The 57,671-nt window shown below is 41.7% G+C and carries 56 protein-coding genes (2 of these 56 cut by a window edge); 41 read left to right on the plus strand and 15 right to left on the minus strand.

Translation table 11 applies throughout. The features are described from left to right. Positions 1 to 314, plus strand: partial view of an amidohydrolase family protein gene (locus BAE31_RS09300; RefSeq protein ID WP_076840293.1) — the 3' portion only. Its footprint begins 1,039 nt before the window's first position; 314 of the gene's 1,353 nt are visible here — the last part of the coding sequence; the start codon falls outside the window, past its left edge; the stop codon is at positions 312 to 314. Between the two features lie 38 nt (positions 315 to 352). On the opposite strand, the gene BAE31_RS09305 is transcribed toward BAE31_RS09300, so the two are convergent. From BAE31_RS09305 to BAE31_RS09350, 10 genes are all read right to left on the minus strand, one after another. Further along, a complete protein-coding gene (locus BAE31_RS09305) occupies positions 353 to 2,290 on the minus strand; it encodes an ABC transporter permease (RefSeq protein ID WP_076840294.1) in 1,938 nt (645 codons plus the stop codon). Beyond that, on the minus strand, positions 2,280 to 3,041 hold the full coding sequence (locus BAE31_RS09310; RefSeq protein ID WP_024426158.1) for an ABC transporter ATP-binding protein: 762 nt from the start codon (positions 3,039 to 3,041) through the stop codon (positions 2,280 to 2,282). Before BAE31_RS09310 ends, BAE31_RS09305 begins: the two co-directional genes overlap by 11 nt. 105 nt (positions 3,042 to 3,146) lie before the next feature. Beyond that, positions 3,147 to 4,151, minus strand: a complete 1,005-nt coding sequence (locus BAE31_RS09315) for a sensor histidine kinase (RefSeq protein WP_076840295.1) — start codon at positions 4,149 to 4,151, stop codon at positions 3,147 to 3,149. Then, positions 4,151 to 4,840 carry a response regulator transcription factor gene (locus tag BAE31_RS09320; protein ID WP_025092270.1) on the minus strand — a complete coding sequence of 230 codons (690 nt, stop codon included), beginning with the start codon at positions 4,838 to 4,840 and terminating at the stop codon, positions 4,151 to 4,153. The genes BAE31_RS09315 and BAE31_RS09320 overlap by 1 nt, the downstream gene beginning before the upstream one ends. 109 nt (positions 4,841 to 4,949) lie before the next feature. Next, the gene (locus BAE31_RS09325; RefSeq protein ID WP_041107242.1) at positions 4,950 to 5,870 is read right to left on the minus strand and encodes an iron-hydroxamate ABC transporter substrate-binding protein; all 921 of its coding nucleotides are present in this window, start codon (positions 5,868 to 5,870) and stop codon (positions 4,950 to 4,952) included. A 197-nt stretch (positions 5,871 to 6,067) separates the two neighbouring features. Continuing rightward, positions 6,068 to 6,667 (minus strand): response regulator transcription factor, encoded by a 600-nt coding sequence (locus BAE31_RS09330; RefSeq protein WP_076840296.1) that lies wholly within the window; start codon positions 6,665 to 6,667, stop codon positions 6,068 to 6,070. After that, a complete protein-coding gene (locus tag BAE31_RS09335) occupies positions 6,664 to 7,800 on the minus strand; it encodes a sensor histidine kinase (protein ID WP_076840297.1) in 1,137 nt (378 codons plus the stop codon). The genes BAE31_RS09330 and BAE31_RS09335 overlap by 4 nt, the downstream gene beginning before the upstream one ends. A gap of 116 nt (positions 7,801 to 7,916) precedes the next feature. Continuing rightward, on the minus strand, positions 7,917 to 8,972 hold the full coding sequence (desA, locus tag BAE31_RS09340; RefSeq protein WP_041107238.1) for a Delta(5) desaturase DesA: 1,056 nt from the start codon (positions 8,970 to 8,972) through the stop codon (positions 7,917 to 7,919). Between the two features lie 190 nt (positions 8,973 to 9,162). Beyond that, on the minus strand, positions 9,163 to 10,605 hold the full coding sequence (locus BAE31_RS09345; protein ID WP_041107236.1) for a DEAD/DEAH box helicase: 1,443 nt from the start codon (positions 10,603 to 10,605) through the stop codon (positions 9,163 to 9,165). Between the two features lie 114 nt (positions 10,606 to 10,719). Continuing rightward, complete coding sequence (locus BAE31_RS09350) at positions 10,720 to 11,523, minus strand: NAD kinase (protein WP_034279604.1); 804 nt, start codon at positions 11,521 to 11,523, stop codon at positions 10,720 to 10,722. 444 nt (positions 11,524 to 11,967) lie between these two features. On the opposite strand from BAE31_RS09350, the gene sppA reads away from it, so the two are divergent. The 15 genes from sppA (at position 11,968) to BAE31_RS09420 (ending at position 25,343) form a co-directional block, all read left to right on the plus strand. Beyond that, positions 11,968 to 12,969: a signal peptide peptidase SppA gene (sppA, locus tag BAE31_RS09355; RefSeq protein ID WP_024424813.1), complete on the plus strand. Its 1,002-nt coding sequence runs from the start codon at positions 11,968 to 11,970 to the stop codon at positions 12,967 to 12,969. A 14-nt stretch (positions 12,970 to 12,983) separates the two neighbouring features. Next, on the plus strand, positions 12,984 to 13,508 hold the full coding sequence (locus tag BAE31_RS09360; RefSeq protein ID WP_024424812.1) for an RDD family protein: 525 nt from the start codon (positions 12,984 to 12,986) through the stop codon (positions 13,506 to 13,508). A gap of 98 nt (positions 13,509 to 13,606) precedes the next feature. Then, a complete protein-coding gene (locus BAE31_RS09365) occupies positions 13,607 to 14,314 on the plus strand; it encodes a DUF2953 domain-containing protein (RefSeq protein WP_076840298.1) in 708 nt (235 codons plus the stop codon). 14 nt (positions 14,315 to 14,328) lie between these two features. Further along, positions 14,329 to 14,781 carry a GerW family sporulation protein gene (ytfJ, locus tag BAE31_RS09370; protein ID WP_007501733.1) on the plus strand — a complete coding sequence of 151 codons (453 nt, stop codon included), beginning with the start codon at positions 14,329 to 14,331 and terminating at the stop codon, positions 14,779 to 14,781. Positions 14,782 to 14,893: 112 nt separating this feature from the next. After that, entirely contained in the window at positions 14,894 to 15,394 is a 501-nt protein-coding gene (gene tpx, locus BAE31_RS09375; protein ID WP_041107231.1) for a thiol peroxidase, read from the plus strand. An 88-nt stretch (positions 15,395 to 15,482) separates the two neighbouring features. Further along, positions 15,483 to 16,457 carry a class I SAM-dependent methyltransferase gene (locus BAE31_RS09380; protein WP_041107229.1) on the plus strand — a complete coding sequence of 325 codons (975 nt, stop codon included), beginning with the start codon at positions 15,483 to 15,485 and terminating at the stop codon, positions 16,455 to 16,457. Between the two features lie 229 nt (positions 16,458 to 16,686). Further along, positions 16,687 to 17,871, plus strand: a complete 1,185-nt coding sequence (locus BAE31_RS09385; protein WP_024424808.1) for an acetate kinase — start codon at positions 16,687 to 16,689, stop codon at positions 17,869 to 17,871. 105 nt (positions 17,872 to 17,976) lie between these two features. Continuing rightward, positions 17,977 to 18,492 (plus strand): MogA/MoaB family molybdenum cofactor biosynthesis protein, encoded by a 516-nt coding sequence (locus BAE31_RS09390; RefSeq protein ID WP_076840299.1) that lies wholly within the window; start codon positions 17,977 to 17,979, stop codon positions 18,490 to 18,492. A 173-nt stretch (positions 18,493 to 18,665) separates the two neighbouring features. Further along, on the plus strand, positions 18,666 to 19,877 hold the full coding sequence (locus BAE31_RS09395; protein ID WP_024424806.1) for an argininosuccinate synthase: 1,212 nt from the start codon (positions 18,666 to 18,668) through the stop codon (positions 19,875 to 19,877). Further along, a complete protein-coding gene (gene argH, locus BAE31_RS09400) occupies positions 19,874 to 21,247 on the plus strand; it encodes an argininosuccinate lyase (RefSeq protein WP_076840300.1) in 1,374 nt (457 codons plus the stop codon). The genes BAE31_RS09395 and argH overlap by 4 nt, the downstream gene beginning before the upstream one ends. Before the next feature lie 118 nt (positions 21,248 to 21,365). Continuing rightward, complete coding sequence (locus tag BAE31_RS09405; RefSeq protein WP_249895858.1) at positions 21,366 to 22,040, plus strand: phosphotransferase; 675 nt, start codon at positions 21,366 to 21,368, stop codon at positions 22,038 to 22,040. A gap of 51 nt (positions 22,041 to 22,091) precedes the next feature. After that, the gene (locus BAE31_RS19920) at positions 22,092 to 22,271 is read left to right on the plus strand and encodes a hypothetical protein (RefSeq protein WP_249895859.1); all 180 of its coding nucleotides are present in this window, start codon (positions 22,092 to 22,094) and stop codon (positions 22,269 to 22,271) included. A gap of 95 nt (positions 22,272 to 22,366) precedes the next feature. Next, positions 22,367 to 23,122: an SDR family oxidoreductase gene (locus BAE31_RS09410; protein WP_034279624.1), complete on the plus strand. Its 756-nt coding sequence runs from the start codon at positions 22,367 to 22,369 to the stop codon at positions 23,120 to 23,122. Between the two features lie 67 nt (positions 23,123 to 23,189). Next, complete coding sequence (locus BAE31_RS09415) at positions 23,190 to 23,873, plus strand: metal-dependent hydrolase (RefSeq protein ID WP_076840301.1); 684 nt, start codon at positions 23,190 to 23,192, stop codon at positions 23,871 to 23,873. Positions 23,874 to 24,020: 147 nt separating this feature from the next. Then, positions 24,021 to 25,343, plus strand: coding sequence for a CBS domain-containing protein (locus BAE31_RS09420; protein WP_024424801.1), 1,323 nt, complete (start codon positions 24,021 to 24,023; stop codon positions 25,341 to 25,343). A gap of 37 nt (positions 25,344 to 25,380) precedes the next feature. On the opposite strand, the gene BAE31_RS09425 is transcribed toward BAE31_RS09420, so the two are convergent. After that, complete coding sequence (locus BAE31_RS09425) at positions 25,381 to 25,683, minus strand: YtpI family protein (protein ID WP_003216665.1); 303 nt, start codon at positions 25,681 to 25,683, stop codon at positions 25,381 to 25,383. A gap of 147 nt (positions 25,684 to 25,830) precedes the next feature. Here BAE31_RS09425 and BAE31_RS09430 point away from each other — a divergent pair, with 147 nt between their 5' ends. After that, positions 25,831 to 26,772: a DHH family phosphoesterase gene (locus BAE31_RS09430; RefSeq protein ID WP_024424800.1), complete on the plus strand. Its 942-nt coding sequence runs from the start codon at positions 25,831 to 25,833 to the stop codon at positions 26,770 to 26,772. Positions 26,773 to 26,824: 52 nt separating this feature from the next. On the opposite strand, the gene BAE31_RS09435 is transcribed toward BAE31_RS09430, so the two are convergent. From BAE31_RS09435 to ytrH, 3 genes are all read right to left on the minus strand, one after another. Further along, positions 26,825 to 27,010 (minus strand): YtzJ family protein, encoded by a 186-nt coding sequence (locus BAE31_RS09435; RefSeq protein WP_003216400.1) that lies wholly within the window; start codon positions 27,008 to 27,010, stop codon positions 26,825 to 26,827. A 108-nt stretch (positions 27,011 to 27,118) separates the two neighbouring features. Further along, positions 27,119 to 27,622 carry a sporulation membrane protein YtrI gene (ytrI, locus tag BAE31_RS09440; protein WP_003216226.1) on the minus strand — a complete coding sequence of 168 codons (504 nt, stop codon included), beginning with the start codon at positions 27,620 to 27,622 and terminating at the stop codon, positions 27,119 to 27,121. Further along, positions 27,619 to 27,960: a sporulation membrane protein YtrH gene (ytrH, locus tag BAE31_RS09445; protein WP_024424798.1), complete on the minus strand. Its 342-nt coding sequence runs from the start codon at positions 27,958 to 27,960 to the stop codon at positions 27,619 to 27,621. Before ytrH ends, ytrI begins: the two co-directional genes overlap by 4 nt. 137 nt (positions 27,961 to 28,097) lie before the next feature. On the opposite strand from ytrH, the gene dnaE reads away from it, so the two are divergent. From dnaE to BAE31_RS09485, 7 genes are all read left to right on the plus strand, one after another. Then, entirely contained in the window at positions 28,098 to 31,433 is a 3,336-nt protein-coding gene (gene dnaE, locus BAE31_RS09450) for a DNA polymerase III subunit alpha (RefSeq protein ID WP_076840302.1), read from the plus strand. Between the two features lie 141 nt (positions 31,434 to 31,574). Continuing rightward, positions 31,575 to 32,807: an NADP-dependent malic enzyme gene (gene ystJ / locus BAE31_RS09455; protein WP_025092260.1), complete on the plus strand. Its 1,233-nt coding sequence runs from the start codon at positions 31,575 to 31,577 to the stop codon at positions 32,805 to 32,807. Positions 32,808 to 33,110: 303 nt separating this feature from the next. Next, the gene (gene accD, locus BAE31_RS09460) at positions 33,111 to 33,986 is read left to right on the plus strand and encodes an acetyl-CoA carboxylase, carboxyltransferase subunit beta (protein ID WP_024424796.1); all 876 of its coding nucleotides are present in this window, start codon (positions 33,111 to 33,113) and stop codon (positions 33,984 to 33,986) included. Then, entirely contained in the window at positions 33,971 to 34,948 is a 978-nt protein-coding gene (gene accA, locus BAE31_RS09465) for an acetyl-CoA carboxylase carboxyl transferase subunit alpha (protein ID WP_024424795.1), read from the plus strand. The genes accD and accA overlap by 16 nt, the downstream gene beginning before the upstream one ends. A gap of 340 nt (positions 34,949 to 35,288) precedes the next feature. Beyond that, positions 35,289 to 36,248 carry a 6-phosphofructokinase gene (gene pfkA, locus BAE31_RS09475; RefSeq protein WP_024424794.1) on the plus strand — a complete coding sequence of 320 codons (960 nt, stop codon included), beginning with the start codon at positions 35,289 to 35,291 and terminating at the stop codon, positions 36,246 to 36,248. A gap of 27 nt (positions 36,249 to 36,275) precedes the next feature. After that, positions 36,276 to 38,036 carry a pyruvate kinase gene (gene pyk, locus BAE31_RS09480; protein WP_024426143.1) on the plus strand — a complete coding sequence of 587 codons (1,761 nt, stop codon included), beginning with the start codon at positions 36,276 to 36,278 and terminating at the stop codon, positions 38,034 to 38,036. 98 nt (positions 38,037 to 38,134) lie between these two features. Next, positions 38,135 to 38,524, plus strand: a complete 390-nt coding sequence (locus BAE31_RS09485) for an FxsA family protein (RefSeq protein WP_076840304.1) — start codon at positions 38,135 to 38,137, stop codon at positions 38,522 to 38,524. A 26-nt stretch (positions 38,525 to 38,550) separates the two neighbouring features. Here BAE31_RS09485 and ytvI read toward each other — a convergent pair whose 3' ends face one another. Continuing rightward, positions 38,551 to 39,669 carry a sporulation integral membrane protein YtvI gene (gene ytvI, locus BAE31_RS09490; RefSeq protein ID WP_076840305.1) on the minus strand — a complete coding sequence of 373 codons (1,119 nt, stop codon included), beginning with the start codon at positions 39,667 to 39,669 and terminating at the stop codon, positions 38,551 to 38,553. 100 nt (positions 39,670 to 39,769) lie between these two features. On the opposite strand from ytvI, the gene BAE31_RS09495 reads away from it, so the two are divergent. From BAE31_RS09495 to BAE31_RS09575, 17 genes are all read left to right on the plus strand, one after another. Then, complete coding sequence (locus BAE31_RS09495) at positions 39,770 to 40,234, plus strand: DUF441 domain-containing protein (protein WP_024424791.1); 465 nt, start codon at positions 39,770 to 39,772, stop codon at positions 40,232 to 40,234. Positions 40,235 to 40,610: 376 nt separating this feature from the next. Next, entirely contained in the window at positions 40,611 to 41,729 is a 1,119-nt protein-coding gene (gene citZ / locus BAE31_RS09500) for a citrate synthase (RefSeq protein WP_024424790.1), read from the plus strand. 147 nt (positions 41,730 to 41,876) lie between these two features. Continuing rightward, entirely contained in the window at positions 41,877 to 43,148 is a 1,272-nt protein-coding gene (gene icd, locus BAE31_RS09505; protein WP_024424789.1) for an NADP-dependent isocitrate dehydrogenase, read from the plus strand. Positions 43,149 to 43,182: 34 nt separating this feature from the next. Continuing rightward, positions 43,183 to 44,121, plus strand: a complete 939-nt coding sequence (gene mdh, locus BAE31_RS09510; RefSeq protein WP_008356047.1) for a malate dehydrogenase — start codon at positions 43,183 to 43,185, stop codon at positions 44,119 to 44,121. A gap of 185 nt (positions 44,122 to 44,306) precedes the next feature. After that, positions 44,307 to 45,035, plus strand: coding sequence for a response regulator transcription factor (locus tag BAE31_RS09515; RefSeq protein WP_024426141.1), 729 nt, complete (start codon positions 44,307 to 44,309; stop codon positions 45,033 to 45,035). Further along, complete coding sequence (gene pnpS, locus BAE31_RS09520) at positions 45,028 to 46,770, plus strand: two-component system histidine kinase PnpS (protein WP_024424787.1); 1,743 nt, start codon at positions 45,028 to 45,030, stop codon at positions 46,768 to 46,770. The genes BAE31_RS09515 and pnpS overlap by 8 nt, the downstream gene beginning before the upstream one ends. Before the next feature lie 255 nt (positions 46,771 to 47,025). After that, a complete protein-coding gene (gene polA, locus BAE31_RS09525; RefSeq protein WP_076840306.1) occupies positions 47,026 to 49,665 on the plus strand; it encodes a DNA polymerase I in 2,640 nt (879 codons plus the stop codon). A 26-nt stretch (positions 49,666 to 49,691) separates the two neighbouring features. Next, complete coding sequence (mutM, locus tag BAE31_RS09530; RefSeq protein WP_076840307.1) at positions 49,692 to 50,525, plus strand: DNA-formamidopyrimidine glycosylase; 834 nt, start codon at positions 49,692 to 49,694, stop codon at positions 50,523 to 50,525. Between the two features lie 174 nt (positions 50,526 to 50,699). After that, complete coding sequence (gene ytaF, locus BAE31_RS09535; RefSeq protein ID WP_034279660.1) at positions 50,700 to 51,332, plus strand: sporulation membrane protein YtaF; 633 nt, start codon at positions 50,700 to 50,702, stop codon at positions 51,330 to 51,332. 13 nt (positions 51,333 to 51,345) lie between these two features. Then, entirely contained in the window at positions 51,346 to 51,951 is a 606-nt protein-coding gene (coaE, locus tag BAE31_RS09540; RefSeq protein ID WP_041107206.1) for a dephospho-CoA kinase, read from the plus strand. Between the two features lie 171 nt (positions 51,952 to 52,122). Further along, the gene (locus BAE31_RS09545) at positions 52,123 to 53,145 is read left to right on the plus strand and encodes a glyceraldehyde-3-phosphate dehydrogenase (protein WP_024425707.1); all 1,023 of its coding nucleotides are present in this window, start codon (positions 52,123 to 52,125) and stop codon (positions 53,143 to 53,145) included. Between the two features lie 235 nt (positions 53,146 to 53,380). Continuing rightward, positions 53,381 to 53,761, plus strand: coding sequence for an adenosylmethionine decarboxylase (speD, locus tag BAE31_RS09550; RefSeq protein WP_003216492.1), 381 nt, complete (start codon positions 53,381 to 53,383; stop codon positions 53,759 to 53,761). Positions 53,762 to 53,944: 183 nt separating this feature from the next. Continuing rightward, positions 53,945 to 54,331, plus strand: coding sequence for a cytosolic protein (locus tag BAE31_RS09555; RefSeq protein ID WP_076840308.1), 387 nt, complete (start codon positions 53,945 to 53,947; stop codon positions 54,329 to 54,331). 4 nt (positions 54,332 to 54,335) lie between these two features. Then, positions 54,336 to 54,794, plus strand: coding sequence for a transcriptional regulator NrdR (gene nrdR / locus BAE31_RS09560; protein ID WP_003216720.1), 459 nt, complete (start codon positions 54,336 to 54,338; stop codon positions 54,792 to 54,794). Between the two features lie 101 nt (positions 54,795 to 54,895). Further along, complete coding sequence (dnaB, locus tag BAE31_RS09565) at positions 54,896 to 56,320, plus strand: replicative helicase loading/DNA remodeling protein DnaB (RefSeq protein WP_076840454.1); 1,425 nt, start codon at positions 54,896 to 54,898, stop codon at positions 56,318 to 56,320. Between the two features lie 16 nt (positions 56,321 to 56,336). After that, complete coding sequence (gene dnaI, locus BAE31_RS09570) at positions 56,337 to 57,266, plus strand: primosomal protein DnaI (RefSeq protein ID WP_076840309.1); 930 nt, start codon at positions 56,337 to 56,339, stop codon at positions 57,264 to 57,266. A 33-nt stretch (positions 57,267 to 57,299) separates the two neighbouring features. Further along, positions 57,300 to 57,671: the 5' portion of a TVP38/TMEM64 family protein gene (locus BAE31_RS09575; protein ID WP_076840455.1), read on the plus strand. The gene runs 267 nt beyond the window's last position; 372 of the gene's 639 nt are visible here — the first part of the coding sequence; the start codon lies at positions 57,300 to 57,302; its stop codon lies beyond the right edge, outside the window.

The raw sequence follows: 57,671 nt of genomic DNA on the forward strand, positions 1-57,671 counted from the left end.
TGCTTGAAGCTGCGACGATCAATGGCGCTCGTGCATTACAGCTCGATCATAAAATTGGGTCACTTACACCTGGGAAAGAAGCTGATTTCATTTTGATCGATCGGACAAGCATGAATCTTCTTCCGATGACAGATCCGGCTGGAGCGGTTGTCCAAACGGCACATCCTTCAAATGTTGATTCTGTTTATGTGGCTGGAAAAGCAGTGAAACAGAACGGAAAGCTTGTCGGTGTGAACCTAGAAGAGGTCAAACGAATAGCTTATGCAGCAAGAGACCATATTTTATCACACAAGTTTGAATCGACACCTTCGTAAATAAAATAACCCCATAGGCGATGCCTATGGGGAATTGTTTACAAGGATTCTTTGATGACCTTTTTATAATATTGGACAGACAGGAATCCGAAGACAGAATAGAGGGCAGTGTAAATCGACATGACGATAAGCATTGGAGTCCACAATTCTCCGCCGAACAAAAACCAGCCTGATTGTACAGCAAAGTAGCTGTGCAGCAATCCGATGATGAGCGGAATCCCAAAGTTAAACAGCTGTTTAAGCCGGATGCCTTTTAATAGATCCTTCTCAGTAAAACCAAGCTTACGCAAGATTGTGTAGGAGCTTTGTTCCTCTTCACTTTCATTCATTTGTTTAAAGTATAAAATACAGCCTGATGTGACAAGGAAGCTGAGACCTAAAAATCCGACCACAAACATCATTAGTCCTATTGTCTGCTTTTGCTGCTGAGCTGAAGCTAATTGAGACATGCTGTTGTCACTTAGTTTTAAAGATGTAAACACGCGATTTGCTTGTTCAAGATTTTGATCATCTTTTATATTGACTGCGTTATATTGGCTATTCTCAAGCTGCAGCTTTGGATCTTTCTGCTTGTCGAGCTGCTCAAAAACATGTTGACTCACGACGGCAACAGGCAGACCGCCAAAAGTGAAGTTGTAAGAAATGAGATAATCTTTCTTCATATCCATGACTTTCAAATCAATAGGCTTCTTGATGAGAAGCTTCACATCGCCTGAGCTTTGAATTGGCATGAATTTCTTTAAGAGATCGCTGTAGCCGCTTAAAATCACTTCGCTTTTCTCTACATGAATATTTGGTGCGTTTTTCTCACTGATCACAGGCAGTGTCAATACGCCTGGATCATTATTCATATTTTTCAACTCTGTATCCATGATTTTTTTCGCATCAAAATCCGCTTTAATCACTTTGACCTGCTTTTGATCATAAGCAATATGTTTGTCAGAAAGTGCACGAGTGAAGGTTGCTGCTTCTTTTTCTGAGCCCATGACGAAATGAGCTGGAATTTGCTGCTCAGCGGTTTTTTCTGCTGAGTAATAAGAAATGTAGCTAAGAGCCAGCAAACCGATGGCAAGTGCAGATACGGTTGTAATAATCGTTAAAAGCAGTGCATTTGATTTTAGCCGGAACATAATGGATGACAAAGATAACACTTCATGAATGGCGAGATAGCCATTTTTTCTTTTACGTACGATATTGGCAATGAAAGAAACAGAGCCTTTGTAAAAAAGAAAGGTACCGATGATGACAGAGGCTAGAATATAAATCATGGCTAAAAGTAACTCAAGCATCGACGTATACGAGCCGGTAAAAAGCTTAGAAGAAATATAATAGCCTGAGCTGATCAAGACAATACCGAAAACCCCAATGATGATTTCAAACACAGAGATCTTTTTCACACGCTGTTCTGTCGAAGATGTTGTTCTAAACAAAGATAAAATCGTCTGTTTTTTAATAAAACGCCTATTTCTCAGCATAATCAATCCATAGATAATGAAAAAGACAATAAGTGTTTGCAGAAGGGCCATGCCTGAAAAATGCAGATTGGCGATGGCATTAACACCAGTCACTTTAAATAACACCATCAGCATCAGCTTTGAACCGATAAAGCCGGCAATGATGCCGATAACCATGGCTGCCACGTATAGGATAAAGTTTTCTGCATTGAGCAGTCTGGCAATTTTTTGTTTCGTCATACCAATGAGCTGTAAGAGACCTATTTCTTTTCCTCTGCGCTTAATAAAAATGCTATTCGCATATAGCAGGAAAATACCGACGATCGCAATGAGCAGAACCGAAGCGGCTTTAATTGAAGCGCCTCCTTTAATGGAGCCTTTTACACCATCAAGTGCTGGTGAGTACTGCAAGGTGACAAAGGAAAAATAGAGCGCGACACTAAACACGAGAGCAAACACATATAAATAGTAATTCTTCAAATTTTTCTTCAAGTTACGGAAGATGAGCTGATTAATGTTCATGCTTCACACCGCCTAAGACACCTTGCGTTTTCATAATATCCTCGAAAAACATTTTTCTTTCTAAAGCGCCTTTATTCAACTGTGTATAAATCTGTCCATCCTTGATAAAAATGACGCGGCTTGAATAGCTGGCTGCGACAGGATCATGTGTCACCATCACAATGGTCGCTTTTCGTTTGCGATTGAAATCTTGCAGCTTGTTGAGCAGGTCAGATGCCGATTTGGAATCAAGTGCCCCAGTAGGTTCATCAGCGAAAATAAGACTTGGTTCATGAATGAAGGCACGAACCGCCGATGTCCGCTGCTTTTGTCCGCCAGAGAGTTCATTCGGGTATTTGTCTCTTAGTTCATAAATCCCCATATCTTCTGCGAGCTGCTGAAAACGTTCAAAAGCTTCTTTTTTTGGTGTTTTGGAGATGGATAAAGGCAAAAGAATATTTTCTTTGACCGTGAGTGTATCAAGTAAATTATAATCTTGAAAAACAAAGCCAAGCTGCTTTTTTCTAAATTCCGCAAGCTGCTGATCCTTCATTTGCGTCATCTCAGCATCTGCAATACGAATGGATCCGCTGGACACATGATCGATAGACGACAATACGTTCAGAAGGGTGGTTTTCCCCGAGCCTGATGGCCCCATGATACTGACAAATTCCCCGGCTTCAATGGTCAAATCAATACCGCTCAGTACCTCTTGTTTGTTGAATTTATTTCCGTAGCTTTTATAAATTTTACGAGCTTCTAAAATGTTCATTTGCTGAACCCCTTTTTCTTTTAATTGATAACTCTAGTATAAAAAGAAGCCTGCCAGACGTCCTTCGATTTGGCGAACAAAACAGACGAGCATGTGACATTGTTGTCACATGCTCGCAATATGAACAAAATCATTCTTTTTCGGAAAGATGAAGGTGAAGGTTGTACCTTGATCTATCGTGGAGTTGACCTCGATCGTCATATGAAGAGCGTCTGCTCCTTTTTTCGTTAAATAGAGCCCCATTCCTGTTGAGGCGGTGTCATTGTGATGTCTAGTTGAGGTAAAGCCTTTTTCAAAAATACGAGAGATGTCTCTTGGATCAATTCCTCTGCCTTGATCTGTGATCGTCAGCATGACTTGTTCATTTATTTGCTTGCTTTCAATGACAATATCGGAAGAATGGCTGTATTTGACTGCATTTGTGAGTACCTGTCTGATCATAAAGGATAACCATTTTATATCACTTAATACGGTGCGTTCCTCCAGCGTCAGCTCAAAGCCGATTCCTTTTTGCATACACCAGGATTGGAGCGCTTTGATTTCTTTCGCTATGATGCTTTGCAGGTCCAGCTTTTCAATGAATAAATCATTTTCGATATGACGTACTCTGCTTTGGTGCAGCTGGGCATCAAGTAATAAATGTATTCTGAGCCACTCATACGTCATATTTGATTTCAGCGGCTGATCTGTTAAGCGGTCAATCATTAAGCGCATCGCTGTAAGCGGTGTTTTGACCTCATGTATCCAAGTGAGCAATTCATCTTTTTCTTCTTCGAGAGCAATTTTCTGCTCTGCTGCCATCTGCCGGTAGCGTGCGATTTGCTCTGACGTTGCATCATGGATGAGCTGCTCAAATGGGGAAGAGGGGGTTAGCCGTATTTGATGTTCAATGTCATCATCCCATTCTTTGAGCCCCTCATAATAAGCCGTTTCTTTTCGGTATCGGAAAAAGAGAAAGACAATCATGAGAAACGTAGATAATAGCACAATATAAAAAAGAGAAGCGATTGGAATGGTCGTATCCAAATAAGCAACAAACAGAATGAGGAGCTGCAAACTAAGAAAGAAAAGAATCCAGCTTCTTCGTTCTTTTAAAAATGCTTGCAGCATCATTGATCATCCTTTTCCTTTGCAAGATAGCCTTGACCCACTTTTGTCTCAATGAAGGCGCCAAGGGAGATCTCGTCTAGTTTTTTTCTGAGGCGGTTGACGTTTACAGTCAGTGTGTTGTCACTGACAAAACGTTCATCCTCCCACAATGCTTGAATGAGTGATTCACGGCTGACGATATGATTTTTATGCTGAATCAATTCCTTGAGAATAAATAACTCATTTTTTGTTAATTCAACCTCACCATGATCATTTGTTACGGTATTTTTTTCTAGGTCAATCGCAGCGCCGCACCATACCTTTAGGCTGGCCGGTTCTGCATTATAATCATGCACGCGGCGAAGAACAGCACTTATTTTGGCAATGAGCACGTCAAAATGGAAGGGCTTTTGCACAAAATCATCGGCACCGAGCTGCATTGACATGACCATATCAGCTGGATGGTCTCTTGAGGAGAGGAAGATGATTGGAACATTTGAATGATGCCGAATCATCCGGCACCAGTGAAAGCCATCGTATTTTGGCAGCTGTATATCTATAATGACGAGATCAGGCTGGACAGACGTGAATTCCTGCAGCACCTGATGGAAATCTTGAATCCCATAGACATCATAGGACCAGTTAACTAGACGTTCTTTGATTTCCTGGAAGAGGGTTGTATCATCTTCAATTAGTAAAATCTTAAACAAAATCAGCACCACACTTTTTGTATTCGCTTGTTGTCATTGTAGCGGAAAAAAGGACCTGCCGCTAGAACCAGACAAGAAAAAAGCAAGGGAAGAGGTCCCTTGCTTCAGCTTATTTACCTAAAAAGTGCTTTTTAAAGAATGATAGTTGGAATTCAAGTGTAAGTGGGTCATTAAAATAGAATTCCTCTGCATTGGCTTCATACACACGATGTTTTTTGACAGCTGGGATGGACTTGTAAATTTCACTGTTTTGATAGGAATTGTCCATTTCGCTGTTTTTACTAATGATCATATAGTCTCCAGCAAATTCAGGAATGACCTCCTGTGAAACCGCGTAGTAGCCGGCTTTTAATGCTTTTTCTTTCACTTTCTCAGGCATTTTCAGTTTCATTGCTTGATAGAGAATTTCTGTTCCGCGGCCCCATGCATCTCCAAAAACGTAAAGATCTTTTGTGCCACTTTCAAAGACAGAAACTGTTGCATCTTTACCGATTTTTGCTTTGATTTCTTTTCCAGCTTCAGCTGCGCGTTTTTTGAAATCTTTTACCCAAGCTTTTGCTTCTTTTTCTTTGTTTAAAACTTTTCCAATTTCAATGTGCTGCTGAAGGTAATCAACTTTGTTATACGTAAACAAAACGGTTGGTGCGATTTTTTTGAGTTTTTCTACATTTTTAGTATTGCTTAAGCCAATGATGACATCAGGCTTTAGCTTCATGATTTTCTCTACATTTGTATCCGATACTTCTTCCACATTTTTCAATTCCTTTTGGAAACGCGGATTCTTTTTGGACCAAGAGTCAACGCCGACAAGGTTCACACCAAGTGACATGACATTCCCTGTGTAAGAGCCGAGCACAACAACACGTTTTGGATGCGCTGGCAGCTTCACAGGTCCATTTTCAGATTGATATGTAATTTTGTCTGATGATGCTGATTGATTTCCTTTATTTGAGGAAGAGCTGCTGCTATTGCCACATGCGCTCAATGCAAGTACAAAGATGAGCATCAGAGGGAACAATATTTTCTTCATGAATGTAGACTCCTTTGAAATCGGCACATAAGCCGGATATTGGTTGTATTAGTGATAATGATAATTATTATCACTTGGATATCATATCATAGGAATGTAGGCTGTTGTCAATGACATTTTGATAGCTGGTAATAAAAAATAAAGGGGGGATTTTCAATAAAAAAAGATCAAGGCAGCATGTGTCCTGATCTTTTTTCTTATTTAAACCAGCCTTTTTCTTTTGAGCGTGTAATGGCCTCGATGCGGTTTTTCACTTCCAGCTTATCTAAAATAATGGAAATGTAGTTCCGGACAGTGCCGCTTTTGATGCTGAGTTCTTTTGCAATTTCTTTTGTGTTTTTACCGTCTGCGACGAGTTCAAGGACCGATTTCTCTCGCTCTGTTAAAGGATTTTCATCACTATATAAGTCTTCCATCAATTCAGGGGCATACACCTTTTTCCCTTTCATCACACTGCGAATCGCACTTGCCAGCTCCTCGCTTGGACTGTCTTTCAGCATGTAGCCGCTGACGCCCGCTTTTAGCGCCCTTTGGAAATAACCGGAGCGGGCAAAGGTCGTTAAAATAATGATTTTCACATCTGATCCTTTGAGCTCTTCCGCTGCATCAAGTCCGGATTTTCCCGGCATTTCAATATCCATTAAGCAAATATCAACAGGGTGTGTGTTGGCAAAATCGATGGCATCTTGGCCATTCGTCCCTTTTCCAACAACCGTCATATCGTCTTCTAAATCGAGAAGTGAACCGAGTGCACCAAGCAGCATTTGCTGATCTTCTGCGATAAAGATGTTGATCATTTCATCCCCTCCTTTTCTTTTGCTGCTGAATCATTTGGAATGCTCATAATGAGCTTTGTCCCGTCTTTTGTTTCAATACGTAGGCGGCCATTTGCAAATTCCAATCTTTCTCTTATTCCTAAAAGGCCGTGACCCTTCATTTGAGAGGGCGGATTGTCGCCTTTAAATGTTCCGTCATCTTCAACGGTGATGATGGCTTCCTTTGACTTTTGGTGAATGGTGATTTTGCAAACCGTTGCATCACTATGTTTGACGACATTTGTCACCGCCTCTTTGATGCACATGCTCACAATGTTTTCGTTCAGAAGTGAGATGTGTTTCGGTGCTTCCTTTTCATCATAGATCAATTCAATTCCAGCTGCATCGAGAATTTGCTCGATGTTCGACATTTCCTCTTTGATTCGGATGCCCTTCATGGAGGAAACAATCTTCCGCACTTCATTGAGAGACGTTCTGGCGGTCTGCTGGACGCTTTTGAGTTCGGCACGAGCCTGTTCAGGGTCTTTATATACGAGTTTACGGGCAAGATCACTTTTTAACCCGATCAAAGAAAGCTTTTGTCCAAGGGTGTCATGGAGGTCGCGTGCAATGCGCTGCCTTTCTTCAAGCTTCACAAGATCAGCAATCCGCTCATTGGCATATTCTAATTTCTCCTCAAGCCGTTCACGTTCCTTCCTGCTCCGAATGCTGAGAGGAAGAAGAATGGCACTAATCAGGGTGATCACGACAAGAGGAATTTGTGTGAGAAACCAGCCCTTTTTTAAGATCAAACTAAAGTTCACCGCTATAGCAGCGCTCCCTAGATGAATATAGTATAAGATATAAAAAGGTACTTTTCTTTTAATATGCCCATTGAAATAGGCGATGCAAAAAGCGAAATAAATATAGCTGTAGAGCATCACATAACCAGTTGAAATAGCGATCAATAAAAGGCCGAAGACATATAATGACCAGCCTTTTGCGACAAAGGCAAAACGATACACAGCGAAAAAGACGACGTTCAAAATAATGCCGATCACAATACCTAAAGTCGAAGGTGTCTTAAGGATAAAATAGAAGGGCAGGATGAAAAAAATGGCCCATATATAGGGAGAAATCCCATGCAACTTTTGAATTTTAAACTGTTTTTTCATCCGTGTGCCACCTTTTCCGTTTTCGTTCTTTTTCCTTACTTTATCAAATTCAACTTATGGTTGCATCCTGTAAATGACAACAAGCTCCTTCTAGTGTAAGAAAGAGCTTGCACCAATTATGCATTTTTCTTTAGAATGTCTCCTTTAATGACAGGTGCGGGCATCTTCTTAGATTGCCGTGCTTCTTTAAAGGTAACGAATGCTTTCGTTTCTTCATCCCAAAGTCTAAATTTCATTGATTCAATACTTGTTTTTAAAGTGATGGTTGGAACATTTTGAAGCGGCTCACTATGATCATGTGCATGCTCCAAGTGATAATTCGGTACCCTCGGACTTAAATGATGGACATGGTGATAACCGATATTGCCTGTTAACCACTGAAGAAGCTTTGGCAATTTGTAAAAAGAACTGCCTTCTACCGCTGCCTGCACATAATTCCAATGTTCATCTGCTTCAAAGTAAGAATCCTCAAACGTATGCTGAACATAAAACAGCCATACACCAATTGATCCTGAGATCAGGAAGATTGGACCTTGGACGAGCAGGAACTCCTGCCAGCCAAAAAGAAGACACGTTGCAGCTGCTAGCGCAATGATGCTCACGTTTGTGAAATACGTGTTCCAGCGCTCTTTTTTACGAGCATTTTTGACGTTGAAACGGTTTTTTAAGAGAAAGACAAAGATCGGACCTAAAATAAACATCACAAAAGGGTTACGATAAAATCTGTAGCGAAATTTCGTCCATGCTGATGCTTCTTGATATTCTTTGACTGTCAGGAGCCAAATGTCGCCAGTACCTCGTTTGTCTAAATTACTACTTGTGGCATGGTGAATTGAATGATCTCTTTGCCATTGAAGATAAGGGAAAAGGGTGAGTACGCCCGTTAAAAAACCGAACAGGTGATTCAGCGGCTTCTGTTTGAAAAAGGATTGATGGCAGCAGTCGTGAAAAATAATAAAGACACGTACTAAAAAACCAGCTGCAATAACCGCAAAGAAGAGGGTTAAAAGGTAGGAGATGTTCAGGCTATAATAGGCAAGAAACCAAAGCCCCAAAAATGGAATGAATGTATTAAAGAGTTGAATGATACTTTTTTTCGAATTAGCACCAGAGAATTGGCCCACTTGTTTTCTTAAAGTGGCTTGCTGCTGTGTGTTTGTTGAAGTCGTCATGAACGTTCAAGTCCTTTCCGTTTCTTTCTACTTCAAAGTATAGAAGGAAAGGTGTCATGCTCATAGTAGCACCCATCATGTATTCAATATGACATTTGTCATGTTTGTCACCAAAAAGGCTGATGGGATACGGTTTTTGAGCTTATTTCATCATAAATAAAAAAAAGTAAAGGCGCTGGGCCTTCACTTTTTATGAACGAGCTTCATGTACTTTTAACTGCTTGCCTTTAATGGTAGTGTGGCGCATGGCATTCAGCACAAGAGGGCCTTTGCCGTTTAAAATATCGACATATGTTTTTGTATCTTGAATTGTAATAATCCCAATGTCATCAAAGGCAACGCCTTCTATTTTGGCAATGGTCCCAACGAAATCAACAGCCCTCAGCTTCTTTTTCTTCCCACCGTTAAAATAAAGCTTCATAATATCCTTCTCAACGCCTGCCTGTTTATTTTCCTTTTGAACAGGCGTTTCAATCTTTTCTTCAAAGCTTTCTACATGCTTTTCTGCTTCTTCTTTCGTTGGATAAGGCTGAGTTTGAAAGTCTATGCCGGCATCCTGCTTTAATTCATCAATGAGCGGCTTTGCATTCTTTGTCATAAACGCAATCGTTTTCCCGCTTTTCCCCGCTCTGCCTGTTCTGCCAGTCCGGTGAATATAGCGCTCTTTTTCATAAGGAAGATCATAATGAATGACATGTGTCATATCACTGACATCAATTCCCCGGGCTGCTATATCTGTTGCGATCAGATAACGGAATTCACCTTTTTTAAATTCATCCATCACATCAAAGCGGTCTTCCTGTCTCATGCCGCCATGAATTTTGTCACAGGGCACATCCCATTCGTCCAGCTTCATCGTGAGTTCATTCACCCGGTCTTGTGTATTACAGAAAATAATGCAGCTATCTGGATTTTCAATGACGATCGTACGCTGTAAAAGGGAGAATTTCGATTCTTCTTCCGTTTCAATCACGGTGTGGGTGATTTGCTGTACAGACGTTTCTTCACGTGCAATCTCAATGACTTTTGGTGATTGTAAAAACTGTTCGCTCAATTTCTTCATGTCATCAGACATTGTCGCTGAAAACAGCATCGACATGCGCTTTGGCGGCAGATACTGAATAATAGAAGAGACTTGATCGATAAATCCCATGTTCAGCATCTCATCCGCTTCATCTAACACGAAAAATTTGAGATTTTCTAAAGAAAGGGTGCCTTTCTCAAGGTGATCCAAAATGCGGCCTGGTGTCCCGCACACAATATGGTTTTTCTGTGAAAGCTCTACTTTCTGCGCTTGAAAAGGGGCTTTTCCATAAATGGCTGCGGCTTTGATTCGTTTGAATCGGCCAAGGCTTGTGAGGTCTTGTTTGACCTGCATGGCGAGCTCCCGTGTCGGAACGAGGATGAGGGCTTGAGGTTTATTTTCAGCCCAATCAACCATTTCACAAATCGGCAGACCATAGGCAGCAGTCTTGCCGCTGCCAGTCTGAGATTTGACGATTAAATCCTGCTTTGAAAAAGCAACGGATAATGTCTCGTGCTGAACGGGTGTAGGTGTATGGAAGTGAAGCGCTTCTAACGCTTGTTTCAATTCATCACTTAATGGATATTGATCAAAATGTTGTAATGTCATCGTGTTCTCCTTTTCGTACATTTATACTTGTGACATCATACCATAACCATAAGGGTGAATGAAAAGCCATAAAAAAAAGCCCCGTAAAGGAGCTTTCAGCGCGTGGACAAATTCTCAAAGGAATCTGCGTTTTACTTTTTCCCAGTAAGAGTTGTCTTTTAATTTCACCGTTTTAATGACTTTTCCTGAAAGGCCAATGTCAATTTGTTTGACGTGTTTTGTGCCGAGCGCTTCGTTATCAAGCCCGATTATTGGATGATCGTTTCCATCCTGCACTACCTTCAGCGTCAGCTTGCGGTCACTGCTCAAGATAAAAGGAGCGCCTAATGTACGGTACGAGTTATTATTCAGCGATGCAAGCTCTGTGACTTGCATACAAGGAAGCATCGGATCAACCACGGCGCCGCTCACGGATTTATTGTAGGCCGTTGAGCCAGTCGGAGTGGAAATAATCATGCCGTCGCCTCTAAAAGTTTCAAAGTGGAAATCATCTATATACACATCGATCACAAATGTTTTAATAATACTGGAACGGATTGACAGTTCATTTAAGCAATGGAACTGGTTTGTGCTGTCAACGCTTACATCGATGATCGGATATTTTCTCACTTCAAGCTGTTCAGTATTCATGGCATCAATCATTTTATCAAAATGTTCTAACGAGAAATCGCAGTATAGGTGCGTATTCTCTGATTTTGATACCCCTACATACAAGCAGTCATCCCGGAATTTTGTTTTACGTACTGCTTGAAGAAATGTGCCATCCCCGCCAATTGAAGCAATAATGTGGGCATCCTCTGCACGCTTGACGACGTGAAAACCCTGATCGGTAGCGAGCTTCTCGAGAGAAGAAATGTGTCCATCCAATTCATGATCTTTTTTGTAAAAGAAAAATACATTGCGACGATTGTCTGTCATTGACGTTCTCCCCTTTGCTGTCAAAAATAATTTTCAATGATAAAGGGCTTACATGAAAACCCTTGCTCACATTTTACACTTTTTTCATATGAAAGTAAAAACTTTAGAAAGAACCATCTGATGATCGGATTGCTTTATGAGAAATGAGTCGATGTGAGTGATTTGAAATGGCTGAATCCTGAGCATAATTGAATAGCCGTTTTCTCATGAAAGAATGGTTTAGGTGTTTCGTTGCGGTGAAGATCTAGCCTATTAGGTGCAGGGAGAGGATAAAAAAGCCAATTTTTCGTCATGCGCATGTCTAAGTAGACGACGTAAAGTTGATCGTTATTTAAGAGAGGTGCTATCATATGCCTACATGAAATGTAAAAAAACCACAATTCCTGTGAAACATTTCGTGTGGGCATTCGTATGAATGAAGTGAGATAAAAAGGAGGAGAAAAGATGAATGCGAAAAGATGGGTAGCACTAATTATTGCACTTGGTGTTTTCGGATTTTCAATTGTGATTAGTGTCACGATGGCCTTGTTCGATAGCTTCAATGACAATAAAATGAGCTATCAATTCGGGGATGAAATAGAAGAGAAGGTACTAGAGAATGGCAGCGGTGCAGGCAAGATTGCTGTACTTGAGATTAATGGAACCATTCAAGATAATGGCGGCGCATCGAGCCTATTAGGCGGAGAAGGTTATGATCATCGTGCATTCCTCAAGGAACTAGATAAAGCGAAAGAGGATGCTTCTGTAAAAGGTGTACTTCTGCGCGTAAACTCTCCTGGCGGCGGTGTCTATGAAAGTGCTGAAATACATAAAAAATTAGAAGAAGTGAAAAAAGCGAAGAAGCCGATTTACGTATCTATGGGTTCAATGGCAGCTTCAGGCGGCTACTACGTGTCAACTCCAGCGAAGAAAATCTTTGCTTCACCTGAAACATTAACAGGATCGTTAGGTGTCATCATGCAAAGCTTGAATTATTCAAAGCTGGCAGATAATTTGGGTATTAAATATGAAACGATTAAGAGCGGGAAATTCAAAGATATCATGTCTCCTAACCGTGATATGACAAAAGATGAGCGCAACATCATGCAAAGCATGGTCGATAACTCTTATGAAGGATTTGTCAAAGTGATCTCTGAAGGACGCGGCATGTCAAAACAGGAAGTCAAGAAAATTGCGGACGGCCGAGTATATGACGGGACACAAGCAAAATCGAACGGATTAGTCGATGAGCTTGGGTATTATGAAGATGCATTAAAAGCAATGAAGAAAAATGAAAAAGGCTTAAAAGGAGCAACAGTGGTCAGCTATTCTCAAAGCTTTGGCTGGAACTCTCTTTTCAACATGAGTGCAAGCAAGCTCTTTAAAAGCGAAATTGATTTTCTGAATTTAAAAGAAACACTGGCTGGCTCAAATGGGTCTAAACCGATGTATCTCTATTCAAAATAAAGGAGGGATCATAGATGGATTCTACATTCGATGAAGTAAGCGAAAGCCGCAGCCAAGAGGAAGAATCGAAGCCGGCCTTTGTGAAGCGCGCTTCAATTGAAGCGCAGGCGTTTGCAGGTTTTTGGATTAGATTTTGGGCATTTATTCTTGATTGGCTCGTCGTCTGGGGTGTAAACCATTTGACGGTTTCTCCAATCTTTAGTCTGTTTGGCTGGTCCAAAGGAGGGGGATGGTTTTCTCCGTTTTCCGTCACAACGACGATTGTATTCCTCCTTTATTTCGCCATCATGACGAAAATCTTTCAACAAACACTTGGCAAGATGGTATTTGGGATTAAAGTGGTCTCACTTCAGCCTGAGAAGAAGCTGGCATGGGATGTTATTTTCTTTAGAGAGATTGTGGGACGCTACATTAATACGATCTTTATTCTCTACGCTATCGTTGGGTTCTCACCGAAAAAGCAAGGGGTTCATGATTACTTTGCCGATACGGTGGTCGTTCATGAACATTTATATGAAAAAACAGAATCAAACGTATAATCAGAGGAGTTTGGCCGGGTACCGGTCAAACTCTTTTTTATTGATTGGGTATAAAATCCAGAATGAGAGCCATAATCGTAGGGGAAGCATCATTTGTTATGGAGGAAGTGAGCACAGTGCTTTACGTTTGGATCGCAGCGTTTTTGTTTCTTGTGATCTTGTTGATTTTCATGAAAGTAACCATTTCGCTGGACTATTCGCATACAAACGACAATGACCACATTGCACTGAAGGTCATCACCTTATATGGATTGGTCAGACTCAAAAAAGAGATTCCGATGGTGAGGGTCAATCCAGAAGACCAAACGATTGATATTCGTGAAAAGAAAATGAAGAGCGCTAAAAATCCTGATCACGAAAAAGAATCGATGCATAAAAAAGTAGGAAAACGTGATATGAAGCAGATCCTTCATCAAATGGAGCGCATCACAAAAGAGATTGTCGATTTAAACCGGATCATGCGCAAGTTCTTCATCCACGTAAAGATTGTCTCGTTTCACTGGTCGACATGGATCGGCTTTCAAGACGCCGCTTTAACAGGTGTAGCAGCCGGCGGTGTGTGGTCAGTTAAAGGAGCACTGCTTGCCTTTATGCAGGAGCATCTCACCTTTAAGCATAAACCGTTATATGAAGTCATCCCGGCCTTTCAGCACAATGTGTCACAGACTCAGTTTACATGTATAGCTTATTTTCGTATTGGACATGCTATGCTTGCAGCCATTCGTTTACTTGTCCATTGGTTAAAAGGGAGAAAGGCGAGAAAAAGCGCCTCTCTTCAAGCAACGAAGAATGAATCATCTGTTTAAGGAGGAACCCGAAAATGGCAGATCATCCAATCCAAGGTCTCATGAAGACAGCGATGGAAAACTTAAAAGAAATGATAGATGTGAATACAATCATCGGCGATCCAGTCGAAACCCCTGACGGCAGTGTCATTCTCACTGTGTCAAAGGTTGGTTTTGGATTTGCAGCCGGCGGCAGTGAATTTAACGGGAACCAAAAGAAAGAAAAGCGTTCTGATGAACAGGAACGAAAAGAGCCGAGACTCCCATTTGGCGGCGGAAGCGGCGGCGGGGTGTCGATTACACCAATCGCCTTCTTAATTGTAGGAACAAACGGAGTTCGAATGCTTCATTTGGATGAACACACACATCTGCTCGATAAAATATTGGATTCTGCTCCTCAAGCAATTGAACGTCTTCAGCACATGTTTAAGAAGGATGAGCGGGAGCACCGTCACAAAGAACGAAAACTAGATGACATAGACCTTTAAAAAGTTAGCTGCGCTGCAGTTAACTTTTTTTGCAAAATGGACGATTAGGCTTTGCAGTTTTTTGCTTTCTCTACTATGATAGAACCATACATTTGAAAAGGGAGGAATTGTTTTGGCATCGATCACATTTAAAGGAAGTCCTGTCACGCTTGTAGGAAATGAAGTAAAGGTAGGCGAGCAGGCTCCTGATTTTACGGTATTAACGAACTCACTTGGAGAAGTTTCACTTTCTGATTTAGCAGGAAAAGTGACGATCATCTCAGTGATTCCTTCTATTGATACAGGTGTGTGTGACGCACAAACAAGACGTTTCAATGAAGAGGCATCGGATTTAGGTCCGGTCAATATTTATACGATTAGTGCAGACCTTCCATTTGCACAAGCACGCTGGTGCGGAGCAAACGGAATTGAAAATGTCGAAACATTATCTGATCACAGAGATATGTCATTTGGTGAAGCATTCGGAGTGTATATGAAAGAATTGCGTTTATTGGCGCGCGCAGTCTTCGTATTAGACCCTAACGGAAAAGTGGTTTACACTGAATACGTAAGTGAAGCAACGAATCACCCAAATTATGAAAAAGCCATTGAAGCTGCAAAATCACTGTTATAAAAGCAGCATCGACAAGAGCTCCGGCTTCATCCTGGGGCTCTTTTCAATGAGAACATATAGCTTTTAACAAAGCGAGGAGAGAAAAGCATTGCAGAAAGATCAAGTAAGTACTATTTTTGAACTGCTCGATACAGCTTCTATTCGATTAAAAAAGGAACAGAGCATTTCCTATATTGAAGCATTGGCAGAAGCAGGAGAAGCCTTTTTCCAAGCAAATGATCGAAACGGTTTATTAAAGGATTTAATAGAGAAAGCAGATTTTGCTTCTTATGATCATGAGCAGATTCGTAAAGCGTTTCAGCTCGCCGTATTGAAAGGTCAAAAGGATATTTCTCATCCAAATCGCCAGATGACACCGGATACGATTGGACTGTTTGTCAGTTATTTGGTGAACAAATTTTTAGACGGTCAAAAAGAGCTTGTAGTCTTTGATCCAGCAGCGGGAACAGGAAACTTACTTCTTGCTGTTTTAAATAATCTCACTGCAGAAACAAAACGCGGCTTTGCGTCTGAAATTGATGATGTGCTCATTAAAATTGCTTGGGCCCAGGCGAATTTAGAGGAGAAAGAAGTTGAGCTTTTCCACCAGGACAGTCTTGAGCCGCTTCTGATCTCACCAGCAGATGTCACTGTATGCAGTCTCCCAGTCGGCTATTATCCAAATGATGAGCGTGCAGAAGACTTTGAATTAAAGGCAAAAGAAGGACATGCCTTTGCCCATTATTTATTCATTGAACAAAGCCTTCGCTACACAAAAGAAGGCGGCTTCTTATTCTTCATCATTCCAAACGATTTGTTTGAAGGAAAAGAGAGCGTACAATTAAAGGATTTCATCAAAGATCATGCGTATATGAATGCGTTAATTCAGCTGCCAGTGTCCATGTTTAAGGATAAAAAACACGCCAAAAGCTTATTTGTGATGCAAAAGAAAAAAGAAGGGCTGGAAGCACCAAAACGAATGCTGTTTGCCAATCTTCCATCTTTCTCACAGAAGGAAGCAATGGTCGGTGTGATGAGAAAATTAGACCAGTGGTTTATAGAAGAAAAAGAAACGAAAGAATAGCCAGAGTGATTTCTGGCTATTTTACTATTCAGAAAATAACGACTTATTGATGTAAGCGATAACAGTTTGAAGGTGCACTTGAAATGCAAAGTTTTCAATGTTTAAATGAAAAAGTCAGATATTTTTCGGACTTATCGTTAAACTATAAAAGACCCGTCAAACAGGTTGAATATAGCACCGGAAAAAACGTGAAACCTTATATAACAACTGAGTAAAAGGAGCGACAGTAATGTCCAAAATTATTGCAATCAACGCAGGAAGCTCATCTCTTAAATTCCAATTGTTCGACATGCCAGAAGAAACCGTTTTAACAAAAGGGCTTGTTGAAAGAATCGGAATGGACAACAGTATCTTCACGATCTCTGTAGATGGAGAAAAGAAAACAGAAGTGACAGATATTCCAGATCACGCAGTAGCGGTCAAAATGCTGCTTGAAAAACTAACTGAATTTCACATCATCAAAGACTTTAATGAAATTGATGGCGTAGGTCACCGCGTTGTTCACGGCGGAGAGAAATTCAGCGATTCTGTTCTTTTAACTGATGAAGTGATCAATGACATTGATCAGCTTTCAGAGCTTGCACCACTTCACAACCCTGCAAACGTTGTAGGAATCAAAGCTTTCAAACAAATTCTGCCTGACGTACCAGCGGTTGCTGTGTTCGATACAGCATTCCACCAAACTATGCCAGAGCAGTCTTACCTATACAGCCTTCCGTACGACTACTACAAAAACTTTGGTATTCGTAAATACGGATTCCACGGGACAAGCCACAAGTTCGTAACAGAGCGTGCAGCAGAGCTATTAGGCCGTCCACTAGAAGAGCTTCGTCTGATTTCTTGCCACCTTGGAAATGGTGCGAGTATCGCAGCAGTTGAAGGCGGAAAATCAATCGATACATCTATGGGCTTTACACCACTTGCTGGTGTTGCAATGGGGACACGTTCAGGTAACATTGACCCTGCCCTTATTCCATTCATTATGGAAAAAACAGGACATACTGCTGAAGAAGTGCTTTCTACTTTGAATAAGAAGAGTGGTCTTTTAGGTGTGTCTGGTCTGTCAAGTGATCTTCGTGATATCGAAGAAGCAACAGAAGAAGGAAACGACCGTGCAGAAGTTGCTCTTGATATTTTTGCGAGCCGTATTCATAAATATATCGGTTCTTATGCAGCAAGAATGAATGGCGTAGATGCGATCATCTTCACAGCTGGAATCGGTGAAAACAGTTCAGAAGTAAGAGCACGTGTACTTCGTGGTCTAGAATTCATGGGCGTTTACTGGGATCCTTCCCTAAACAACATGAGAGGCGAAGAAGCATTCATCAGCTACCCGCACTCTCCTGTAAAAGTGATCGTCATCCCTACAAACGAAGAAGTCATGATTGCAAGAGACGTTATGCGTTTAGCGTAATCAAGTTTGAGAAGCTCTTTTCCAATAAGGAAAAGAGCTTTTTTCTGTTAAAAGCAGCATGCTATAATGTTGTCCAATATGAAGCAAAAGGGAGCGGTGCGAAAGATGAGCGTGACAGAACATAAACATGAGGCGAAAGAAAGGCTTTATGTGAAAGTCATTACGGTCAGTGATACAAGAACGAAAGAAACAGACAAAAGCGGCCGTCTGATGATCGATTTGCTCAAAGAACAAGGACATCTTGTTCTTGCATACGATATCGTAAAAGATAATATTGGAGCCATTCAAGACGCTGTGCTGGAAGGAACAAGCGAAGCGAAAATAGACGCGGTCTTGTTAAATGGCGGGACAGGAATTGCCGCAAGGGATGTGACCATTGAAGCCATCACCCCTCTTTTTTCCAAGGAACTGCCTGGTTTTGGTGAAATCTTCCGCATGCTCAGTTATACAGAAGACATAGGTTCAGCCGCTATTTTGTCCCGGGCAACGGCAGGAGTCGTCAATCAAAAGGCTGTCTTTGCCACGCCGGGATCTACCGGAGCCGTTCGTTTAGCCATGACCAAACTTGTGATTCCAGAGCTTCCTCATGCCTTACGAGAGCTTGAAAAGGATCAAAAATAGCCCAAAATGACTCTGCCAAGAAAATTTGGCAGAGTTTTTTTCATAAAGGGGTTGAAAAAACAATTTTTCCTTGTTACAGTGTATACATACTAAATGCATGTTTATAAATTAAAACTTATTTTTATGCAAAAAACATTCACAGAATCAAAACAAGCGAGAGGAGCTTTTCAATCATGTCACAAAATAAAAAAGTCGTATTAGCATATTCCGGAGGTCTTGATACCTCTGTTGCAGTTAAATGGTTACAAGAGCAAGGATACGAAGTCGTTGCTTGCTGCCTAGACGTAGGTGAAGGAAAAGATTTAGCATTCGTTCAACAAAAAGCACTTCAAGTCGGAGCTGTTCAATCATACATGATTGACGCAAAAGAAGAATTTGCTGAAGAGTTTGCACTCACTGCATTACAAGCACACACAATGTATGAAGGAAAATATCCACTAGTATCTGCACTATCCCGTCCGCTTATTGCAAAAAAATTAGTGGAAGTGGCAGAAAAAGAAAATGCAGTAGCAGTTGCTCATGGATGTACTGGAAAAGGGAACGACCAAGTTCGTTTTGAAGTATCCATTAAAGCATTGAATCCAGACCTAGAAGTTCTTGCACCAGTGCGTGAATGGAAATGGTCTCGTGATGAAGAAATCGATTATGCACAAAAACACGGTATTCCAATTCCGATTAACTTAGACAGCCCATATTCAATCGACCAAAACCTTTGGGGCAGAAGTAACGAATGTGGCATTTTAGAAGATCCTTGGGCTGCGCCACCAGAGGGTGCATATGATCTGACAAATCCACTTGAAAAAACGCCTGACACACCTGAAATCATTGAAATCACGTTTGAAAAAGGAAAACCGACAGCCATTGATGGTATCCAGTATTCATTATCTGATCTCATCCTTCATTTAAATGAAGTCGCTGGACAGCATGGTGTTGGCAGAATCGATCACGTTGAAAACCGTCTTGTCGGCATCAAATCTCGTGAAGTGTACGAATGCCCAGGTGCTGTCACACTTCTAAAAGCGCATAAAGAGCTTGAAGACTTAACGCTTGTCAAAGAAGTCGCACACTTTAAACCAATCGTTGAACAAAAAATGGCTGAATTAATATACAACGGCTTATGGTTCTCACCGCTTAAAGAAGCACTAGATGCATTCTTACAAGAAACACAACAGAACGTAACGGGTGTTGTACGTGTGAAACTATTTAAAGGTCATGCCATTGTAGAAGGACGTAAATCACCATATTCACTTTATGATGAAAATCTAGCAACTTATACAAAAGCAGATGAATTCGATCATGATGCAGCTGTAGGATTTATTAATCTTTGGGGCTTACCGACAAAAGTAAACAGCATCGTGAATAAAAAGGAGCAGGTTAAAGCATGAAAAAGCTTTGGGGAGGCCGATTTCAAAAAACACCAGAAAAATGGGTCGATGAGTTTGGCGCATCCATTCATTTCGACAAACAATTAGTCAAAGAAGATCTGACCGGCTCCCTTGCTCATGCAAGTATGCTGAATAAATGCGGTATCCTCGGCGATGAGGAGGCCGCTGCCATCAAAGATGGACTAAATACGCTCATGAAAAAGGCAGAGGCGGATGAACTGGAATTCTCAGTCGATTATGAGGACATTCATTTAAACCTTGAAAAAATGCTCATTGATGAGATTGGTCCGCTTGGCGGCAAATTGCACACAGCGAGAAGCCGGAATGATCAAGTTGCAACCGATATGCATTTATATTTGAATAACCAAGTCGAGCATATTATTGAACTGATCTCTTCCTTTCAAACGGTGCTTGTAGAAAAGGCAGAACAGCACGTTGAAACGATTTTTCCAGGATATACGCACCTGCAGCGTGCACAGCCTATTTCCTTTGCCCATCATATGCTCGCCTATTTCTGGATGTTTGAGCGTGACAAAGCGCGTTTCCAAGATTCATTAAAGCGAATTAACGTGTCTCCACTTGGATGTGGTGCGTTAGCAGGAACGACATTCCCGATTGATCGTGAATATACAGCAGAGCAGCTTGGCTTTGACTACATTTACGAAAATAGCCTCGATGGTGTAAGTGACCGGGACTTCATTTTAGAGTTTTTATCTAATAGCAGTCTTGTGATGATGCACCTCTCACGTTTTTGTGAGGAAATCATTTTATGGTGTTCGCAAGAATTCAAATTCATTGAACTCGATGACACGTATGCAACAGGCAGCAGCATGATGCCGCAGAAGAAAAACCCAGATATGGCTGAATTAATCCGTGGGAAAACAGGCCGCGTGTATGGCAATCTGATGGGGCTTCTCACGATTATGAAAGGCTTGCCGCTTACGTATAACAAAGACCTGCAAGAAGATAAGGAAGGCATGTTTGATACAGTGAAAACCATCGCTGGCAGCCTGCAAATTTTCACAGGTATGATTCAAACGATGACAGTGAACGAAGATGTCATGAAAAAGGCAACAAAAGAAGATTTCTCAAATGCGACAGAAGTGGCAGACTACCTTGCGAAAAAAGGCATGCCATTCCGTGAAGCACACGAAATCGTTGGCAAGCTTGTGTATACATGTATTCAAAAAGGCATCTATCTAAGTGATCTATCTTTTGAATCATTCACAGAAGCAAGCGAGCTTTTTGAACGAGACATTTACACTGTTCTTGATCCATATGTTGCTGTTGAAAAAAGAACAAGTGCAGGCGGAACTGGATTCAAACAAATTCAGCTCGCTTTAGAAAAAGCAAAAGCATGCCTGGCGTAACTTATGAAAACCATTCGTTTATACGGATGGTTTTTTTGTCATGGAAAAAGGAGATTGATAATCATTGGAGAAATGAAAGCATACCTGCGTCAAGCAGAAGAGGGAGTGACAGCAGATCATGAAGAAAACGCTTGAGGCTTTGTTTCATCAACCAATCGTATCAGTGAAAGCGTTAGGAGAACAATATGATGGACGGGCTAATGATGTGTGGCTGATCTCCTTACAAGATAAAACGGAATATGTAGTCAAATCTCCTAAAACTGCAAGAGAAGAAAGTGAATTTGTGTCTGGGATCAAAATGATCTATGGAGTAGATGACCGTACTGTACAAGAGCATATTGATCAAATCAATCAAAAGCTGTCTCATACGCATTCCTTTCATATTCCAGAAGTTGTTCGTAAAGTGAAGAAGGCAGGGAGACAATTTTATGTAATGGAAAAAGTAGAAGGAACACCTTTCACATCTTTTGAGGGACGTTCATCAGACTTTTATAAGGATTATGGGAGGAAATTAGCACAGCTTCATTCATATCGTACTGACTTTTTTGGTGCAGTATACGGAGCTGAAAAGAAGCATTTGCGAGAATTCCATGCTGTGTTAAAAAAGGCTGTATCCAAACTCATAGGCCGCTATTACGCTGATCAGCCTGAATTTCACTGTTATGCAGAAATTGCGCTGCAAAAGATTGAAAAGCTAAGGCCTCCTGATTCAGCCAGTCTCATTTTAATTGATTTAGATCCGTCTCAATATATTGAAAAAGATGATCAAGTGACGAGTTTAGTTGATACATAATATGTCGTATATGGACCAGCTGCGTTTGATTTTATTGCATTGGAATACCTTTTGACGAAAGAAGCTGCCCGCTATGTTCAATTGGGCTATGAAGAGATTTGCCCGCTTCCTCGTGATCTTCATGAGGTGAGAGAGTGCTATCGTTTTGTTTCTCTGCTGCTCGATATCCATGGCTCATGGGATTTGAAAAAATGGATGAATCACCCTATACTGTTTGACTCATATCGATAAAGGGTTCATAAGTGCGCCAGATGCCGGTATATAGTAAAGTAAAGATAACAAAAGAAACACGTGAACTTGCAACCTTTGCTTTAGGAGGAGATTGTGTGCGACACGCATTAATAACAGCGGGTTCTAAAGGACTTGGCCGGAAAGTCACCGAGTCTTTACTGAATATGGGGTATTCTGTGACAGTGAATTATCGAAGTGATGATGAAGCTGTCCGGCAAATGAAAGAAGAATTACAGCAGTACGAAGATAAGCTTCAATTTGTCCAAGGTGATGTGACAAAAAAAGAAGATTTAAAAAACATGGTAGAGCTGGCAGCAGAGCGATTTGGGCGGATTGATGCCTTGATTAACAATGCCGGTCCTTATATTTTTGAACGAAAAAAATTGGCGGATTACTCTGAAGATGAATGGTATCAAATGATGGAAGGCAACCTATCAGCAGTATTCCATTTGTTCCGAATGGTCATCCCAATGATGAGAAAACAAGGCTTTGGCCGCATTATCACTTATGGCTTCCAAGGTGCAGACCATGCGCCAGGCTGGATGCACAGATCAGCCTTTGGAGCGGCAAAAGTGGGTCTTGCGTCATTGACGAAAACCATTGCGATTGAAGAAGCCGAAAATGGCATCACCGCCAATATGGTGTGTCCAGGCAAAATCGTTGGAGACATGAAAGAATCGACAATAGAGGAAGCCCGTCAAATCAAAGACGATGAAACGCCGATAGGCAGGTCTGGCACTGGAGAGGATATTGGACGTATCATATCATTTCTATGCGATGACCGTTCAGATCTCATTACAGGGACCGTCATTGAAGCAACAGGTGGTCTTAACGTGATTCACAGGCATTAAGTTTTTCAGCTTTTTATAGAGGGAATAAATGATATGAGATCAAAATTTGAAAGGTGGATATACTTACATGAAAGCTACATATCATGGACATTCAGTTGTACACATTGAAACAAACGGATACCATATTTGGATTGATCCATTTTTAAATGGAAATAAGCATACAGAGATTAAACCGCAAGATGTGAAAGCGGATGTCATTTTACTGACACATGGACATGGAGATCACCTTGGTGACACGATTGAAATTGCTAAAAATAATGACGCTCTCGTCGTTGCGCCAAATGAGCTTGCCGTTTATTTAAGCTGGCAAGGGGTGAAAACGCACCCGCTTCATATCGGCGGCGGACGTGAGTTTGAATTTGGTAAAGTGAAGCTCACGCAAGCGTTTCATGGTTCAGCTGTCATTGATGAAGAAACGAAAACAATTACGTATACAGGCATGCCATCAGGTATTTTATTCACGGCAGAGGGCAAAACGATTTATCATGCTGGAGACACCGCGCTCTTTTCAGATATGAAGCTGATCGGTGAACTGAATCATATTGACCTTGCCTTTCTTCCAATCGGGGATAACTTCACGATGGGACCGGAAGATGCAAGAATCGCAGCAGAATGGCTGCGTGCAAAGCAGGTCGTTCCGATTCACTACAGCACATTCCCGCCAATTGAACAGGATCCGCATGCCTTTGCAGACAGCCTGCATGGCGGCGTCGGTCATGTGTTAAACAGCGGGGAATCAATCGAGATTTAATCCTCATATGAAAGAAGCTGGCACACAAATGCCGGCTTTTTTATTTGCCTTCATCTGCCGAAAGAAAAGACAAATTGCTATTAAAAGCCTCCTGCCCTTATAATGAAACATAGATGAAAACGCTGAAAACAAAAAGGGTGAACGGGATTGGCGACAAAGCATGAGCAAATTTTATCGTATATTGATTCATTAGATGTCGGAGAGAAAATTTCTGTCCGGCGCATAGCGAAAGAAATGAAAGTGAGTGAAGGCACCGCTTACCGGGCCATCAAAGATGCTGAAAATAAAGGATTCGTCAGTACCATTGAACGAGTCGGCACCATTCGAATTGAACAAAAGAAAAAAGAAAATATTGAAAAACTGACATATGCAGAAGTGGTCAATGTCATTGATGGACAGGTCCTTGGAGGACGCGCCGGCTTACATAAAACGTTAAATAAATTTGTTATCGGAGCGATGGAGCTGGACGCAATGATGCGCTATACGGCAGCTGGCAACCTGCTCATCGTCGGAAACCGAATCAATGCCCACAGACAGGCATTAGAGGCAGGGGCGGCTGTGCTGGTCACAGGCGGATTCTCAACAGATGATGAAATCATTCAGCTCGCAGATGAGCTGGAGCTGCCGATTTTATCGACAAGCTACGATACATTTACCGTAGCGGCTCTCATTAACAGAGCCATTTATGACCAATTAATTAAAAAAGAAATTGTGCTTGTAGAAGATATTTTAACGCCGATTGAACGCACCGTGTATTTATCACCAGAGGATAAGCTTGAAAAATGGTATGAAAAGAATTATGAAACTGGTCACGGCCGTTTCCCGGTCGCAGATGATCAAATGAAGATTCACGGAATCCTCACCTCAAAGGATATTGCGGGGCATGACCGCTCCACACCGATTGAAAAAGTGATGACGAAAAATCCGCTGACGGTCATTGGCAAAACATCTGTCGCCTCAGCTGCACAAATGATGGTGTGGGAAGGCATTGAGGTGCTGCCAGTTGTGGATGATCATGCGAAGCTGATTGGTATGATCAGCCGTCAGGATGTACTCAAGGCGCTCCAAATGATTCAAAAGCAGCCGCAGGTCGGAGAAAAGCTGGATGATGTTGTCTCAAGAGGATTTAAAGAAGCCGATACAGAGAAACCAAAAGCAGATGCGGTTTATCAATACGAGGTCACCCCGCAAATGACGAACCAGCTTGGAAACATTTCATATGGAGTGTTCACACAAATTTTAATCGAATCAGCCAACCGCTTCTTAAAATCTCATAAAAAGGGCGAACTGATCGTTGAGAGTCTTTCTGTCTACTTTTTAAAACCAGTCCAAATGGAATCCACAATCCAGATTAAGCCGAATATTTTAGAAGTAGGACGCAAGTTTGGAAAGCTGGAAGTCGAGGTGTACCATCAATCGAATATCGTAGGAAAAGCGATGCTGATGGTGCAGCTGATGGAAAGAGGATAATGATAAAAAGGGCGAACTCATGTCGCCCCTTTCCTTATTACGCGTGATCTTTTTCGCCTTCCTTTAAAAAGAGCGGAAGATAGTGCTTGTAGGCTTTATACCCAGCCCATGTACTGCCGATACCAACAGCAACAAAAATAAATCCGATGACAAATGCAAGTGACGAGCGGTTTAAAAATAATTGATTCACACCGAAGAGCAGGACAAAGCAGCCAAGGGCCATACTGGATTTCGCCGACCAGAATTTTTTCTCGACTGGCCGGTTCGTACGGACATTTTTTGCTTTGTAGTATAAATAAAACATGGCAGAACAAATAATAAACACAATCAAAACAAGCATGTGCCAAGCCTCCATTGTAAGTGGTTACAACCCTATTTTAAACGTAAATAGGCTTGCTTACTAGAATAAATTGTCTATTCCTCACTTTTCCGTCACGATAGATTATGATTTAATAATAAAAAGAGTATCGCATGAGAAGGAGTTTTTATGAAAAAAGAACTGATTAGAACCATATCATTATATGACACCATCATCATCCATAGACATGTAAGACCAGATCCAGATGCGTATGGATCGCAGTGCGGCCTTACGGAAATCTTGCGTGCCACCTATCCAGAAAAAAATATTTATGCGACAGGAACGCCTGAGCCATCCCTTTCATTTTTATATGAACTCGATGAGGTACCAGACGACGTGTATAAAGGGGCCCTTGTCATTGTCTGTGATACGGCCAATCAAGCAAGAATCGATGATCAGCGCTATTTAATGGGCGATAAGCTGATGAAAATCGACCATCACCCGAATGAAGATCCTTATGGTGATTTGCTTTGGGTGGATACAGAGGCAAGCTCTGTGAGCGAGATGATTTATGAATTGTACTTAGAGGGGAAAGAAGAAGGATATCAGCTGAATACAAAGGCAGCTGAATTGATCTATGCCGGCATTGTAGGAGACACAGGCCGCTTCCTTTTCCCAAACACAACGAAAAAGACACTCAAATATGCAGGGGAACTGATCGAATATCCATTTTCATCTTCAGATCTTTTCAATCAATTGTATGAGACAGATTTGAATGTCGTGAAATTAAATGGCTATATTTTTCAACATATTTCTTTGTCAGAGAACGGGGTTGCATCTGTTTTCATTAAGCGTGAAATTTTGGAATCGTTCCAAACAACAGCGCAGCAGGCCTCACAGCTTGTTGGGACACTAGGAAATATTGCAGGCATTAAGGCATGGGTCTTTTTTGTGGAAGAAAACGATCAGATTCGTGTGAGATTCCGCTCTAAAGGCGTCGTCATTAACACCATTGCGAAAAAATATCATGGCGGCGGCCACCCGCTTGCAGCCGGTGCATCCATTTATGATTGGGCAGTAGCAGATGAGATTTTGCGTGATTTAGAGGAAGTATGTAAATCATCATCATAAGAGAGGAGGGATACTTAAGTCCCTTCTCTCTTTTTTGTCATGGAGAAAAGGGTTACTTGCATACAGGGATAAACCAGCAGCCGATGTCTGTTGAATCTTCATAGGCTTGGAGATTTTGATGCTTTAATTCTTTTTTAATTAAATGAGCCATCATTTCTGTCTCAGCATAAGCACACATCCCGTCTTTGATCCGGCTTGCTTTGTCTCGTGCCATTTGACGATAGCTGTAAACCTCCATTGTCCTCACCTCTTTCTATTTAAGATCTCGTTCTACTTTTAGTGTATAAAAATGAAGCGTGAAAAGAAATCATTGAGGGCAGAAATTCATAAAAATTCCACAACCTCTTTATTCAGCAAATGAAATACGTACTTCAAGTGAAAGCTTCGTATAAATTGTCAGCTCTGTCACTTTCGCGCGATATGCCTTTTCCCGAATGGTATATTCTTTATTTTCCACTGTCCGTTTTAGTAATTCCTTTGTTTTATAGACACTTTCAATATCTTTTGTAATGACTTCTGAGATATCCTCCTTGACCTGATCTTCAAACTTTAGCGTATCTGGCTCTGGGATTTTATATTGCTCACGATTCACGAGATGAACATCTACGCTTTGGATCAGCAGCCGCTTCTTATTATCCTCATTTAACTTATGCAAATCTTCCCGATAGAGTGTGATTTGTTCTTTCAGACTGTCCATATGATGCTGCTGGCTTCTCAGCAGTGTCACTTGTTTTTCCTGAAAGGTTCCGTAAGTAAAGAGAAAAATAAGCCAGCTTACAATCGCACCAAACATCATTCCTGCAAAAAAACGCTGCCAGCCTGGGCGTTTATACAGCTCCGGCACCCTCATGATGACACATGCTCCTGGGTGAGCCACGTAATAATGAGATACCCCGTTTGTGCACCGCCCATGGCAGAGATGATTAATAAAATCTGCTTGAAAATATCACGCGTGTTTCCTTCAAAAATGCCTCGTTCAAAGCTATATACAGCATCAAATGTTCCGCCGATAGCGGCGACAAGCGCCCAAATCTTTAAACGGTTGGCAAGACTAGTAATAATGGATAAAGGCGGCTGACCAGATAAATACGCACCAACGCCGCCTATGATAGCACCACCCAAGATGACCCCTAGGGCGATAAAATAACAGCTGATAAAATTCGGAATAAAAGCTTCCTTCACATCCATTTTGTCCACCTCACTCTATTCAATATATGGCGTGTGCTGGACAAGTATGAACGGACAGAAAAGAAAGAACATTTGTTTCTCATCGCATCGCGTTTTATAATGAAAGAATGACTTTAGACGAAAGGAGTGGATTAAGCATGTCTTATGTTCATCTTCAGGTCCACAGTGGATACAGCTTGTTAAGCAGTGCAGCTAAAGTAAAGGAGCTTGTGCTGAAAGCAAAAGAACTTGGCTGCAAGGCGCTCGCACTTACCGATGACCATGTGATGTATGGCACGGTTGAATTTTATAAGGAATGTAAAAAACATGGCATCAAGCCGGTTATCGGTTTAACAGCTTCTGTCTTCGTAGATGAACAAGAGACAGAGGCTTATCCCTTGGTACTCCTTGCAAAAAACAATGAAGGCTATCAAAACCTAATCAAAATCAGCAGTGTGCTGAAATCAAAATCAAAAGCCGGATTGAAAGAGAAATGGCTCAAAAGCTATCACCGCGGGCTCATTGCCATCACACCAGGCGCATCTGGGTATATTGAAACGCTTTTGCAGCATGATCAGTTAGAAGAAGCGCGTGAAGCCGCCAAACAATTGCAGCATATATTCGGCGAGGGACATGTGTATATCGCACTTCAGCCATTTCAGCAGGACGAATCGCTCGCCGGCAAACTGCGGGACGTCTCACAAAGTGCAGACATTCCTCTTGTTGCGACGGGTGATGTTCACTATATCAATCGAGAAGACAAAATGGCTTATACGTGCTTAAAGGCGATTAAAGCAGGTAAGCAGCTTTCAGAGATAGAGGAAGACCGAGGAGAAAAGCATTTCAGAACCTTTGAAGAAATGTTGGAATGGTATAGAGATGATCGAGAGCTGCTGACAAGAACGGTGGAGATTGCAAACCGCTGTGAAGTTGATTTAAATCTTGGGCAGACAAAACTTCCATCCTATCCGACTCCTGATCAATCAACAGCAGATCAGTTTTTACGCAGAGTGTGTGCAGAAGGGATGAAGCAAAGAAAGATTGCTTCAAATGACATGTATGTCAAAAGGCTTGAATATGAGCTGAGCATTATCCAAAAAATGAATTTCAGTGATTATTTTCTCATTGTGTGGGATTTTATGAAGTATGCGCATGACAAAGGGATTGTCACAGGCCCTGGAAGGGGATCAGCAGCGGGTTCACTTGTTGCGTATGTTCTGTTTATTACGGATGTCGATCCGATCCGTCACGGTCTTTTATTTGAGCGTTTCTTAAATCCAGAGCGGATCAGCATGCCAGATATTGATATTGATTTCCCCGACACGAGAAGAGATGAAATCATTTCTTATGTAAAAGACAAATACGGAGACATGCATGTGGCGCAAATTGTCACGTTTGGAACACTTGCAGCAAAAGCTGCTTTAAGGGATGTTGGACGTGTGATGGGAATTGATTCAAAGGCAGCGGACCGTCTTGCCAAGCTGATTCCATCAAAGCCAGGAACGACGCTGAAAGAAGCGGTGACTGCATCTTCTGAATTAAAAACGATGCTTCAGCAATCCGAAGAGCTTCGAAAGGTCTTCCAAACTGCTTTAAAGGTAGAAGGCTTGCCGAGGCACACCTCGACACATGCAGCTGGCGTTGTGCTGAGCGAAGAGCCGCTGACAGAGGTCGTTCCGATTCAAGACGGCCATGAAGGTGTGTATTTAACGCAGTATGCCATGAATTATTTAGAAGATCTTGGACTTTTAAAGATGGATTTCTTAGGGCTCAGAAACTTAACATTAATTGAATCCATTAAAAACCAGATTGAAAGACAGGAAAACGTCCACATTAACTTTAGTGACATTTCATATGAAGATCAAAAAACGTTTGAATTGTTATCCGCGGGAGATACAACTGGAATATTCCAGCTTGAATCACAGGGGATGCGTCAGGTGCTGAGACGCCTGAAGCCGTCTAGTTTAGAAGACATCGTGGCGGTCAATGCTCTCTATCGTCCAGGTCCAATGGAAAATATCCCGCTTTTTATCGACCGAAAGCATGGCAGAGTCAAGGTCTCCTATCCTCATCCTGATTTGTATGACATATTAAAGGATACATATGGGGTCATCGTCTATCAGGAGCAAATCATGCTGATTGCATCGAAGATGGCTGGTTTTCAGCTGGGCGAGGCAGATCTATTAAGAAGAGCTGTTTCAAAGAAGGATAAACAGGTCCTGGATGAAGAGCGAAGCCATTTTGTTGAAGGATGCCTAAAAAAGGAGTATCCTGTTAACATTGCAAATGACGTTTATGACTTAATCGTCAAATTTGCAAACTATGGTTTTAATAGAAGCCATGCTGTTGCATATAGCATGATTGGCTTTCAGCTTGCTTATTTAAAAGCGCATTATCCGTTATATTTTATGTGCGGTCTTTTAACGAGTGTAATTGGAAATGAAGACAAAGTTGCTCAATATTTCTATGAGGCGAAGGAAAAAGGGATATCTGTGTTGAAGCCTTCTATTAATAAGAGCGAGTTTCCATTTACGGTTGAAAAAGGGGAGATCCGCTACAGCTTAAGAGCGATCAAAAATGTCGGAGTGTCAGCTGTAAAGGATATATACAGAGCAAGACAGGAAAAGCCGTTTGAAGATTTATTTGATTTTTGCGCAAGAGTATCACCAAAGAGTGTCAACCGAAAAACGATTGAAGCGCTCATTTTTTCAGGGGCGATGGATGAGTTTTATCCCAATCGTGCTTCGTTATTAGCATCGATAGATATCGCGTTAGATCACGTGTCATTTTTAAATCCAGAGGATCAGTTGGACTTTCTTGGGGATACAACCTTCTCCATTAAGCCAAAATATGCGGAGATAGAAGAAATGCCGCTTGTTGATCTCCTGCAATTTGAAAAAGAGGCACTCGGGTTATATTTATCAAATCACCCAGTACAAGCATACCGAGACCGCTTAAGAGAGAATGGTGCAGTGGAAATCATCAGGCTTTCTTCCTATATTAAGCGTAAAATATCAATGGGTGGTCTTTTGACAAAAGTGAAATCGATTCGGACAAAAAATGGACAATCGATGGCATTTGTGACATTTGGGGATGAAACGGGAGAAATGGAAGGCGTCGTCTTTCCAGAGCAATTTAGAAAGCTGTCCCCCTTACTTGAGGAGGGCAACATGCTTTATGTTGAAGGCAGAGTAGAAGTCAGAAATGACAGCAGTCAAATCATCGTGCAAGAAGCTGCTTTGCTGGAAGAGATGGACGAAAAAAGAAAAGAGTCTGTCTACATTCGTGTGAAAGAAGAGAATCATACGCAGGAGCTGCTAGAGCAAGTAAAACGAGTCATCTCAATGCACAGCGGAGAAGCAGATGTCTATTTGTATTATGAGAAGCAAAAAAAGACGATGAGACTTCCAGATGCATACAAAGTTCAGGCAGATCATGCTGTGATTTTCCAGTTAAAAGAGCTGCTCGGTGAACAAAACGTTGTGATTAAATGATGACAAATCGCCTGAATATGTTTTACAAATTCACCTATTGTGTTATCATTTTAAAGATTCTGTTTATTTAAAACTGCCAGTATGTGCTTATCAACTTAGCAAATCATTAAATCATTTTCCACTTGAAGGAGTGTTCATCACATGTCATTAAGAGAAGAAGCATTACATATGCACAAAGAGAATCAAGGCAAACTCGAATCAAAATCAAAAGTACAAGTGAAAAATGCGAAAGACTTGAGCTTGGCTTATTCACCTGGTGTTGCAGAACCATGTAAGGATATTTATGACGACACAAGCAAAGTGTATGATTATACAATGAAAGGCAATATGGTCGCTGTTGTCACAGACGGAAGCGCTGTTTTAGGACTTGGAAATATTGGTGCAGAAGCATCTCTTCCAGTAATGGAAGGGAAAGCTGTATTATTCAAAAGTTTTGCAGGCGTAGATGCCTTCCCAATCGCACTTGCAACGAACGATGTAGACAAAATCGTTGAAACAGTGAAGCTTCTTGAGCCGACTTTTGGCGGTGTGAACCTTGAAGATATTGCAGCGCCTAACTGCTTTATCATCGAAGAACGCTTGAAAAAAGAGACAAACATCCCAGTTTTCCACGATGATCAGCACGGAACAGCCATTGTGACAGTAGCAGGACTTGTGAATGCATTGAAGCTATCTGGAAAATCCATGTCTTCAATCAAAGTAGTGGCAAACGGCGCCGGGGCAGCAGGAATTGCGATTATCAAACTTCTTTATCATTTCGGTGTACGTGATATCATTATGTGTGATACGAAAGGTGCTATTTACGAAGGCCGCCCGAACGGTATGAATGCAGTGAAAAACGAAGTAGCTAAATTCACGAACCAAGACCGCAAAGAAGGTTCATTAGAAGAGGTCATCGAAGGCGCAGACGTCTTTATCGGGGTTTCTGTAGCAGGCGCTTTAACAAAAGAAATGGTTGGAAAAATGGCAAAAGATCCTGTCATCTTTGCTATGGCTAATCCAAATCCAGAGATCATGCCAGAAGATGCACATGCAGCAGGAGCAAGTGTTGTAGGAACTGGCCGTTCTGACTTCCCGAACCAAGTGAATAACGTACTGGCATTCCCAGGAATTTTCCGCGGAGCATTAGATGTACGTGCAACTCACATTAACGAAGAAATGAAAATCGCAGCTGTTGAAGCCATTGCGTCTCTTGTTTCAGATGAAGAATTGTCAGCTGAATATGTCATCCCTGCACCATTTGATGCACGCGTAGCACCAGCGGTAGCAAAAGCGGTGGCAAAAGCAGCAATGGAAACTGGCGTTGCAAGAATCAAGGTTGACCCAGAAGCTGTCGCTGAAAAAACAAGAAAATTAACGATTATCGGCGAATAATCAACTGGAAAAGTGTGCACGTTCTTTCTGAAACTGGAGAAAAACGTGCACCATTTCCTCTCTTACGCGAAAATTTTTTCATCCGGAATGAGATTTTTTTGTAGACGTTCACAATTCAAACATATCAACTGCTCAGCGCCCCAAACACATACTCATTTCTCATCAATTCCCCACTGAAAAAATTGAATGAAGGATGACAGCGTTTGACAAAAAAAGTACAATAGTTTCGGTACAGTTATGACATGTCCTATAATAGTGGATGTGCGTGTAAAGAAAAAACCCTTCAAAAAGGGAGGTAGTCATTTGTCAATCAAGAATATTTTCAGTAAAAAGAAAAAATATGCATCTGTACCCTCTGAACAGGCAAGTCAAGATGTGCCTGAAGGCATCATGACCAAATGTCCGCAATGTAAAAAAATAATGCTCACCAAAGAACTAGATAAAAATTTACGTGTTTGTATGAATTGCGGCAGACATTTGCAAATGAATGCAAAACAGCGTATTGAAAGCCTTGTAGATGAAGGCACATTTGAAGAATTTAACGGGCACCTCATTTCATCAAACCCGCTCGGTTTCCCAGGCTACGAAGAAAAGCTTGAGAAAGACAGAGAAAAAACATCTTTGAATGAAGCCATTGTCACAGGTAAAGGTGAAATTGAAGGCCAAAGTGCTGTGATTGCTGTCATGGATGCCACGTTCCGTATGGGCAGCATGGGATCGGTTGTTGGTGAAAAGATCACGCTGGCGATCGAGAAAGCAAAAGCGGACAAGGTGCCATTTATTATCTTTACTGCTTCTGGCGGAGCGAGAATGCAAGAGGGAATTCTCAGTCTCATGCAGATGGCAAAAACAAGTTCAGCATTAAAACTGTTCAGCGAGGATCAAGGTTTGATTATCTCTGTGATGACGAACCCAACAACTGGCGGTGTATCAGCTAGTTTTGCGTCTCTCGGTGATTACAATTTTGCAGAACCTGGTGCTTTAATTGGTTTTGCAGGCCGCAGAATCATTGAACAAACGATTCGTGAAGACCTGCCGGAGGACTTCCAGACGGCTGAATTTTTAATGAAGCATGGACAGCTTGATGCTGTCATCCATCGTGCAGAAATGAAAGAAACACTAGGCCGAATCTTAGCGCTACACAGCACAGGAGGTGAACGAGAGTGGCTGGAGAACTAGAATTTGAAAAACCTGTCATTGAACTTCGAGCGAAAATTGATGAACTGAAAAAGTTCACACAAAACTCAGAAATGGATTTAAGTGCAGAAATTGAGCGCCTTGAAACACGTCTGAGCAAGCTTGAAGCAGACATTTATACAAATTTAAAGCCGTGGGACAGAGTGCAGATTGCTAGGCATGCGATGCGCCCAACAACTCTCGATTACATTCAAGAGCTGTTTGACAACTTTTTCGAATGTCACGGTGACCGTTTTTATGGTGATGATGAAGCGATCGTTGGAGGAATTGCCACGTTTAAAGGGCTTCCTGTCACGGTTATTGGCCATCAGCGCGGGAAAGATACAAAAGAAAACTTGCGCCGTAATTTCGGAATGCCTCATCCAGAAGGCTACCGTAAAGCGCTGCGCTTGATGAAACAAGCAGATAAATTTAATCGTCCAATCATTTGCTTTATTGATACAAAAGGAGCTTATCCTGGTAAAGCGGCTGAAGAGCGCGGACAAAGTGAAGCAATTGCGAAAAACCTATTCGAAATGGCAGGACTTCGTGTACCAGTTGTCTGTATTGTCATTGGAGAAGGCGGAAGCGGCGGCGCACTAGGCTTAGGCGTAGGAAACCACCTATTCATGCTAGAAAACTCAACGTATTCAGTGATTTCACCTGAAGGTGCAGCAGCACTGCTCTGGAAGGACTCATCACTTGCGAAAAAAGCTGCAGAATCAATGAAAATTACCGCTCCAGACCTAAAAGAATTAGATATTATAGATGATGTTATTAAAGAAGTGCAAGGTGGAGCACATCGAGACGTGAAACAACAAGCAGCTTACATGGAAAAAACATTAAAACAGTCACTTACATCTTTGCTCAAACTAACGCCTGAAGAACTAGTCGAACAAAGATATGAAAAATACAAAGCAATCGGGAAAGTCTCGATTGAAAATCAATATATTGGGGTAAACTAAATAAACGTACAGCCTTTTGGCTGGCGTTTATTTTTTTCATCTTTTTTCATGAAAACCATCTTCATGTAAGCGCTATTTGAAAATAATTTTCTTTTGTTTTCATAAAATTTGAAACGTCTGAAAACCTTGATATGACAAGGTTTATAGCACTTGCTTTTACAGATTTCAGAGAGATTTGCTTTCATGACGTTCTTAACTTTTGTTTAAAAACGGTTTATTTAATTGTATAATAAGTACGGTTTTAGAAATTCGTATTGAAAACATCCAAATTTGCTCAAGATTGTTTTCAAGCAGTGGAAATGGTATGTTTAATTCATATATGGTCTCTGAGGTGAAAAAGATGAAGCGTATAGGAGTTTTAACAAGCGGTGGGGATTCCCCAGGAATGAATGCAGCTGTGCGCGCAGTTGTAAGGAAAGCAATTTACCATAATGTTGAAGTTTACGGTATTTATAATGGATACTCAGGTCTAATTAACGGTAAAATTGAGAAACTCGAAATAGGTTCAGTAGGCGATATCATTCATCGTGGAGGAACAAAACTTTACACGGCAAGATGTCCTGAATTCAAGACAGTTGAAGGTCGTGAAAAGGGAATTGAAAACTTAAAAAAATTCGGTATTGAAGGACTTGTAGTCATTGGTGGAGACGGGTCATTTATGGGAGCGAAGAAATTAACAGAGCTCGGTTTTCCATGTGTAGGTGTCCCTGGCACGATTGACAACGATATTCCAGGTACTGATTTCACTATTGGCTTTGATACAGCACTGAATACTGTCATTGATGCCATTGATAAAATTCGTGATACAGCCACATCTCATGAACGTACATACGTAGTGGAAGTAATGGGAAGACATGCTGGTGATATTGCTCTTTGGTCAGGTCTTGCGGGTGGAGCCGAATCTATTTTGATTCCTGAAGCAGACTATGACATGGACGAAATTATTGCTAGGTTAAGAAGAGGTCACGAACGCGGCAAGAAGCATAGTATCATCATCGTTGCAGAAGGCGTAGGCAGCGGTGTTGAATTTGGTAAGCGGATTGAAGAGGAGACAAGCCTTGAAACACGTGTATCCGTCTTAGGACATATTCAGCGCGGAGGTTCTCCGAGCGCGTTTGACCGAGTGCTGGCAAGCCGTTTAGGAGCATATGCAGTCGAACTTCTTCTCGAAGGACAAGGCGGACGCTGTGTAGGCATTCAAAGTAATGAACTCGTTCATCACGATATTTTAGAAATCTTAGATAAAAAACATACAGTCGATAAAAATATGTACCGACTTTCACAAGAGCTCTCTATATAAAACGAGAAGACCTTAGGAGGAACAGTAATGAGAAAGACAAAAATCGTTTGTACAATCGGTCCAGCAAGTGAAAGCATTGAAAAGCTGACTGAATTGATTGAAGCAGGAATGAATGTAGCCAGACTAAACTTCTCCCATGGAGATTTTGAAGAGCATGGTGCACGCATTGAAAACATACGTAAAGCAGGTAAAACATTAGGCAAGGACATTGCGATCCTTCTAGATACAAAAGGTCCAGAGATCCGTACACGTACAGTTGAAAACGGCTCAATTGAGCTAGTCGCTGGTGCTGATCTTATCGTGAGTATGGAAGACATTGTTGGAAATACGGAAAAAATTAGTGTGACATACGAAGATTTAATTCATGATGTAGAAGTAGGTTCAACGATTCTATTAGATGATGGTCTGATTGGTTTAGAAGTAAAAGAAATTAACAAGGACCGCAAAGAAATCGTCACTAAAGTCATGAATACAGGCACGCTCAAAAACAAAAAAGGCGTCAACATACCTGGCGTCAGTGTGAACCTGCCAGGTATTACAGAAAAGGATGCCAATGATATTCTGTTTGGAATTGAACAAGGTGTCGATTTCATCGCAGCTTCTTTTGTGAGACGAGCTTCTGATGTTCTTGAAATTCGTGAGCTTCTTGAAAAGAACAATGCGACTGATATTCAAATCATCCCTAAGATTGAAAACCAAGAGGGTGTTGATAACATCGACGAGATCCTTGAGGTATCTGACGGTTTAATGGTTGCGCGTGGAGATCTTGGTGTAGAGATCCCGGCAGAAGAAGTACCGCTTGTTCAAAAAATGCTGATTAAAAAATGCAATCGTTTAGGCAAGCCTGTCATCACAGCGACACAAATGCTGGACAGCATGCAGCGTAACCCACGTCCTACCCGTGCGGAAGCAAGTGACGTGGCAAATGCTATTTTTGACGGCACAGATGCGATTATGCTTTCTGGTGAAACAGCAGCAGGAACATATCCAGTAGAAGCTGTACAAACAATGCATAACATTGCATCACGTTCAGAAGAAGCACTAAATTATAAAGCAATTCTTTCTCGCAGAAGTGAAGAAGTAGAAGTCAGCATTACAGACGCGATCGGTCAATCTGTTGCACATACGGCAATGAAGCTTGATGTAGCAGCTATTGTGACACCGACGGAAAGCGGACATACAGCAAGAATGATTTCAAAATATAGACCAAAAGCACCAATCGTAGCAGTTACTGCAAACGAATCAGTTGCGAGAAAGCTTTCACTCGTATTCGGTGTATTTGCAAAGAGCGGATCAAAAACGACGTCTACAGATGAAATGCTTGAGAATGCAGTAGAAAAGTCAATTGAAACAGGCTATGTAAGACACGGCGATTTAATCGTGATTACAGCAGGTGTGCCAGTTGGTGAAACAGGTACGACGAACTTAATGAAAGTATATGTTGTCGGTGACATCATTGCGAAAGGTCAAGGTATTGGCCGTAAATCTGCATTTGGACCGGTTGTCATTGCACAAAGCGGAAAAGAAGCAGAAGAAAAAATGTACGATGGTGCGATCCTAGTCGCAAACTGCACAGATCGTGATATGATGGGAGCTTTAGAAAAAGCATCTGCCCTTATCACAGAAGAAGGCGGTTTAACAAGCCATGCAGCAGTTGTTGGACTAAGCCTTGGCATTCCAGTGATTGTTGGTCTTGACAGCGCCACGACACTTTTAAAAGAAGGCGAAGAGATTACAGTAGATCCAGCACGCGGAGCGATCTACAAAGGCCGTGCGAGTGTCCTTTAAATCATTCAAGAGGGGAGTTGTCTGACTCCTCTCTTTTTTTATGTTACACTAAAAAAGTAAACAGCTTTCGATGAAAGATACCCCATGAGGTGATATGGTTGAAGAAATATTTTCTACTATTATTAATTCTGTTCCCTGTGGTGGAAATTAGTTTATTTTTAATCTCAAGTAAAATCATTGGCATTTTGCCAACCATGCTGCTCATCGTGCTGACAAGTGCCTTAGGTGCTTATTTTGCAAGAAAACAAGGTATAGAAGCCTTCCAAAAAGTGCAGCGAGATTTACAATATGGCAAGATGCCAGGGGGAGCGATTGTCGATGGTTTTTGCATTCTAATCGGCGGTCTGCTGCTGCTCATTCCAGGCTTCTTATCGGATCTCATTGGGGCTTTGCTGCTCATTCCGGTGACGAGAAAGGGAATCAAGCCGCTCTTTGAACGCTGGCTTAGAAACATGTCTAATCGTAACCGCTACACGATCATTCGTTAAAGAGACCTTCAGGCTGAAGGTCTCTTTTATTTTTGCATGCCATACCGAATGTACTCATAAATATCTCTGAAAACTCCTGCATTACGGAACGCCTGCCACACGACAAGGGAAGCAGGGCCAATCACAAGTCCAAGAAAACCAAACCATTTTAACCCGACAAATAGCGCAACAAGCGTTGCTAAAGGATTAAGTCCGATGGATTTGCTTAAGACTTTTGGCTCTGATATTTGTCTTTGAATGAGGACGACAATATACAAAATGCCCAGTCCAATGGCGAGGGAAAGATTTCCTGTCATAGCAGAATAAATGATCCACGGTAGAAAAACAGTGCCGCTCCCGATATATGGAAGTAAATCGACGAGCCCGATACATAAAGCAATCACAAGGGCATGCTCAACTTTTAAAATGATGAGTCCAATCAATACAATACCAATCGTCATGGCCACAAGCAGGAGCTGGGCTTTCATAAAGCCGGTAATGGCTTTTTTGATTTCAGATAAAATGGCACGTGTATGCTGCATCCATTTTGCGGGAAAGATACGTGAGCCATATGTTTTTAACGTAAACCAATCTTTCGTGATAAAAAAAGTTGCCAGAGCAGAAAATAACAGAGTGGCTGCTGCATCAGGCAAAAGACCCAAAAAAGCCGGAATAAGCTCGAGTGTTTTAGAAAGAAAAGTCCCGATTTTTGCGGCCGCTTCATCACCGAGTGCTTGAATTTGTCCCAAAATTGATTCCTTTTGACCTGCTTGAAGCGTATTAAATTGGGCCGTCACATCATGATATAAAGGCAGAATCTTGTCTGTGAAAAATTGCTCCACAATACCAATCATTTGATCAAGATGGCGGGGCAGCACCTTTGCCAAATAAGCACTTCCTGAAATGATTTCTGCTACTAAAAGCGTCATTAAGCCGGCAGCTGCGACTAAAAAGAGCAAGAGCACAATGACCACAACAAATCCTCTCGGCATTCCAGTGATCTCTTCGATTTTGCATACGGCAGGATGAATCAAACAAGACACAATAAGGGCGATCCAAAAAGGATATAAAAACGGAAAAGACTGATATAAAAAGACAACAGCAAAAACAGCAATGCTGATCATCATCAAACTTCGCAAAAAAATGGCCACATAGGCGTGATTCACACAATCCCCTCCAAAAAACAAGCATGTCCGATACTTCATTTTATTCAAAAAGATTAGTAATATGAAAAGGTCGCAATAAAAAGAAAGAAAGGAGCGGCGTATGTTTACTCAAGCAAATTTATTTTTGGTACTTTTACTCGTTATTGCACTTATTGCAAAAAACAATTCGTTAATTGTAGCAGTCTCTGTGCTGATCGCGATTAAGCTGATTGGCCTGGATCAAAAAATTTTCCCGGTTCTCCAATCTAAAGGCATTAATTGGGGAGTCACCGTTATTACCATTGCAGTGCTGGTCCCGATTGCAACAGGTGACATTGGATTTAAGCAGCTTGGAGAAGCGATGAAATCTTCCTATGCTTGGATAGCTCTTGGAGCGGGTATATTAGTAGCATTAATTGCAAAAAACGGGATTGTGCTACTCGAAAATGATCCGCATATTACGGCAGCGCTTGTGTTCGGTACCATTTTGGCAGTCAGCTTATTTAAAGGAGTGGCTGTTGGGCCGCTTATCGGGGCAGGAATTGCTTATTTGGCGATGCAGGCTGTGAAATTTTTCAGCGGGTGAAAAGAGAGTGGTTCCTGCCACTTTCTTTTTTAAATTTTTTCTTGCGTGAGCTTTTGCAAAAAAACATAATTAAATATATTAAAAGAAGCAAAATCCCTTTATTCCATGCCTGATATGGGAGACTGGAAAAAAAAATATCAAAAAAAATTATAGTTAAACATTTAACAAATGTCTGATTATTGTTTATAATGGGAATAGGCTTAATTTTGAACTCATTGATCACACAAGAGATATGAGGCTAAAAGCGCTCTAACCGTATAGGTAAATGTAAGCATTTTCTTTTCTGAGCCTGCTATCTTATTCGGATTGGATAGCGCTTTCAAAAAGTGAGAATTCTGCAACGAAGGGGAATCTTTTTAAAAAGGGGAGATTGAACATGACAGCAACAAGAGGTCTTGAAGGTATCGTGGCAACAACTTCATCCGTAAGCTCAATTATTGATGATACTCTTACTTATGTAGGGTACAATATCGATGATTTAACTGAAAAAGCTACATTCGAAGAAATTGTCTACCTGTTATGGCACTTAAAGCTGCCGAATGAGCAGGAGCTGAGTGAATTAAAACAGCAGCTCAACGAAAATGCTCAGATTCCGCAAGAAATCATTGAGCATTTTAAATCTTATTCGCTCGATGGGGTTCATCCAATGTCTGCGATTCGTACAGCAGTATCTTTACTAGGTTTACTCGATGACGAATCAGAGATTATGGACAAAGAAGCGAATTACAGAAAGGCGATTCGCTTACAGGCGAAAATTTCTGGACTAGTCGCTGCGTTTTCACGCATTCGCAAAGGACTTGAGCCTGTACAGCCAAAAGAAGAATACAGCTATGCTGCAAACTTCTTGTATATGCTAAATGGCGAAGAGCCGTCACCAGTAGAAATTGAAGCCATTGATAAGGCACTTATTCTACATGCGGATCATGAATTAAACGCATCGACATTTACAGCACGTGTATGTGTTGCTACACTATCAGATATCTACTCTGGTGTAACAGCGGCTATCGGTGCGCTGAAGGGACCGCTTCATGGCGGCGCTAATGAAGGCGTGATGAAGATGCTTTCAGAAATTGGCGAAGTTGAAAACGTAGATTCCTATATTCATGGTAAGCTAGAGAAGAAAGAAAAAATTATGGGCTTTGGCCACCGCGTATACCGTCAAGGTGACCCGCGTGCAAAGCATCTAAAAGAAATGAGCCAGCGTTTAACAAACCTCACTGGCGAGCCGAAATGGTATGAAATGTCTGTTCGCGCAGAGGAAATCGTGACATCAGAGAAAAATCTTCCACCAAATGTTGATTTTTATTCTGCATCTGTATATCACAGTCTTGGGATTGATCATGACTTGTTTACACCAATTTTCGTGATCAGCCGATTCTCTGGATGGATTGCTCACATTCTAGAGCAATATGACAACAACCGTCTTATCCGTCCAAGAGCTGACTACATTGGACCTGATCTTCAAACCTTTGTTCCGATCAGTGAAAGAGACTAATGTTTATAGAATAAGCGGGGGCTGATTTCAAAAGGCCAATCAGCCTCCATATCAACAAAAAACGAATCACGTGAAAAACTTCTTTGTTTGCAGACATCAAGCCAAGAAGTTTCAAATATTCACTACATAACCTGGGAGGTAATATCATTGTCACAAGGCGAAAAAATTACAGTTACTGGCGGCGTATTGAATGTACCAAATAATCCAATTATCCCGTTTATCGAAGGGGACGGAATCGGTCCTGACATTTGGAAAGCAGCATCAAGAGTACTTGAAGCAGCTGTAGAAAAAGCATATAAAGGTGAAAAGCAAATCACTTGGAAAGAAGTATATGCAGGTGAGAAAGCTTACAATAAAACTGGAGAGTGGCTTCCTGAGCAAACGCTTGAAGACATTCGTGAATACTTAATTGCGATTAAAGGACCACTAACAACACCAATTGGCGGAGGAATCCGTTCATTAAACGTGGCACTTAGACAAGAGCTTGATTTATTCACATGCTTACGTCCTGTTCGCTGGTTCAAAGGCGTACCTTCTCCTGTGAAACGTCCAGAAGACACAGATATGGTGATCTTCCGTGAGAACACAGAAGATATCTATGCAGGTATCGAGTATGCAAAAGGTTCAGACGAAGTGAAGAAATTAATTGACTTCTTGAAAAACGAATTAGGTGTAAATAAAATCCGTTTCCCAGAAACGTCAGGTATCGGAATCAAGCCAGTTTCTGAAGAGGGAACATCCCGTCTTGTCAGAGCGGCTATCCAATATGCAATTGACCAAGGCCGTAAATCTGTGACGCTTGTTCACAAAGGAAACATCATGAAATTTACAGAAGGTGCCTTCAAAAACTGGGGCTACGAAGTGGCTGAAAAAGAGTTTGGTGACAAAGTCTTTACATGGGCACAATATGATCGTATTGTAGAACAAGATGGAAAAGATGCGGCAAACAAAGCGCAAAGTGAAGCAGAAGCTGCTGGCAAAATCATTGTCAAAGACAGCATTGCAGATATTTTCCTTCAACAAATCCTAACTCGTCCAGCTGAGTTCGATGTTGTGGCTACAATGAACTTAAATGGAGATTACATCTCTGATGCACTTGCAGCACAAGTTGGTGGAATTGGTATCGCACCTGGTGCGAACATCAACTACGAAACAGGACACGCTATTTTTGAAGCGACTCACGGAACAGCACCAAAATATGCTGGTCTTGATAAAGTGAATCCATCTTCTGTTCTTCTATCAGGCGTGCTTTTACTTGAGCACCTTGGCTGGCAGGAAGCAGCTGATCTAGTGATTCAATCTGTTGAAAAAACAATTGCATCTAAAGTCGTCACATACGATTTTGCTAGATTAATGGATGGCGCAACAGAAGTGAAATGTTCTGAGTTTGCTGACGAGCTCATCAAAAACTTGTCTTGATTCTTAAACTTTAAAGTTAAAGGGGAAAAAGGAAATGGCAAACAAGCGTAAAAAAGTATCTGTCATCGGAGCAGGTTTTACAGGAGCAACTACAGCATTTCTAACGGCTCAAAAAGAATTAGCGGATGTCGTATTAGTTGATATCCCGCAGCTTGAGAACCCAACAAAAGGGAAAGCTCTTGATATGCTGGAAGCAAGCCCTGTTCAAGGCTTCGATGCGAACATTACAGGCACTTCTAACTACGAAGATACAGCCGGTTCTGATGTCGTGGTCATTACGGCAGGAATTGCAAGAAAGCCGGGAATGAGCCGTGACGATCTCGTGTCAACAAATGAAAAAATCATGCGTAGCGTGACACGCGAAATCGTTAAATATTCTCCAGAAGCCATTATTGTTGTGTTAACAAACCCTGTTGATGCAATGACATATGCCGTTTATAAAGAATCAGGATTACCAAAAGAAAAAGTCATTGGACAATCGGGTATTCTTGATACAGCACGCTTCCGTACGTTTGTTGCTCAAGAATTAAACCTATCTGTCAAAGATGTGACGGGATTTGTGCTTGGTGGACATGGCGATGACATGGTTCCGCTTGTTCGTTACTCCTATGCAGGCGGTATCCCGCTTGAAACATTGATTCCAAAAGATCGTATTGATGCGATTGTTGAAAGAACAAGAAAAGGTGGCGGCGAAATCGTAAACCTATTAGGTAACGGTAGTGCCTATTATGCACCTGCTGCTTCACTCGTAGAAATGGTTGAGGCGATTCTAAAAGATCAGCGCCGCGTGATCCCAACGATTGCATACCTTGAAGGTGAATATGGCTACGAAGGCATTTACCTTGGTGTACCAACAATCGTAGGTGGAAACGGCCTTGAGCAGATCATTGAGCTTGAGCTGACAGAAGAAGAAAGAAGTCAGCTTGACCGTTCTGTTGAATCTGTTAAGAACGTCATGAAAGTATTGTCTTAATATGAAAAAAAGAAGGCTTCTCTTATGAGGGGCCTTCTTTTTGTTTACAAAACCAATCTTGTCGAAATTTTAAATTGTCCTCTTGTTAAGCTTTCGTTAAAATGAAAGAGAAAGCATGACTTCTCGCTTTTCACATAAGATACAAAAAAACGGATGCAGGGGAAATCACTAATTGGAGGCACAACATGAATAAAAAAATATTAGTTGTGGATGATGAAGAATCGATTGTAACACTTCTAAGCTATAACCTTGAAAGGGCGGGCTATGATGTCGTCACAGCAAGAGATGGGGAAGAAGCGCTTGAAAAAGCAGCAAGTGAACAGCCTGATCTCATTGTATTAGATTTAATGCTTCCGAAAATGGACGGCATTGAAGTGTGCAAACAACTGAGAATTCAAAAAATGATGTTCCCTATTTTAATGCTGACAGCAAAGGACGATGAATTTGATAAGGTGCTCGGTCTTGAACTTGGAGCCGATGATTACATGACAAAGCCATTCAGTCCTAGAGAAGTGGGTGCTCGGGTAAAAGCCATCTTGAGAAGAGCGCAGCAATCTCAGCCTGTCCCCGCGCAAGAGGAGAAGGAAGAGGTCATTGCAGACCAAATCAAAATTGGTGAACTGCGCATTTTACCAGAACACTATGAAGTCTACTTCCAAGAAGAACGCCTAGAGCTTACGCCGAAGGAATTCGAACTGCTGCTTTATTTGGCCAAGCATAAAGGACGTGTCCTCACACGTGATCTGCTGCTAAGTGCCGTTTGGAATTATGACTTTGCGGGTGATACTCGTATTGTGGATGTACATATCAGCCACTTGCGGGACAAAATTGAAAAGAATACGAAAAAACCAACATACATTAAAACCATTCGCGGCTTAGGCTACAAATTGGAGGAGCCAAAGCCAAATGAGTAAAATTAGAACCCGTCTGTTTTCGGGCCTTATTTTTCTCCTTTTTATTGTGTTTGTTGCACTTGGCCTTTTTTTGGATCACATGTTCCATGTTTTTTATGAAACAAAATTAACGGAACGAATGGAAAATGAATCGAGCTTTCTTCTTTCTTCCATGGATGGTGATGATCTGCAGGCGAAGCAAAACAAGGAGATCCTCAATCAGGCAAAGCAGCATCTCGATATGAATGCGTCAATTGTGGACCTGAAGGGGAATATCATACATACAACGGGTCAAGCGGAGCAAAGGGGCATCATTCAAAACACACTGAACAATGAACGCCTTCAAACAAAAGGCGTCGTCATTGAGGATGAGAAGGATGCGCTGTTTCATTACGCAGTCCCTATCCTGAAACAAAACAAACCAGTGGGCTATTTATTTCTCCATGCGTCATTCCAGCCTTTAAATGAAATTGACGGCCAGCTTTGGCTCGCATTAGCCGTTTGTCTTGGCTCGGCGATTATTATTATCGTTTTCTTTGGATACCGCATGTCGATGAAATATGTAAAACCGATAGATTATGCCACAAAGGTAGCCAAACAGCTGGAACGCGGGAACTATGATACCAATCATTATGAAGAGCTCATCATCGAAACAAGTGAGCTTAATACATCAATGAAGCGCCTGGCAGAAAGCCTTCAAGAAATGACCAGCACTGGGGAAATGCAGCGGGACCGTCTGCAAACAGTCATTGAAAACATCGGTGCAGGAATTATTTTGATTGATAAGATGGGATATATTAACCTAGTCAATCGAACTTTCCGCAAGCAGTTTAAGGTGCAAAAGCACATTTACATGCACAAGCTGTATCATGAAGCATTTACTCATGAAGAAATTATTGAGCTGATTGACGAAATTTTCATGACAGAAACGAAGGTGCGGAAGTTTTTACGCCTGGCCGTTGACATTGAACGGCGCTACTTCCAGGTGGATGGTGTTCCCATTTTAAGTACAGACGATGAATGGAAAGGAATTGTCCTTGTATTTCATGACGTGACAGAAACAAAGCAGCTGGAGCAGATGCGAAAAGATTTTGTCGCCAATGTGTCTCACGAATTAAAGACACCGATTACGTCGATTAAAGGATTCTCCGAAACTCTTCTTGATGGAGCGATTGATGACAAAGAAGCGCTGACACAATTCCTTTCCATCATTCTAAAAGAGAGTGTCCGTCTCGAAACTCTCATTCAAGATTTACTCGATCTTTCCAAAATCGAGCAGCAGCATTTCAAGCTGAATATTCAAGACGCCAATGCGACAGAAATCATTCAAGAGATTGAAGTCCTTTTAAAACAAAAGGCCGCAGAAAAAGGCATTCAATTACAAGTGCGAATCCCGAAAGAGCCTGTCTATGTGATGGCAGATCCGCTGAGGTTAAAGCAAATCTTCCTCAATCTCGTGAACAATGCCCTTACCTATACACCAGAGGGAGGGAGTGTCACCATCTCAGCAAGACCGCGGAAAGGCGCCTATGAATTTGATGTAGCAGATACAGGAATCGGCATGAAGAAAAGCGAGATTCCAAGAATATTTGAGAGATTTTATCGAATTGATAAAGATAGAAGTAGAAATTCAGGCGGTACAGGACTTGGTCTTGCCATTGTCAAACACCTTGTGGAGGCGCATGAAGGGACGATTTCGGTCCATAGCAAACAAGGGAAAGGAACGACTTTTACAGTGAGCCTGAAATCAAAATAGGGAAAAAAGGAAAGTCACGTTAAAATTTACATGATCTTTACAATGAATTCATGTTTAGTTAAACAATCATTGGTAGGATGAATAGGAACCCCTTCATCCAAGGAGCCAATTTTGTAAGGACGAAAACACTTATTGTTTTCGTCCCTTTTTTTATGCAGGTTCGACTATTTTCTTTTCAAAATAAACTTTGATAAAATGATGATACAATGTGTGAAAGAGACGGCTGAAATGGCTCAGCCGATGGAGGATTAAAACATGACAGACAAAAAGAAATTAGTACTAGTGGATGGAAACAGTCTCGCTTATCGAGCCTTTTTTGCTTTGCCGCTATTATCAAATGATAAAGGCGTCCATACAAATGCCATTTATGGCTTTGCGATGATCTTAATGAAGATGCTCGAGGACGAGAAGCCAACCCATATGCTTGTCGCATTTGATGCGGGAAAAACAACGTTCCGCCACGAGACATTTAAAGAATATAAAGGCGGAAGACAAAAAACGCCGCCAGAGCTATCAGAACAAATGCCATTTATCCGTGAACTATTAGATGCCTATCAGGTGAAAAGGTACGAGCTTCCTCAATACGAGGCAGACGATATTATCGGGACATTGGCTGTGGAGGCAGAAAAAGACGGCTTTGAAGTCAAAATTTTCTCAGGAGATAAGGACTTAACGCAGCTTTCAACAGACCATACGACGGTGGCAATTACGAAAAAAGGCATTACAGAAGTTGAATATTACACACCGGCTCATATTGAAGAGAAATATGGCCTGCGCCCAGATCAAATCATCGATATGAAAGGTTTGATGGGAGATTCCTCAGATAATATCCCAGGGGTGCCAGGTGTAGGTGAAAAAACAGCGATTAAATTGTTAAAGCAGTTTGAAACGGTTGAAAACCTGCTTGAACATATTGACGAAGTCAGCGGGAAAAAACTCAAAGAAAAGCTTGAAGAATATAAAGAGCAGGCAGTGATGAGTAAAAAACTCGCAACGATTCTTGTAGAAGCGCCAATTGATGTATCAAGCAAGGATCTCGCATATGAAGGTCCTCATATGGATCAAGTGATCTCTCTTTATAAAGAACTAGGCTTTCAAACGCTGCTAGAACGTCTAGGAGAAGCACCAGAAACAGGTGAACAGGTCGAAGTAGAAGCATTAGAAGTGAAAAAAATGACCGAAGTAACGGATGAGATGCTGTCAGATCATGCCGCCCTTGTGGTAGAACAGCTTGGAGATAATTATCATGAAGCAGATTTGATTGGTTTTGCGATCCATAATGAAAATGGTGCGTTTTTTATCACGAAAGAAGATGCGCTTCAATCAGATGCATTTAAACAATGGGTACAGGATGAAACGAAGAAGAAATGGGTCTTTGATTCAAAAAGAGCCGTTGTCGCCCTCAGATGGCATGATGTCGATCTAAAAGGTGTCGATAACGATGTTCTGCTTGCTTCCTATGTCGTCAACCCTCAGAAATCGTATGAGGACGTCGCAAGTGTGGCGAAGGAATACGGTCTCAACATCGCTCTTTCTGATGAAAAAGTGTACGGAAAAGGAGCAAAGCAGGCGATTCCACCTGAAGATGAACTGAAGGAACATCTTGGGCGAAAAGCAGCGGCGATCTCTGCTCTGCATGATTTAACACTTGAAGCGCTAGAAAAAAATGATCAGCATGAACTATATGAAGACTTAGAGCTGCCGCTTGCCCTCATCTTAGGTGAAATGGAATCCCTTGGCGTAAAGGTAGATATTGAGCGCCTAGAGAAGATGTGTGAAGAGTTAACGAAAAAGCTGAAAGAATATGAAGAAACCATTCACCGCTTAGCAGGTGAAACGTTTAACATCAATTCTCCTAAACAGCTTGGCGTGATTCTTTTTGAAAAATTAGGCCTGCCGGTTATTAAAAAGACAAAGACGGGCTACTCGACATCTGCGGATGTTCTTGAAAAGCTTGAAGATAAGCACGAGATCATTCGGTCCATTCTGCATTACCGCCAAATTGGAAAGCTCCAATCGACCTATGTGGAAGGCTTAATGAAAGTAACGCGCAAGGATACCCATAAAGTGCATACACGATTTAATCAAGCGCTCACGCAAACAGGAAGACTAAGCTCAACAGATCCCAATCTGCAAAATATCCCGATTCGTTTAGAGGAAGGACGAAAGATTCGTCAAGCATTCGTCCCTTCAAAAGAAGGCTGGCTCATGTTTGCTGCTGACTATTCTCAAATTGAGCTGCGTGTACTCGCTCATATTTCTCAGGATGAGAATTTGATCGAAGCGTTTACGCAAGATATGGATATTCACACGAAGACAGCGATGGACGTGTTCCATGTCTCAGAAGAAGAAGTGACTTCCTCTATGAGAAGACAAGCCAAAGCTGTCAACTTTGGTATTGTATATGGGATCAGTGATTATGGGTTATCTCAAAACCTTGGGATCACAAGAAAAGAAGCAGCTGCCTTTATCGAACGCTATTTAACAAGCTTTAAAGGCGTGAAAACCTATATGGAAGAAATCGTGCAGGAAGCGAAACAAAAAGGATATGTCACGACGCTTCTCAAACGCAGAAGGTATATCCCGGATATCACAAGCCGTAATTTTAATATCAAAAGCTTTGCCGAACGAACAGCTATGAACACACCGATCCAAGGAAGTGCAGCTGATATTATTAAAAAAGCTATGATTGATATGGCGCGAAAGTTAAAAGAACAAAACTTGCAGGCAAATCTTTTATTACAGGTGCACGATGAACTGATCTTCGAAGCACCGAAAGAAGAAATTGCCATACTTGAAAAAATTGTCCCTGAAGTCATGGAAAATGCACTTCAGCTAGATGTGCCGCTAAAAGTTGATTTTGCTTCAGGGCCATCTTGGTACGACGCAAAATAATAGAGAGAGAAAAAGGAGCGAGGAGCATGCCGGAATTACCAGAAGTTGAAACCGTCCGGCGCACACTCAAGCGGTTAGTCGAAGGAAAAACGATTGAAACGGTCGATATCAAATGGCCAAATATCATCAAACGTCCTGGGGAGCCGGAAGAGTTCGCAAGAAGGATGGTAGGAGAAACGATACAAACCATTGAAAGAAGAGGAAAGTTCCTGCTCTTTCATTTAGACCACTACGTGATGGTCTCCCATTTAAGGATGGAAGGAAAATACCGTGTACATGAAGCGCATGAGCCATACGATAAACATGTTCACGTCGTCTTTACGTTTACAGACGGTACTGAGCTTCGGTACCATGATGTACGTAAATTTGGCACGATGCATTTATTTCAGCCGGGTGAAGAAGAAAAGGAACTCCCGCTTTCACAGCTGGGATATGAGCCTTTTGATGATCAATTCACTCCGGAATTTTTATGGGAGCAATTGAAAAAAACATCCCGTGTGGTCAAAACAGCGCTGCTTGATCAAAAGATTGTCGTGGGACTAGGTAATATTTATGTAGATGAGGTTTTGTTTAAAGCGGGCATTCATCCAGAAACAAAAGCGAATCAGCTCAGTCTTGAATCCTGTAAAGTGCTTCACAGGCATATTATCGATACACTTCAAGTGGCGGTAGATGCAGGAGGAAGCACGATTCGCTCATATATCAATTCACAAGGTGATATTGGAACATTTCAGCTGCAGCTTCTTGTGTATGACCGGCGGGGAGAGCCTTGTCAAACATGCGGAAGCATCATTGAGAAAACAGTAGTCGGAGGACGCGGCACTCATTTTTGTGTGACCTGCCAAAAACGTCCTCAATAAAAATCAGCCATCAGCATGCTTCCTTTTTGCTGTGCATACGATAAAAAGCATTCATTTTTCAGCAAGGTGTAGACTGACACACAGCCCACCTGCTCTTCATATAGTGAAGAAGAGTCTAAGGACGCCTAGAGACTCTTGATCATCGTTGCATGAACAGAAAGGAAGAGTTCAGGTATGATTTCGATTTCGCTCCTGTTTTTAGCTATTGCAGTCAGTATTGACAGCTTTTCTGTAGGCTTTACGTATGGACTTCGTAAAATGAAGATTCCATTTAAAGCGATTGTCATTATTGCATGCTGTTCAGGGATTGTGCTGCTCATTTCCATGCTGATTGGCAGCCTGCTGACGACATTCCTCCCTGTCTCAGTGACAGATAAACTTGGTGGAGGCATTTTGATCGCCATTGGACTTTGGGTTCTTTATCAATTTTACAAACCAGCGAAAGAGCGTGATTTGCTTCTTCATGAAAAGACATTGCTTAATGTGGAAGTGCAATCGCTTGGTCTTGTCATTCAAATTTTGCGAAAGCCGACAAGTGCAGATATTGACCGTTCTGGGACGATCAATGGAATAGAAGCGGTGCTTCTTGGGATTGCTTTATCCATTGATGCATTTGGCGCAGGGATTGGCGCTGCGATTCTAGGCTTTTCTCCAATTGTCATGAGTATCACTGTGGCCGTGATGAGCTCACTCTTTGTGTGTATTGGGCTCCGTTCTGGTCATTACTTGGCAAATTGGCGCTGGATCGATAAACTTGCATGCTTACCAGGGCTTCTGCTCATTTTAATTGGGGTGTGGAAGCTGTAAAGGAGGAAATCAATTGACGCTTGTCATTGGATTAACAGGTGGGATTGCTAGTGGAAAAAGCACCGTCTCGCAAATGATAAAAGAGCAAGGTATCCGCGTCGTGGACGCAGATGTCATTGCAAAAGAAGCGGTTGCCAAAGGAACACCAGCCCTTCATCAAATCGTTCAAACCTTTGGCGAGGATGTTCTCCTGCCAAATGGGGAGCTGAACCGGCAGCAGCTTGGAGCCATCATTTTTTCTGACGAAGAGAAAAGAAAGCAGTTGAATGCGATTGTTCATCCTGAAGTGAGAAAAGAAATGCTCAAACAGAGAGATGAAGGGGTTAGTCAGAAGGAAACCTTCGTCGTCCTCGATATCCCGCTTTTATTTGAAAGTCAGCTGGAAAGTCTCGTCGACCGCATCATTGTGGTGTATACAACGCCCGAATTGCAGCTGTCACGGCTCATGAATCGAAATGACCTCAGCGAGGAAGAAGCGCTGAATCGTATTCACTCTCAGCAGCCTCTTGAGGAGAAATGTAAAAAAGCAGACCGCGTGATAGAGAACACACAAGATCTCGCATTTATTAGAAGGCAATTGCAGAACATATTAAATGAATGGGAACATACAGATGAGTAAGAGTACATACACGTACTCTTCTTTTTTATGCTTTATTCTGATTTCCTTTGAAAAGAACAGCCCTTTTTAGAAAATATACGTTTATATACTGGCAATTACATTCTAATGTGATATACTAATTTCATAAATAAATTTATTGAGTATAACACATAATAGAGGAGTGACCTGTTCATGAAGGTAAAAGCAGCGATCAATGGGTTTGGCAGAATTGGACGCATGGTCTTCAGAAAAGCAATGCTTGATGATCAAATTCAAATTGTAGCGGTGAACGCAAGCTATCCTGCCGAAACGCTAGCACATTTAATTAAATATGATACAAATCATGGACGTTACGAATGTGATGTGACAGCAGAAGATGACGCCTTGATTGTGAATGGCAAAAGAGTTCTTTTGCTTAATAATAGAGACCCAAAGCAGCTTCCATGGGGAGAGCTTGGGATTGATATCGTCATTGAAGCAACAGGTAAATTTAATTCAAAAGATCAAGCGATGGGCCATATAGATGCTGGAGCGAAAAAAGTCGTTCTAACAGCTCCAGGTAAAAATGAAGACATTACGATTGTAATGGGTGTCAATGAGGATGATCTTGATCCTGAAAAGCACGTCATTATTTCAAACGCATCTTGTACAACAAACTGTTTAGCACCAGTTGTGAAACTGTTAGATGATGAATTTGGCATCGACAATGGTTTAATGACAACGGTTCATGCTTATACAAATGATCAAAAAAATATCGATAACCCGCATAAGGATCTGCGCCGGGCGAGAGCATGTGCTCAGTCCATTATTCCAACTACGACGGGTGCCGCTAAAGCGCTTTCTTTAGTGCTTCCGCACATGAAAGGAAAATTGCACGGACTTGCACTCCGCGTACCAGTTTCCAATGTGTCGATGGTTGATCTTGTCGTTGACTTGAAAAAAGATGTGACAGCAGAAGAAGTCAATGCAGCCTTCTCGAATGCATCTAAAACATCTCTTGCCGGTATTTTAGATTACACAGATGAGCCGCTTGTCTCTACGGACTTTAACACAAACCCTTATTCAGCAGTCGTTGATGGACTGACAACGATGGTAATGGAAGGGAGAAAAGTGAAAGTTCTTGCATGGTATGACAATGAATGGGGCTATTCATGCCGAGTGGTTGATCTTGTGAAGTTTGTCGGCGCACAGATGAAAGAGCTGTCTGCTGTTTGAAATGAAGAAGACGATCGTCCCTTTTCAAGAAATGAGAGAAAATCCCACTAAAAACACAGCTTGCAAAATGGGTCTAAACAAAGTATACTATTTTTCGTGAACTTCTTGTTCGCAGACTCATTCGGGTATACTTAAAGGGTTAGGACCTCTTAGGACTAACTTTCCCCCGTGGTATATGTCCGGTCCGGCTGCTTAGAACTTCACTCTTTCATTCTTGTTTAAAGGGGGGTCCATGATGGAAACAATCGGACGTCACGTTATCTCCGAGCTATGGGGATGCGACTGTGATAAACTGAACGACATGGATTTTATTGAAAAAACGTTTGTAAATGCAGCTTTGAAATCAGGAGCTGAGGTAAGAGAGGTTGCTTTTCACAAATTTGCACCTCAAGGAGTAAGTGGAGTTGTCATTATTTCTGAATCTCATCTGACAATTCACAGCTTTCCTGAACATGGTTATGCGAGCATAGATGTTTATACTTGCGGCGACCTAGATCCGAATATTGCAGCAGATCATATCGGAGATGAATTAGGTGCTGAAACAAGAGAAAACATCGAAATTCCTCGAGGCATGGGACCTGTACAAGTGAAACAGGCACAAGCCAAAGCACTGTAAACATAAAAAAGATTGCAATGGGAGCTGGCCAAAAGCATTGAATGCCTTTGTGTTATGCTCCTTTTTATATTTATTTAATAAAAAATCCAACATTCCCCAGCTTGCCTATACTTTTGTTCTAGGAAAACAAAGGTTTTTTTTATAAAATAAAGAAAGAGGCATTATGGCAAAGGGGATACGTGTATGACTTTAAGGCAAAAGTTTAAACGGTTCATGTCAAACCATACAGAAACATCTGACGAGCATCCAGTGTTAGAACTGAAAAGCCATTACTACAAATCGACGAATGCACAAGTTTTTCAAGCGTTGGAAGCTATGCTTTCCCGAAGCGATTCCTATCAAGTGACATCTGTTTCAGCAGAACGAGGTGAAATCAGCGCAAACATACGATTGCCGAAAAAAGCCTTTCTCGTGGCGACTGTCATTTCAATTCGTCCTTTTGAAACAGCTGTCGATTTTAATGTAACAACAGAAACGGCCCTGCCAACAGATTTTGGCTATAGTCAAAAGACCGTTCTGTCCCTTTATGATGAACTAGACAAACAACTTCCAAGAATAGATCGGAGCTGATGAAATGAAATGTCCCACATGTCAGCACCTTGGCACAAGGGTGCTTGATTCAAGACCAGTAGATGAAGGGAAATCCATCCGTCGTAGAAGAGAGTGCGAAAGCTGCCAATATCGCTTTACGACGTTTGAAAAATTAGAAGAATTACCGCTGATTGTGGTGAAAAAAGAAGGGATTCGAGAAGAATTCAGCCGCGAAAAAATGCTGAGAGGACTCATCAAAGCGTGTGAAAAGCGTCCTGTCGCTTTAAAGCAGCTGGAGGATGTCTGCTTTAATATTGAAAAAGAACTGCGCAATCAAGGCATGTCAGAAGTGAAAAGCGAGCTTGTAGGTGAAATGGTCATGGACGAGCTGGCGAAAATTGATGAAGTGTCTTACGTCAGGTTTGCCTCGGTTTACCGGCAGTTTAAAGACATCAATGTCTTTATTGATGAATTAAAAGATCTATTAAAGAAAGAACGCTAAAAAGAGCTGGAGATTCTTCATGCTCTTTTTCCTGCGTAAAGCGTAAAACGCAAAAAGAGTGTACAATGGAAACAATCGCAATTCATGGGGAGGATCAGCATATGACAGAGCATTGGAAGGAAGTGCTAGCCGTCGATCCGTATGTCGTCAAAAGCGCTTCATTGCTCGGTGACATCGATAGACAGCTCATCACTCTTTTATATCAGCCGCTTATTGGCATGTCCGCTTTCAGCTTATACATGACGCTGTGGGGAGAGCTGGAACAAAATCGTATGTGGGGGAAACCTGCACCTCATCGGCAGCTCATGGTCATGCTGCAAACGAATTTAAATGATATTTTTGAGGAACGTTTAAAGCTTGAAGCGATCGGCTTACTCCGCACATATGAACAGGAAACGGAAGAAGGCAGACTGTTTACATATGAGCTTGTACCACCGCTAAGACCAGATGAATTTTTCCAAGATGGTATGCTGAATGTTCTGCTGTACCATCGTGTAGAGAAAGCAAAATATATGCAGCTTCGCGATTATTTCTCTTATCCGGGTGTTCCTGCAGAAGCAAAGAACATTTCACGTTCGTTTGAAGAAGTCTTTCACGTATTGCAGCCAGGCGAGCGCAAGATGACAGAAGAAATTCATCAGGCGTCATCGCTTGATCAAGGCTATGAATATGTGACCGTTGGATCGAGTCAGCCGGCACCGCTCTCGGACGAATCCTTTGATTTCGATCTATTATTAGCGGGTATGTCTGACATGATGATTCCAAGAAAGGCTTTGACAAAGCAGGTAAAAGAAACAATTAAGAAGTTAGCTGTTGTATACGGCATCACCCCGCTTCAAATGCAAAATATTGTAGCAGGTGCATGCGGTTCGGATCAAATGATCTCAACAGAAGAGCTGAGAAAAGCAGCAAGAGACTGGTACCAAATTGAATACAGAGGCGAACAGCCAAAACTGATTGATCAAAAACAGCCAAGACACTTGCGCCAAGATGCTTCAAAGACGCCAGCGGCAGATACTCCAGATGCAAAATTGATTGAAAAGCTGGATCATATTTCGCCTAGGGAGCTGCTAAAAGACATGGCAGATGGCATTGAGCCAACGTATGCCGACTTAAGAATTGTTGAAGATATCATGCTCGAGCAGCAGCTAGAGCCAGGTGTCATGAATGTTCTCATCTACTATACATTACTCAAAACAGATATGAAGCTGTCAAAAACATATATGCAAAAAATCGCCGCTCATTGGGTGAGAAAGAAAATCAAAACCGTAGCAGCGGCCATGAAAATTGCCAAAGAAGAAAACAGACAAATGACAGAGTGGGCACAGCAGAAAAAGCAGCGCAGCACATATGGTTCAGGAAAAGTCGTCAGGGAAGAGAAGCTGCCTGACTGGATGAAAGAAACCGAAACAAAAGAACAGCCGGCAAAAGAGCAAACATACAATCTGTCTACAGAAGACCTTGAACGAGAAAAAGAAAAACTGTTAGATCAGTTTAAAAATATGAAAAAGTACAATGCACATTAAGGTGAGGTGAGATGGGATGAAACCGATCGGTCGTTCATTTGAACAGCTAAAAGGACGAGTAGATTTTCGCGTGAGATACAATCAGATTAAAGAAAGTGTGTTATCTGATAAAGATGTGAAGGCCTTTTTACAGAAGCATCAAGAAGAGATACATGAAGACATGATCAATCGCAGTTTGAACCGGCTCTTTGAATATGTGCAGCAGTCGAAGGGCTGCTCTTACTGCTTAGATGACGAAAACGTCAATGCCATTTTAGATGGGTATCACCCGAAGCTTGTGATCAAAGGTCAGAGTATTGATATTGAATATTCCCCTTGCCCAGTCAAGCTCCGGCTCGATAGACAGAAAAAACAACAAGAGCTGATGAAAAGCATGTATATTCCGCAAAATGTCCTTCAAGCGACGTTCGCTGATCTGAACGTTGTGGGAAGACAAGAGGTTATTCAAAAAATAGGTCAATTCCTCCAAAGCTATGATGAGACTGGAAAAGGAAAAGGCTTGTATTTACACGGAAAGTTTGGAGTAGGAAAAACGTATATACTAGCAGCTATTGCGCAGCAGCTAGCGGAGAAAGAATACCCATCTCTCCTTGTTTACGTGCCTGAATTTGTGAGAGAGTTAAAAAATTCATTAGCTGATCATACGCTAGAAGAAAAGCTGAATATGGTTAAATCCACTCCTATTTTAATGCTTGATGATATTGGGGCAGAATCGATGACAAGCTGGGTACGGGATGAACTGCTCGGTACGATCTTACAATACCGTATGGCAGAGCAGCTGCCGACATTTTTCTCTTCTAATTTCTCACCAAACGAGCTGAAGCATCACTTTACGTACTCACAGCGGGGGGAAAAAGAAGAGGTCAAAGCCGCTCGTTTAATGGAACGGATTCTCTATTTAGCAGAGCCTGTCTTGCTCGAAGGAGAAAACCGCCGTCATTTATAAAAGCGTATGTCACCTGAAGGAGGAGCAAATGAAATGAACAAAAGAAAATGGCTGCTTTTTCTTGGGATTGGCATTCTTGCTGCTGCGCTGTGGTGGCTGAATAAACAGCATCTTCAGCTGGCGCCGAAAGATGTGAAGAATTGGGTGCTTCAATTTGGGATGCTGGCTCCTTTTGTTTTTCTTTTCCTATCTCTTTTCCGTCCGTTTGTTCTCGTTCCGATTACGGTCTTTTCTTTGGCGGCAGGTTTGGCATTCGGCAGTGTCCTTGGGACGATTTATGCCCTCATTGGAGCGACAGCCGGGGCAACAGGCTCTTTCATGATTGCTTCAACCTTTCGTGCAAAAAAGAAGGAAACGGAATCAAACAGCCGGAAGCTGAAAGCGGTGACGTCCCGCATACAGGAG

Source organism: Bacillus sp. I-2, from assembly GCF_001974945.1.
GTDB classification, from domain to species: Bacteria; Bacillota; Bacilli; order Bacillales; family Bacillaceae; genus Bacillus; species Bacillus safensis.

Coding starts and splice junctions, on each gene's coding strand:
- BAE31_RS09305 (WP_076840294.1), bottom strand. CDS start 2,290: ATGAACATTAATCAGCTCATCTTCCGTAACTTGAAGAAAAATTTGAAG.
- BAE31_RS09310 (WP_024426158.1), bottom strand. CDS start 3,041: ATGAACATTTTAGAAGCTCGTAAAATTTATAAAAGCTACGGAAATAAA.
- BAE31_RS09315 (WP_076840295.1), bottom strand. CDS start 4,151: ATGCTGCAAGCATTTTTAAAAGAACGAAGAAGCTGGATTCTTTTCTTT.
- BAE31_RS09325 (WP_041107242.1), bottom strand. CDS start 5,870: ATGAAGAAAATATTGTTCCCTCTGATGCTCATCTTTGTACTTGCATTG.
- BAE31_RS09330 (WP_076840296.1), bottom strand. CDS start 6,667: ATGATCAACATCTTTATCGCAGAAGATCAGCAAATGCTGCTTGGTGCA.
- BAE31_RS09335 (WP_076840297.1), bottom strand. CDS start 7,800: ATGAAAAAACAGTTTAAAATTCAAAAGTTGCATGGGATTTCTCCCTAT.
- desA (WP_041107238.1), bottom strand. CDS start 8,972: ATGACGACTTCAACAAACACACAGCAGCAAGCCACTTTAAGAAAACAA.
- BAE31_RS09345 (WP_041107236.1), bottom strand. CDS start 10,605: ATGACATTACAACATTTTGATCAATATCCATTAAGTGATGAATTGAAA.
- BAE31_RS09350 (WP_034279604.1), bottom strand. CDS start 11,523: ATGACAGACAATCGTCGCAATGTATTTTTCTTTTACAAAAAAGATCAT.
- sppA (WP_024424813.1), top strand. CDS start 11,968: ATGAATGCGAAAAGATGGGTAGCACTAATTATTGCACTTGGTGTTTTC.
- BAE31_RS09360 (WP_024424812.1), top strand. CDS start 12,984: ATGGATTCTACATTCGATGAAGTAAGCGAAAGCCGCAGCCAAGAGGAA.
- BAE31_RS09365 (WP_076840298.1), top strand. CDS start 13,607: ATGGAGGAAGTGAGCACAGTGCTTTACGTTTGGATCGCAGCGTTTTTG.
- ytfJ (WP_007501733.1), top strand. CDS start 14,329: ATGGCAGATCATCCAATCCAAGGTCTCATGAAGACAGCGATGGAAAAC.
- BAE31_RS09385 (WP_024424808.1), top strand. CDS start 16,687: ATGTCCAAAATTATTGCAATCAACGCAGGAAGCTCATCTCTTAAATTC.
- BAE31_RS09390 (WP_076840299.1), top strand. CDS start 17,977: ATGAGCGTGACAGAACATAAACATGAGGCGAAAGAAAGGCTTTATGTG.
- BAE31_RS09395 (WP_024424806.1), top strand. CDS start 18,666: ATGTCACAAAATAAAAAAGTCGTATTAGCATATTCCGGAGGTCTTGAT.
- argH (WP_076840300.1), top strand. CDS start 19,874: ATGAAAAAGCTTTGGGGAGGCCGATTTCAAAAAACACCAGAAAAATGG.
- BAE31_RS09405 (WP_249895858.1), top strand. CDS start 21,366: ATGAAGAAAACGCTTGAGGCTTTGTTTCATCAACCAATCGTATCAGTG.
- BAE31_RS09415 (WP_076840301.1), top strand. CDS start 23,190: ATGAAAGCTACATATCATGGACATTCAGTTGTACACATTGAAACAAAC.
- BAE31_RS09425 (WP_003216665.1), bottom strand. CDS start 25,683: ATGCTTGTTTTGATTGTGTTTATTATTTGTTCTGCCATGTTTTATTTA.
- BAE31_RS09430 (WP_024424800.1), top strand. CDS start 25,831: ATGAAAAAAGAACTGATTAGAACCATATCATTATATGACACCATCATC.
- BAE31_RS09435 (WP_003216400.1), bottom strand. CDS start 27,010: ATGGAGGTTTACAGCTATCGTCAAATGGCACGAGACAAAGCAAGCCGG.
- ytrI (WP_003216226.1), bottom strand. CDS start 27,622: ATGAGGGTGCCGGAGCTGTATAAACGCCCAGGCTGGCAGCGTTTTTTT.
- ytrH (WP_024424798.1), bottom strand. CDS start 27,960: ATGGATGTGAAGGAAGCTTTTATTCCGAATTTTATCAGCTGTTATTTT.
- dnaE (WP_076840302.1), top strand. CDS start 28,098: ATGTCTTATGTTCATCTTCAGGTCCACAGTGGATACAGCTTGTTAAGC.
- ystJ (WP_025092260.1), top strand. CDS start 31,575: ATGTCATTAAGAGAAGAAGCATTACATATGCACAAAGAGAATCAAGGC.
- pfkA (WP_024424794.1), top strand. CDS start 35,289: ATGAAGCGTATAGGAGTTTTAACAAGCGGTGGGGATTCCCCAGGAATG.
- pyk (WP_024426143.1), top strand. CDS start 36,276: ATGAGAAAGACAAAAATCGTTTGTACAATCGGTCCAGCAAGTGAAAGC.
- BAE31_RS09495 (WP_024424791.1), top strand. CDS start 39,770: ATGTTTACTCAAGCAAATTTATTTTTGGTACTTTTACTCGTTATTGCA.
- citZ (WP_024424790.1), top strand. CDS start 40,611: ATGACAGCAACAAGAGGTCTTGAAGGTATCGTGGCAACAACTTCATCC.
- mdh (WP_008356047.1), top strand. CDS start 43,183: ATGGCAAACAAGCGTAAAAAAGTATCTGTCATCGGAGCAGGTTTTACA.
- BAE31_RS09515 (WP_024426141.1), top strand. CDS start 44,307: ATGAATAAAAAAATATTAGTTGTGGATGATGAAGAATCGATTGTAACA.
- pnpS (WP_024424787.1), top strand. CDS start 45,028: ATGAGTAAAATTAGAACCCGTCTGTTTTCGGGCCTTATTTTTCTCCTT.
- polA (WP_076840306.1), top strand. CDS start 47,026: ATGACAGACAAAAAGAAATTAGTACTAGTGGATGGAAACAGTCTCGCT.
- mutM (WP_076840307.1), top strand. CDS start 49,692: ATGCCGGAATTACCAGAAGTTGAAACCGTCCGGCGCACACTCAAGCGG.
- ytaF (WP_034279660.1), top strand. CDS start 50,700: ATGATTTCGATTTCGCTCCTGTTTTTAGCTATTGCAGTCAGTATTGAC.
- BAE31_RS09545 (WP_024425707.1), top strand. CDS start 52,123: ATGAAGGTAAAAGCAGCGATCAATGGGTTTGGCAGAATTGGACGCATG.
- speD (WP_003216492.1), top strand. CDS start 53,381: ATGGAAACAATCGGACGTCACGTTATCTCCGAGCTATGGGGATGCGAC.
- BAE31_RS09555 (WP_076840308.1), top strand. CDS start 53,945: ATGACTTTAAGGCAAAAGTTTAAACGGTTCATGTCAAACCATACAGAA.
- nrdR (WP_003216720.1), top strand. CDS start 54,336: ATGAAATGTCCCACATGTCAGCACCTTGGCACAAGGGTGCTTGATTCA.
- dnaB (WP_076840454.1), top strand. CDS start 54,896: ATGACAGAGCATTGGAAGGAAGTGCTAGCCGTCGATCCGTATGTCGTC.
- dnaI (WP_076840309.1), top strand. CDS start 56,337: ATGAAACCGATCGGTCGTTCATTTGAACAGCTAAAAGGACGAGTAGAT.